Source organism: Nocardioides alcanivorans, assembly GCF_021555175.1.
GTDB classification, from domain to species: Bacteria; Actinomycetota; Actinomycetes; order Propionibacteriales; family Nocardioidaceae; genus Nocardioides; species Nocardioides alcanivorans.
The window spans coordinates 1-57,671 of record NZ_JAKGRW010000027.1; the positions used below are offsets into that span (position 1 = coordinate 1).

General features: G+C 68.3%; 49 protein-coding genes, 2 tRNA genes and 7 pseudogenes (1 of these 58 running past the window's edge). 45 read left to right on the forward strand and 13 right to left on the reverse strand.

Features of this window, described 5'->3' with window-relative positions:
- Positions 1-1,680 precede the first annotated feature (1,680 nt).
- Positions 1,681-4,449, reverse strand: a complete 2,769-nt coding sequence (gene pepN / locus L1066_RS14850) for an aminopeptidase N (protein ID WP_312007870.1) — start codon at positions 4,447-4,449, stop codon at positions 1,681-1,683.
- Positions 4,450-4,552: 103 nt separating this feature from the next.
- Here pepN and L1066_RS14855 point away from each other — a divergent pair, with 103 nt between their 5' ends.
- From L1066_RS14855 to metG, 4 genes are all read left to right on the forward strand, one after another.
- The gene (locus tag L1066_RS14855) at positions 4,553-5,152 is read left to right on the forward strand and encodes a mycothiol-dependent nitroreductase Rv2466c family protein (protein ID WP_235737063.1); all 600 of its coding nucleotides are present in this window, start codon (positions 4,553-4,555) and stop codon (positions 5,150-5,152) included.
- A 210-nt stretch (positions 5,153-5,362) separates the two neighbouring features.
- Entirely contained in the window at positions 5,363-6,907 is a 1,545-nt protein-coding gene (locus L1066_RS14860; protein ID WP_235737064.1) for a CHAP domain-containing protein, read from the forward strand.
- A gap of 179 nt (positions 6,908-7,086) precedes the next feature.
- A complete protein-coding gene (locus L1066_RS27810) occupies positions 7,087-8,229 on the forward strand; it encodes an N-acetylmuramoyl-L-alanine amidase (protein ID WP_235737065.1) in 1,143 nt (380 codons plus the stop codon).
- Positions 8,230-8,299: 70 nt separating this feature from the next.
- Positions 8,300-10,096, forward strand: a complete 1,797-nt coding sequence (gene metG / locus L1066_RS14870) for a methionine--tRNA ligase (RefSeq protein WP_235737066.1) — start codon at positions 8,300-8,302, stop codon at positions 10,094-10,096.
- 18 nt (positions 10,097-10,114) lie between these two features.
- Here the strand turns inward: metG and L1066_RS14875 are convergent, their stop codons facing one another.
- Positions 10,115-10,858 (reverse strand): SDR family NAD(P)-dependent oxidoreductase, encoded by a 744-nt coding sequence (locus L1066_RS14875; RefSeq protein ID WP_235737067.1) that lies wholly within the window; start codon positions 10,856-10,858, stop codon positions 10,115-10,117.
- Positions 10,859-10,993: 135 nt separating this feature from the next.
- Positions 10,994-11,338 (reverse strand): hypothetical protein, encoded by a 345-nt coding sequence (locus L1066_RS27815; protein WP_235737116.1) that lies wholly within the window; start codon positions 11,336-11,338, stop codon positions 10,994-10,996.
- A gap of 30 nt (positions 11,339-11,368) precedes the next feature.
- Here L1066_RS27815 and L1066_RS27820 point away from each other — a divergent pair.
- The 15 genes and pseudogenes from L1066_RS27820 to L1066_RS14950 form a co-directional block, all read left to right on the forward strand.
- Positions 11,369-11,455: pseudogene (locus L1066_RS27820) on the forward strand (alpha/beta hydrolase fold domain-containing protein); the annotation flags it as partial.
- A gap of 80 nt (positions 11,456-11,535) precedes the next feature.
- On the forward strand, positions 11,536-12,027 hold the full coding sequence (locus L1066_RS26825; protein ID WP_312007873.1) for an alpha/beta hydrolase fold domain-containing protein: 492 nt from the start codon (positions 11,536-11,538) through the stop codon (positions 12,025-12,027).
- A gap of 12 nt (positions 12,028-12,039) precedes the next feature.
- Positions 12,040-12,549: a ribose-5-phosphate isomerase gene (locus L1066_RS14890; RefSeq protein WP_235737068.1), complete on the forward strand. Its 510-nt coding sequence runs from the start codon at positions 12,040-12,042 to the stop codon at positions 12,547-12,549.
- Positions 12,542-13,383, forward strand: a pseudogene (locus L1066_RS14895) (Fpg/Nei family DNA glycosylase). Before L1066_RS14890 ends, L1066_RS14895 begins: the two are co-directional and overlap by 8 nt.
- Before the next feature lie 29 nt (positions 13,384-13,412).
- On the forward strand, positions 13,413-14,078 hold the full coding sequence (locus L1066_RS14900; RefSeq protein WP_235737069.1) for a hypothetical protein: 666 nt from the start codon (positions 13,413-13,415) through the stop codon (positions 14,076-14,078).
- Positions 14,003-14,485, forward strand: coding sequence for a PP2C family protein-serine/threonine phosphatase (locus L1066_RS14905; protein WP_235737070.1), 483 nt, complete (start codon positions 14,003-14,005; stop codon positions 14,483-14,485). The genes L1066_RS14900 and L1066_RS14905 overlap by 76 nt, the downstream gene beginning before the upstream one ends.
- 167 nt (positions 14,486-14,652) lie before the next feature.
- Positions 14,653-14,723: transfer RNA gene (locus L1066_RS14910), tRNA-Gly, on the forward strand.
- A 27-nt stretch (positions 14,724-14,750) separates the two neighbouring features.
- Positions 14,751-14,823 (forward strand) — tRNA-Pro (locus L1066_RS14915).
- Between the two features lie 34 nt (positions 14,824-14,857).
- Positions 14,858-16,252 carry a trigger factor gene (tig, locus tag L1066_RS14920; protein ID WP_235737071.1) on the forward strand — a complete coding sequence of 465 codons (1,395 nt, stop codon included), beginning with the start codon at positions 14,858-14,860 and terminating at the stop codon, positions 16,250-16,252.
- A 114-nt stretch (positions 16,253-16,366) separates the two neighbouring features.
- Entirely contained in the window at positions 16,367-17,290 is a 924-nt protein-coding gene (locus L1066_RS14925; RefSeq protein ID WP_235737072.1) for an esterase/lipase family protein, read from the forward strand.
- Between the two features lie 52 nt (positions 17,291-17,342).
- Complete coding sequence (locus L1066_RS26830; protein WP_235737073.1) at positions 17,343-18,500, forward strand: esterase/lipase family protein; 1,158 nt, start codon at positions 17,343-17,345, stop codon at positions 18,498-18,500.
- A gap of 135 nt (positions 18,501-18,635) precedes the next feature.
- Positions 18,636-19,223 carry an ATP-dependent Clp protease proteolytic subunit gene (locus L1066_RS14935; protein ID WP_235737111.1) on the forward strand — a complete coding sequence of 196 codons (588 nt, stop codon included), beginning with the start codon at positions 18,636-18,638 and terminating at the stop codon, positions 19,221-19,223.
- Between the two features lie 5 nt (positions 19,224-19,228).
- Positions 19,229-19,837 (forward strand): ATP-dependent Clp protease proteolytic subunit, encoded by a 609-nt coding sequence (locus L1066_RS14940; protein WP_235737074.1) that lies wholly within the window; start codon positions 19,229-19,231, stop codon positions 19,835-19,837.
- 83 nt (positions 19,838-19,920) lie between these two features.
- Positions 19,921-21,189, forward strand: coding sequence for an ATP-dependent Clp protease ATP-binding subunit ClpX (gene clpX / locus L1066_RS14945; protein WP_235737075.1), 1,269 nt, complete (start codon positions 19,921-19,923; stop codon positions 21,187-21,189).
- A 118-nt stretch (positions 21,190-21,307) separates the two neighbouring features.
- Positions 21,308-21,973 (forward strand): hypothetical protein, encoded by a 666-nt coding sequence (locus L1066_RS14950; RefSeq protein WP_235737076.1) that lies wholly within the window; start codon positions 21,308-21,310, stop codon positions 21,971-21,973.
- A 127-nt stretch (positions 21,974-22,100) separates the two neighbouring features.
- On the opposite strand, the pseudogene valS reads toward L1066_RS14950, so the two are convergent.
- Positions 22,101-24,775: pseudogene (gene valS, locus L1066_RS14955) on the reverse strand (valine--tRNA ligase).
- A 141-nt stretch (positions 24,776-24,916) separates the two neighbouring features.
- Between valS and L1066_RS14960 the strand changes: the two are divergent.
- The 9 genes and pseudogenes from L1066_RS14960 to L1066_RS15000 all read left to right on the forward strand — a co-directional run bounded on the left by L1066_RS14960 (position 24,917) and on the right by L1066_RS15000 (position 35,140).
- Positions 24,917-26,290 (forward strand): bifunctional folylpolyglutamate synthase/dihydrofolate synthase, encoded by a 1,374-nt coding sequence (locus L1066_RS14960; RefSeq protein ID WP_235737077.1) that lies wholly within the window; start codon positions 24,917-24,919, stop codon positions 26,288-26,290.
- On the forward strand, positions 26,287-26,685 hold the full coding sequence (locus L1066_RS14965) for a DUF4233 domain-containing protein (RefSeq protein ID WP_235737078.1): 399 nt from the start codon (positions 26,287-26,289) through the stop codon (positions 26,683-26,685). The genes L1066_RS14960 and L1066_RS14965 overlap by 4 nt, the downstream gene beginning before the upstream one ends.
- A gap of 21 nt (positions 26,686-26,706) precedes the next feature.
- Complete coding sequence (ndk, locus tag L1066_RS14970) at positions 26,707-27,114, forward strand: nucleoside-diphosphate kinase (protein ID WP_235737079.1); 408 nt, start codon at positions 26,707-26,709, stop codon at positions 27,112-27,114.
- A 144-nt stretch (positions 27,115-27,258) separates the two neighbouring features.
- Positions 27,259-28,259: pseudogene (locus L1066_RS14975) on the forward strand (rod shape-determining protein).
- Complete coding sequence (gene mreC, locus L1066_RS14980) at positions 28,259-29,188, forward strand: rod shape-determining protein MreC (RefSeq protein WP_235737080.1); 930 nt, start codon at positions 28,259-28,261, stop codon at positions 29,186-29,188. The pseudogene L1066_RS14975 and the gene mreC overlap by 1 nt, the downstream one beginning before the upstream one ends.
- The gene (gene mreD / locus L1066_RS14985; protein ID WP_235737081.1) at positions 29,185-29,697 is read left to right on the forward strand and encodes a rod shape-determining protein MreD; all 513 of its coding nucleotides are present in this window, start codon (positions 29,185-29,187) and stop codon (positions 29,695-29,697) included. Before mreC ends, mreD begins: the two co-directional genes overlap by 4 nt.
- A gap of 88 nt (positions 29,698-29,785) precedes the next feature.
- A pseudogene (mrdA, locus tag L1066_RS14990) lies at positions 29,786-31,833 on the forward strand (penicillin-binding protein 2).
- 5 nt (positions 31,834-31,838) lie between these two features.
- Positions 31,839-33,008, forward strand: a complete 1,170-nt coding sequence (gene rodA, locus L1066_RS14995) for a rod shape-determining protein RodA (RefSeq protein ID WP_235737112.1) — start codon at positions 31,839-31,841, stop codon at positions 33,006-33,008.
- A gap of 119 nt (positions 33,009-33,127) precedes the next feature.
- On the forward strand, positions 33,128-35,140 hold the full coding sequence (locus L1066_RS15000; protein ID WP_235737113.1) for a TIGR03960 family B12-binding radical SAM protein: 2,013 nt from the start codon (positions 33,128-33,130) through the stop codon (positions 35,138-35,140).
- 396 nt (positions 35,141-35,536) lie between these two features.
- Here the strand turns inward: L1066_RS15000 and L1066_RS15005 are convergent, their stop codons facing one another.
- The 4 genes from L1066_RS15005 to L1066_RS15020 form a co-directional block, all read right to left on the reverse strand.
- Entirely contained in the window at positions 35,537-36,490 is a 954-nt protein-coding gene (locus tag L1066_RS15005; RefSeq protein WP_235737082.1) for a toll/interleukin-1 receptor domain-containing protein, read from the reverse strand.
- Positions 36,491-36,750: 260 nt separating this feature from the next.
- Positions 36,751-37,911 carry an MFS transporter gene (locus tag L1066_RS15010; RefSeq protein WP_235737083.1) on the reverse strand — a complete coding sequence of 387 codons (1,161 nt, stop codon included), beginning with the start codon at positions 37,909-37,911 and terminating at the stop codon, positions 36,751-36,753.
- 152 nt (positions 37,912-38,063) lie between these two features.
- Positions 38,064-38,609: a DUF4190 domain-containing protein gene (locus L1066_RS15015; RefSeq protein WP_376707686.1), complete on the reverse strand. Its 546-nt coding sequence runs from the start codon at positions 38,607-38,609 to the stop codon at positions 38,064-38,066.
- A 252-nt stretch (positions 38,610-38,861) separates the two neighbouring features.
- Positions 38,862-39,461, reverse strand: coding sequence for a hypothetical protein (locus tag L1066_RS15020; RefSeq protein WP_235737085.1), 600 nt, complete (start codon positions 39,459-39,461; stop codon positions 38,862-38,864).
- A 77-nt stretch (positions 39,462-39,538) separates the two neighbouring features.
- Here L1066_RS15020 and L1066_RS15025 point away from each other — a divergent pair, with 77 nt between their 5' ends.
- The 4 genes and pseudogenes from L1066_RS15025 to L1066_RS29180 all read left to right on the forward strand — a co-directional run.
- On the forward strand, positions 39,539-40,672 hold the full coding sequence (locus L1066_RS15025; RefSeq protein ID WP_235737086.1) for a winged helix DNA-binding domain-containing protein: 1,134 nt from the start codon (positions 39,539-39,541) through the stop codon (positions 40,670-40,672).
- Positions 40,673-40,768: 96 nt separating this feature from the next.
- Positions 40,769-41,059, forward strand: coding sequence for a TIGR03936 family radical SAM-associated protein (locus tag L1066_RS26835; protein ID WP_312007882.1), 291 nt, complete (start codon positions 40,769-40,771; stop codon positions 41,057-41,059).
- On the forward strand, positions 41,059-41,472 hold the full coding sequence (locus L1066_RS15030) for a DUF2344 domain-containing protein (protein ID WP_283095446.1): 414 nt from the start codon (positions 41,059-41,061) through the stop codon (positions 41,470-41,472). The genes L1066_RS26835 and L1066_RS15030 overlap by 1 nt, the downstream gene beginning before the upstream one ends.
- Positions 41,473-42,705: 1,233 nt before the next feature.
- A pseudogene (locus tag L1066_RS29180) lies at positions 42,706-44,534 on the forward strand (Rne/Rng family ribonuclease); the annotation flags it as partial.
- Positions 44,535-44,804: 270 nt separating this feature from the next.
- Here the strand turns inward: L1066_RS29180 and L1066_RS15050 are convergent.
- Positions 44,805-45,101, reverse strand: coding sequence for a hypothetical protein (locus tag L1066_RS15050; protein ID WP_235737088.1), 297 nt, complete (start codon positions 45,099-45,101; stop codon positions 44,805-44,807).
- Between L1066_RS15050 and L1066_RS26840 the strand changes: the two genes are divergently transcribed.
- The 13 genes and pseudogenes from L1066_RS26840 (at position 45,094) to L1066_RS15100 (ending at position 54,693) form a co-directional block, all read left to right on the forward strand.
- Entirely contained in the window at positions 45,094-45,222 is a 129-nt protein-coding gene (locus L1066_RS26840; RefSeq protein ID WP_283095447.1) for a hypothetical protein, read from the forward strand. The genes L1066_RS15050 and L1066_RS26840 overlap by 8 nt on opposite strands.
- A 152-nt stretch (positions 45,223-45,374) precedes the next feature.
- Positions 45,375-46,657 (forward strand): annotated as a pseudogene (locus L1066_RS15055) (O-acetylhomoserine aminocarboxypropyltransferase/cysteine synthase family protein).
- A gap of 19 nt (positions 46,658-46,676) precedes the next feature.
- Positions 46,677-47,087 (forward strand): homoserine O-acetyltransferase family protein, encoded by a 411-nt coding sequence (locus tag L1066_RS28725; protein ID WP_376707684.1) that lies wholly within the window; start codon positions 46,677-46,679, stop codon positions 47,085-47,087.
- Positions 47,054-47,590 carry an alpha/beta fold hydrolase gene (locus L1066_RS15060; RefSeq protein ID WP_376707685.1) on the forward strand — a complete coding sequence of 179 codons (537 nt, stop codon included), beginning with the start codon at positions 47,054-47,056 and terminating at the stop codon, positions 47,588-47,590. Before L1066_RS28725 ends, L1066_RS15060 begins: the two co-directional genes overlap by 34 nt.
- Complete coding sequence (locus L1066_RS15065) at positions 47,566-47,802, forward strand: homoserine O-acetyltransferase family protein (protein WP_235737090.1); 237 nt, start codon at positions 47,566-47,568, stop codon at positions 47,800-47,802. Before L1066_RS15060 ends, L1066_RS15065 begins: the two co-directional genes overlap by 25 nt.
- Positions 47,803-47,982: 180 nt before the next feature.
- Positions 47,983-48,291, forward strand: coding sequence for a 50S ribosomal protein L21 (rplU, locus tag L1066_RS15070; RefSeq protein ID WP_235737114.1), 309 nt, complete (start codon positions 47,983-47,985; stop codon positions 48,289-48,291).
- A 43-nt stretch (positions 48,292-48,334) separates the two neighbouring features.
- A complete protein-coding gene (gene rpmA, locus L1066_RS15075; RefSeq protein WP_235737091.1) occupies positions 48,335-48,589 on the forward strand; it encodes a 50S ribosomal protein L27 in 255 nt (84 codons plus the stop codon).
- Positions 48,590-48,688: 99 nt separating this feature from the next.
- A complete protein-coding gene (gene obgE, locus L1066_RS15080) occupies positions 48,689-50,236 on the forward strand; it encodes a GTPase ObgE (protein WP_235737092.1) in 1,548 nt (515 codons plus the stop codon).
- Positions 50,233-51,357 carry a glutamate 5-kinase gene (proB, locus tag L1066_RS15085; protein WP_235737093.1) on the forward strand — a complete coding sequence of 375 codons (1,125 nt, stop codon included), beginning with the start codon at positions 50,233-50,235 and terminating at the stop codon, positions 51,355-51,357. Before obgE ends, proB begins: the two co-directional genes overlap by 4 nt.
- A 25-nt stretch (positions 51,358-51,382) precedes the next feature.
- Entirely contained in the window at positions 51,383-52,336 is a 954-nt protein-coding gene (locus L1066_RS15090; protein WP_312007887.1) for a cysteine desulfurase family protein, read from the forward strand.
- Positions 52,336-52,572 carry a hypothetical protein gene (locus tag L1066_RS27825; RefSeq protein WP_312007889.1) on the forward strand — a complete coding sequence of 79 codons (237 nt, stop codon included), beginning with the start codon at positions 52,336-52,338 and terminating at the stop codon, positions 52,570-52,572. The genes L1066_RS15090 and L1066_RS27825 overlap by 1 nt, the downstream gene beginning before the upstream one ends.
- Complete coding sequence (gene mnmA, locus L1066_RS15095) at positions 52,569-53,693, forward strand: tRNA 2-thiouridine(34) synthase MnmA (RefSeq protein WP_235737094.1); 1,125 nt, start codon at positions 52,569-52,571, stop codon at positions 53,691-53,693. The genes L1066_RS27825 and mnmA overlap by 4 nt, the downstream gene beginning before the upstream one ends.
- A 304-nt stretch (positions 53,694-53,997) precedes the next feature.
- Positions 53,998-54,693 carry a uroporphyrinogen decarboxylase/cobalamine-independent methonine synthase family protein gene (locus tag L1066_RS15100; protein ID WP_446499911.1) on the forward strand — a complete coding sequence of 232 codons (696 nt, stop codon included), beginning with the start codon at positions 53,998-54,000 and terminating at the stop codon, positions 54,691-54,693.
- Positions 54,694-54,818: 125 nt separating this feature from the next.
- On the opposite strand, the gene L1066_RS15105 is transcribed toward L1066_RS15100, so the two are convergent.
- The 4 genes in view from L1066_RS15105 to L1066_RS15120 are tightly spaced (at most 25 nt apart) and all read right to left on the reverse strand, a layout consistent with a single transcriptional unit that may run on beyond the window.
- On the reverse strand, positions 54,819-56,423 hold the full coding sequence (locus L1066_RS15105; RefSeq protein ID WP_235737096.1) for an MFS transporter: 1,605 nt from the start codon (positions 56,421-56,423) through the stop codon (positions 54,819-54,821).
- 25 nt (positions 56,424-56,448) lie between these two features.
- Positions 56,449-56,802, reverse strand: coding sequence for a TetR-like C-terminal domain-containing protein (locus L1066_RS15110; RefSeq protein WP_235737097.1), 354 nt, complete (start codon positions 56,800-56,802; stop codon positions 56,449-56,451).
- Positions 56,745-57,020, reverse strand: coding sequence for a helix-turn-helix domain-containing protein (locus L1066_RS27830; RefSeq protein WP_235737098.1), 276 nt, complete (start codon positions 57,018-57,020; stop codon positions 56,745-56,747). The genes L1066_RS15110 and L1066_RS27830 overlap by 58 nt, the downstream gene beginning before the upstream one ends.
- Positions 56,983-57,671, reverse strand: partial view of an IclR family transcriptional regulator gene (locus L1066_RS15120; protein WP_235737099.1) — the 3' portion only. The gene runs 220 nt beyond the window's last position; only the last 689 of its 909 coding nucleotides appear in the window; its start codon lies beyond the right edge, outside the window — the gene reads right to left on this strand; the stop codon is at positions 56,983-56,985. Before L1066_RS15120 ends, L1066_RS27830 begins: the two co-directional genes overlap by 38 nt.

Genomic DNA, 57,671 nt, shown 5'->3' on the forward strand with positions numbered 1-57,671 from the left:
TGGAATGTCACGTGCCAGCGCAGCAGCCGCCATCTATTTTGATTTTGTAGTTTGAGAAGTTTGTTTGTTTGTAATGACATCATTTTTCGACAAACAGATTTTGCCGAGGTTTCACTCAGATCACCGTCGTGCCGGGAAAAAGAAACAAATTTTTTATTTTAAGCCGGTTGCGACGTTTAAATTTGCTCGAGAAAAAAATGACCAGGTTTGCCGTTTAAATAGACAGAGACGCGGTTTTTTGGACGCGGAATTGCGGCCGTGACGGCGCGACGAGTATCTCTCGGCATTTATTCTGCTGCCGGTGATTTCTCCGCACACAATCCTTCAAACGAGTGGGCGGCTCACACGCCGAGGTCGGCGCTTAACGGCACTGATAACGCGCATCACCACGCCGTCGACCCATTCGATCGCCGCCGACACCATGACCTCAGGCTGTCGAATCAACTTCTGCCATGGATCTTCAGCGCCAGTAACCCGGCGAACGCGGCCTAGCTTGGCCGGGCCAGTAGCCTGCGACTTTCCTCTAGTGCCGATCTGCCGCGCCGGCCGAGTAGCTTCTCCCAGGGCTGGGTGAGCGGCTGGCACCGCGGGCCGACGCTCCAGTTCGAGCTCGACTCGAGGGTCATCCGCTTCCGCCTGTGGCGCAGAGCGCCATTCCCGACGGGACGCCAGACGGCAACATGCTGGTCTGTCGCGAGTCCGTCGAGGTCGATGCGCCGACGCAGGATTGAGATCCGGAAGCTGGGCGCCAAGGCTGACCTGCCTCGCCGGTCGATCTCCATGACGACTCAGGTCTATGCCAAGATGCAACGCGGCTCGACGAAGCGCTCTGCTGGCCGTCGACGATGTGCCGCCTCGGAGTGTGTGGTCTCGAAATTTCTGTGTTTGGGCGGGGACATTTGATCTGTGTCATCTCGGCGACACGTTCAGCCGCCTGGGGCGTACACTCGATCCTACGCCGCTCAGGCTGCGTCGCTGATGACGGCGCCGCTATCGGGCAGTCTTGCCGACCGAAGGGTGTAACAGGGTCGACCCAGTTCCGGGCAGCGATGCCCAACCACGTTTCGCTCGCCTGTTCCTGCGCGCCCGAGTCGATTCTCGGAGCTCGCCGACGGGGCAGGCTCGTACTGATGGTCCGGGCTGCACGACCAGTCCCGATCGCGCGCCCGGCGCGGATCGACACCGAGCCGAAGGTGACCCGGGCCAGAGGGCGGTCTGCCGGACGCCGGAGGGGGAGAGGAGCTGAAAACGGCGGCACCTCAACCACACCCATGACACGACAGGTGCTCTCCTCAGTCCAGCGGCCAGGGATGATGCGGGCTGGCGCCATGCTTGCCTGACAGGGGCCGGTCGCCTGTGCGCCATGCCCTGGCTCCGCCTGTCGACGCGTGCTGAGCTGAACTTCGCTCGGTCGCGCCAGCGCCGGCGCCGACCGAGCGACAGGCGATGAGATGCAAGATATTTTTGTAAACATTTTGAGACGGCAGAGACTGCGAACTTCCCGCGACTGGGCACCGTGACCGGCGCCTGCGACTGGACACTAATGATCCCGACGAAGCCAGACCCGACGACGAAGTTTGCCGGCCTGCCCGCCTCCGGTCGGCCGGCCTTTCACATTTCCCGGTGGAGCAGATCGTTCCCTAACAGATTTGTAGTTTCCAGCCGAAAACTACAAATCTGTTAGGGACGATCTGCTTTCCACCGGGGAAGGTGAGGCGGAAGCGCCCCGGGCCGACCGGGTGCGGTCGGGGCCGGGGCGCTTCGTCGTCGGGTCCTGTCGTCGGGTCCCGTTCGTTGGGTGTCCAGTCGCGGGTGTCCAGTCGCGGGTGCCCAGTCGCGGGTGCCCAGTCGCGGGTGCCCGGTCGCGGGTGCCCAGGCGCGGGTGGCGTCAGTCGGCTTGGGCGTCGCGGCGCTGGGCGGCGAGGAAGCGCTCGACGTCGGCGCGTCCTTCGATGGCGTAGCGCTTGGCGGCCGGGGAGCGGGGGTCCGCTCCAGCCACGCGTCGACCTTGGCCAGGAGCTCCTCCGAGGCCAGGGCGCGGGGGAAGCCGTACTCGAGGGCGACCGACGCCTTGTGGGTGCCGAGGTGCTCCCAGAGCGTGTCGGCGGCCTCGAAGTAGCGGTCGACGTACGGCGCCAGCACGTCATCCTGGCCGCTGGGTGCGAAGGCGAGCACGATGGAGCGGTGTGTCTCGTTGGGTGTCGTGGGGTCGACGAAGGTCGCCTGGAACGCCGCCTCCTTCGCCTCCGGCGTCGGCTGTACGGCGCGCGCTGCAGCCGCGCGTTCCTGGCCCGAGATCGTGTTGTCACCTTCGAGCTCGGTGTCGATCCGACCGGCTGCCGAGCCGTTGCGGGCGAGGCCGCTGATCAGCGACCAGCGGAGGTCCTGGTCGACGGCCAGACCATCGAACACGAGCCTGCCGTCGAGCAGGGCTCCGAGATCGGTCAGGGCGGCCTCGGACGAGGCTGCCGCTGCGTAGGAGCGGGCGAAGGTGAGTTGGGCATCGCTGCCCGGTTCGGCCGTCTGGAGGAGGCCACGCAGGCCCTGTTCCCATTCGGTCGACAGGGCTGCCCGGTGCTCCGGCGCCGTCATCAGCGACACGGCCTGAGCGGCGTAGGTCGGGATCCGGGTGACGCCCCAGGCGTCGGTCTCGGAGCCGATGTTGGCCAGCACGAGGCGCACGAAGTCGGTCGCCGGGAGCTCGGCATCACGGGTCATGTCCCACGCCGCACCCCAGCACAGGGCTCGGGCCAGGGAGTCCTCAAGGCTCGAGAGCCCCGACATCAAGGTGGCCAGCGAGCGCTCGTCGAGCCGGATCTTGGCATAGGTGAGGTCGTCGTCGTTGAGCAGGAGCAGGTCGGGCTGCTTGACGCCCACGAGCGCCGGGATCTCGGTGAGCTCACCGTCGACATCGACCTCGACGGACTCGCGACGAACCAGACGCGTGTTGCCGTCGGAGTCGGTCACGGCGTCGTACAAGCCGACCCCGATGCGGTGGCGACGCAGCGTCGGCCAGTCGGGGTGGGCGCTCTGCGCCACGGAGAACGAGGTGTAGTTGCCGTCCGAGTCGAGCTCGAACTGGGGCGTCAGCGTGTTGACTCCCGCGGTCTGCAGCCACTCGTTGGCCCAGCCCTGGAGCTCTCGGCCGGAAGCCTTCTCGAGCGCGGCGAGCAGGTCGGTGAACTCGGAGTTCGCATAGGCGAAGTCCTTGAAGTACTGGCGCAGCCCGGCCAGGAACGGGTCGAGGCCCACCCAGGCCACCAGTTGCTTGAGCACCGAGGCGCCCTTGGCGTAGGTGATCATGTCGAAGTTGACCTCGACGGCCTGCAGGTCGTAGTTGTCGGCGGCGATCGGGTGGGTCGACGGCATCTGGTCCTGGCGGTAGCCGGTCTGCTTGCGCGCGTTGGCGAAGCCGGTCCAGGAATCGGTGTACTCCGTCGCCTCGACCTCGGCGTGGTAGCACGCCCACTCGGCGAAGGACTCGTTGAGCCACAGGTCGTCCCACCACTTCATGGTGACGAGGTCGCCGAACCACATGTGGGCCATTTCGTGGAGGATCACCGAGCAGCGGAACTCGTAGAACGACCGGGGCTGACGGGAACGGGGAAGATACTCGTCGCGCAGCGTCACGCAGCCAGCGTTCTCCATCGCGCCCATGTTGTATTCGGGCACGTAGAGCTGGTCGTACTTCTCGAACGGGTAGGGGAAGTCGAAGGCGTCCTCGAAGAACTCGAAGCCGGCCCGGGTCAGCTTCACCAGCTCCTCGCGGTCGAGGTGCGCGACGAGCGACTGGCGGCAGTAGTGACCCAGCGGGATGGTGCCGTGCTTGCCCTCGTAGACGTCCTGGACCTCGTGGTACTCACCGGCGACCAGCGCGGTGATGTAGGTCGACATGCGCTTGGTCGCGGGGAAGTTCCATACCGCGGTGCCGCGCCCCAGGGGGTCCGGCTTCGGGGTGGGGGCGTTGGAGACGACCTTCCAGTGCTCCGGCGCGACGACGTTGAAGGTGAAGACGCTCTTGAGGTCTGGTTGCTCGAAGGTGGTGTAGACGCGGCGAGCATCGGGCACCTCGAACTGCGAATAGAGGTAGACGCGGTCGTCGACGGGGTCGACGAACCGGTGCAGACCTTCGCCGGAATGGCTGTAGGTGCAGTCCGCGCGCACGACGAGTTCGTTGTCCTCGGCGAGGCCGTCGAGCTGGATCCGGCTGTCGGCGTACGCCGTCGCGGGGTCGAGCGAGCGCCCGTTGAGGGTGATCTCGTGGACCGTCGCCCCCACCAGGTCGGCGAACGTCGACGCTCCCGCCTCCCGGCTGGTGAACCGGATGGTGGTGGTCGAGCCGAACGTGGTCTCCGACGTGGTCAGGTCGAGATCGACGGTGTAGGACTGGACGTCGAGGAGTGCCGCGCGGGTCTGCGCCTCTTCGCGAGTGAGGTTGGTTCCAGGCATGTCCGGCATCATGACACGCCAAGGTGAGCGTTGATCCAATCGTTACCGCTGCGGTCCGAAGACTCCGCGGAACAACCCGGCGGCGCCGGGCGTTGCCCCAGACATGAACAGAGCAGACTTCTGGTTCGACCCCCTGTGCCCCTTCGCCTGGATCACCTCCCGCTGGATGCTCGAGGTGGAGCAGGTCCGTGACGTCGAGGTCTCATGGCACGTCATGAGCCTCGCCTACCTCAACCAGGACAAGGACATCCCTGACGACTACCGCGAGATGCTCGAGGGTGCCTGGAAGCCGGTGCGGATGCTCCTCGCCGCAGAGAAGGCCCACGGCAACGAGGTGCTGCTGCCGCTCTACACGGCAATCGGCAATCGGGTGCACCCGGGCGGTCGCGAGCTCGATGAGAAGCTCCTGGCGGAGGCGCTGGCCGAGGTCGGCCTGCCTGCCGAGCTGCTCGAGGCGACCGACTCCTCCGAGTTCGATGACGACGTGAAGCGTTCCCACCACGAGGGCATGGACCAGGTCGGCCAAGAGGTCGGCACCCCGGTCATCTCCATCAACGGCGCTGCGTTCTTCGGCCCCGTGCTCACGTCCATCCCGCGCGGAGAGTCGGCAGGGGAGTTGTGGGACGCCACGGTCACCCTGGCTGGCTATCCCTACTTCTTCGAGCTCAAGCGCTCGCGTACGGCGGAGCTCGACTTCTCCTGACCCGCGGTCTCGGTGCAGCCTTGGCGGAACCGGTCTTCGTCCCACTCAGTGAGTCGGGACGGAGGCCGGTTCGTCGCTGTTTCAGGCGGGCGAAGAGAGTTACATGGCTGTAATTAATTGGACTGCATAGCGTGTCGGTGCTTGACATGTGCATACTGACGCCTCGTGAGGCCAATGTTGCGTGTGTGGTTACTGGCGCTGGTGGGATTGATGGCCAGCCTCCTTGTCCCTGTCGGCTCCGGCACGGCGGCGGTGACGTCGTACCTGTGCTGGGGCTATGACGGCTGCCAGAAGGCCGGCTACAGCCACGCGAACTACAAGCAGAACGCGAGCAAGATGTGGTGGCGGATGTATTCCGGCCACAACTGCACCAACTACGTCGCCTACCGCCTCATCCAGAACGGCTATTCCTCGGAGCGGCCGTGGACCGGCAGTGGCAACGCCACCAACTGGGGCGTGGCCATGAAGAGCATCACCGACACCACGCCCACCGTGGGGTCGGTCGCGTGGTGGAAGGCCGGTCAGGGCGGCGTCGGCAGCGCCGGACACGTCGCCTACGTCGAGAAGGTCGTCTCCAGCACCGAGATCATCGTCTCCCAGGACAGCTGGGGCGGCGACTTCAGCTGGCGACGGATCACGAAGAGCAGTTCCTCGTGGCCGTCGGGCTTCATCCACTTCAACGACCGCACGATCACCTCGACGGCCGCCCCGACGATCCAGGGCACCGCGAAGGTGGGGGCGACCGTGAAGACGGCGGGTGCCAAGTGGGACGGCAAGCCGACGACGATCGGCCGTCAGTGGTACGCCGACGGGGTCGCGATCCCGGGGGCGAACAAGGCGAGCTTCACCGTCGCGCCGGCGCAGGTCGGCAAGAAGCTCACTGCCACGATCACCGCGAGCCGTGACGGCTTCACCCCGGCAACTGCCTCGGCTCCGGCCACGAAGGCGGTCGAGAAGGGTGAGTTCGCACCGATCGATGAGCCGGTGCTCAACGGGGCGCCGGAACTGGACGAGACGCTCGAACTCACGACCAACGCGTGGACCCCGTCGCCCAACAAGGTCAACGTCAAGTGGTTCGCCGACGGCAAGCGCATCACGGACCCGACCGGTGCCAACGTGACCGGCACGAAGTTGACGCTCACCGAGGCGCAGGTCGACGCACGGATCCACGTCCGGGTGGTCGTGAACGGGCCGGGTTACGTGAAGGCGGCCAAGGACACGGCGGCGACCGAGCCCGTGGTGGCGGGGGCGACCGAGCTCTCGGCGCCGACCAAGGTCACCGGAAAGCCGAGAGTGGGCGACACCCTCACCGCAACGCCGGGCAAGGTCAGCCCGACCGACGCGACCACCACGATCACCTGGCTCCGGGACGGGAAGCAGGTCGGCACCGGGCCGACGTACGTCGTGCAGGGTGCGGACCTCGGTCGGGTCCTGCGGGTGCAGACCACCGCGACCCTGAAGTCCCATCGCCCGGCGACGTCCCTGACCGACGTCGCGAAGGCGGCCTTCACCAAGCCCGTCCTCACGGCGGAGCCGGTGGGCAAGAAGGGCGCCGCCGTCGTCCACGTGAAGGGCTCGGCCCCCGGGGTCAGCGGCCTCTCGGGCACCGTCATGGTGAAGGTGGGCAAGCAGAAGGTCCGTGCGGAACTGGTCAACGGCAAGGCCAAGGTCCGGGTGGAGGGACTGAAGAAGGGGCGCGCCCGGTCAAGGCGCGGCTCCTCCCGGCCCTTCCGATCAAGGGCGCCAAGACAGTGAAGAGCAAGGTCCAGGTCAAGTGAGCAAACGACAGCAGCAGACATCACACCGGCGCTGAGCGCCAGGAGACGGAGATCGACCAGCATGACTCGAGGACGACACATCAAGACCAGCGCAGCGCTGCTGCTCACCGTCGGGCTGATGGCCCCCTCGGCGGTGCCGCCTCGAACGCCAACGCGGTGATTGCGCCGCCGGGTGCTGATGAACTCGCCCTCGCCGCCGACGGCTCGGGTGTCGCCGCCCTGGACCTGCCCGTCGGCACCGCGGCCCAGGGCCCGGCCGCTCGGCGCTCCCTGAGCAGCAGCGACGTCCAGGTGCTCGACGCCTGGGACACCGAGACCTTCTCCCAGGTGGCGGTGACCTGGCAGGGCGCCGCCGGCGATGTCGAGGTGCGCACCCGCAGCAACGGCCAATGGACCGGATGGCAGGAGCTCGAGCCGCTCGGCGACGGACCGGACGGTCCCGAGGCGAGCAAGCGGCAGGGCAGCGACCTGGTCTGGGTGGGCGACTCCGACGGAGTCCAGCTCCGCGCCACCGGCGCGATCCCTGACGACCTTCGCCTGGTGCTGCAGCGACCCGAGCTGGAGACGACGACGGTCGCGCGCACGGCGGCGAACTCCACCGAGACGCCCCCGGTCGTCAATGCCGCGAACACCAACGCCAACAACACCACCACCAACACCGCCGCGCCGGCCAAGCGGACCAAGGTGCCGCGCCCCGGGCTCCTGAAGAAGCGCAAGGCGTGGGGACCCAACAACAAGTGGCGCAACGGCAAGCCCACCTTCAACACGTCGCTCAACCAGGTGCACATCCACCACACGGCGTCCAGCAACGACTACACGAAGGCCGAGGTCCCGGGCATCATCCGCGGCATGATGCGCTACCACACCCAGACCCTGGGCTGGTTCGACATCGGCTACAACTTCCTGGTCGACAAGTACGGCGGCATGTGGGTCGGACGAAGTGGTGGCGCCGGCAAGTTGGTGCGCGGTGCCCACACGCTGGGCTTCAACAACGACTCCACTGGGATCGCGGTGATCGGCAACTTCGAGACGGCGACGCCGACCAAGCAGATGCTCGTCAAGATCGCTCGGATCGCGGCGTGGAAGCTGGACCGGCACAACGCGCCCAAGGCCAAGGGGAAGGTGACGGTCACCTCCACCGGCAGTGACCGCTACAAGGCGGGGACGAAGGTCAAGCTCCCGGCGATCGACGGCCACCGTGACACCAACCAGACGGCGTGCCCCGGTGCCCAGCTCTACGACCGCCTCGGCAAGATCCGCAACCGCGCGCAGAAGCGCCTCAACAAGTTCCGCTCGTGATCGCGGTCGCGCGGTGCGGTTCGCCGCGCCGGCTGAGGGGAGATCGGTCCACACCACTAGACTCCCGGGCATGAGTCATGTCCTTTCTGCTGTCGCCTGGCCCTACGCAAATGGGCCGCGCCACATCGGCCACGTGGCCGGTTTCGGTGTCCCCTCCGATGTCTTCAGCAGATACATGCGCATGGCGGGGCACGACGTGCTCATGGTCTCCGGCTCCGACGAGCACGGCACCCCGATCCTCATCGCCGCCGACGAGGCCGGTCTCACGCCCCAGCAGCTGGCAGACCGCAACCATCGGTTGATCGCCGAGGACCTCGCGTCGCTGGGCATCTCCTACGACCTCTACACGCGCACCACCACGCGCAACCACCACGCGGTGGTCCAGGAACTCTTCCTGGGGGTCTACGAGAACGGCTACTTCGTCGAGCAGACGACGTACGGCGCGATCTCGCCCTCGACGGGCCGCACCCTTCCCGACCGCTACATCGAGGGCACCTGCCCCATCTGTGACGCCGACGGCGCCCGGGGCGACCAGTGCGACAACTGTGGCAACCAGCTCGATCCCCACGACCTCATCAACCCGCGGTCGAAGATCAACGGCGAGACCCCGGAGTTCATCGAGACGCAGCACTTCTTCCTCGATCTTCCGGCGTTGGCCGAGGCGCTCACCGAGTGGCTCGACGAGCGTGAGCGGTCCGGCACTTGGCGGCCCAACGTCATCCGCTTCAGCCAGAACATCCTGAAGGAGATCCGGCCACGCGCGATGACGCGCGACATCGACTGGGGCATCGCGGTCCCGCTCGAGGGCTGGCAGGACAACCCCACGAAGAAGCTCTACGTCTGGTTCGACGCCGTGATCGGCTATCTCTCCGCTTCGATCGAGTGGGCCCGCCGCAGCGGCGATCCCGAAGCTTGGCGCCGGTGGTGGAACGAGCCGGAGGCGTTGTCCTACTACTTCATGGGCAAGGACAACATCACCTTCCACAGCCAGATCTGGCCGGCGGAGCTGCTGGCCTACTCCGGCAAGGGGTCCAAGGGCGGCGAGGCGCGCTCCTACGGCGAGCTCAACCTGCCCACCGAGGTCGTCTCGAGCGAGTTCCTGACGATGGAGGGCAAGAAGTTCTCCTCGTCCAAGAAGATCGTCATCTACGTGCGCGACCTGCTCAGCCGCTACCAGCCCGATGCGTTCCGCTACTTCGTGGCAGCGGCCGGCCCCGAGAACCAGGACAGTGACTTCACCTGGGCGGAGTTCGTCCGGCGTACCAATGACGAGCTCGTTGCGGGCTGGGGCAACCTGGTCAACCGCACGGCCACGCTCATCGCGAAGAACTTCGGTGAGATCCCGCCGGCCGGTGAGCTCACCGATCAGGACCGGGCCGTGTTGGCGGCCACCGAGACCGCCTTCGGTGTCGTCGGCTCCGAGATCGCGGTGCACCGTCAGAAGTCGGCGATCACCGAGGCGATGCGAGCCGTTGCCGACGTCAACAAGTATGTCACCGACACCGCCCCGTGGACCCTGGCCAAGGACCCGGCCGACCGGGAGCGCCTGGGCACGATCCTGCACGTCATGGCACAGTGCGTTGCCGACCTCAACCTGGTGCTCTCACCGTTCCTGCCCTTCTCCGCCAACGCGGTGGACGAGGTCTTCGGTGGCAAGGGCGACGTGCAGCCGATGCCCCGGATTGTGGAGGCTGAGGACCTCGACGGGGGCGCGGCCTACCCGATCATCACCGGCGACTACGCCGAGGTGCGGTCCTGGCAGCGCCACCCGGTCGCGGTGGGCACGCCGGTCGCCAAGCCGACCCCGGTCTTCACCAAGCTCGACCCGGCGATCATCGACGAGGAGCTCGAGCGCCTCGGCAGCTGAACGGCGTGCCCGGACCGGTCAGCGAAGCATGACCGAACCGCCGTCGGTCATGAGCGTCTGACCGGTCATGTACTGAGCGTCGGCACTGGCCAGGAAGACGGCCACGGGTGCGATGTCGTTGCGCGGGTCGCCCAGTCGCTTCATCGGGGTGCCCTTGGTCAGGGTCTTCTCCTGCTCGGGGTGCGCGGCGATGAAGTTCGCCACTCCCTCGGTGAGGGCGAGCGGGGAGATCAGGTTGACGTTGATGCCGTCAGCAGCCCACTCGTTGGCGGCCACGCGGCTGAGGCCTCGTACGGCTTCCTTCGCCGCGGCGTACGCCGCCTGGGTGACGTTGCCCCGCAACCCGGCGCCGGAGGCGAAATTGATGACGGACCCCTTGGTCTGGAGCAGGTGCGGGTGCGCCTCGCGCATCAGCCAGAAGACCGGCCAGAAGCCGGTGCCGAAGGAGAGGTCGAAGTCGGCCATCGAGGTCTCGACGAACGGTGCCTGGCGCGATGCGTGGGCGTTGTTGACCAACACGTCCAGCTTGCCGAAGTGCTCCACCGCCGTGTTCACGATGATCGCCGCATTGGCCTCGACCGACAGGTCGGCCGCCAGGAAGTGAGCGGCATCGCCGAGATTCGCTGCGAAGTCACGGCCGGCCTCCTCGTTGACGTCGACGAGGAGGACCTTGGCGCCCTCGTCGACGTAGGCCTGGACGATGGCCTTGCCGATCCCTCCGGCGCCGCCGGTGACGATGGCAACCTTGCCTTCGAGCCTCATGTCGTTGCACTCCTCCTGCGTGTGGCCCGGGCGTGGTCGGTCCGCGCCCGTCGCTGGCCCCGGTGACAGTAGGACGAGCAGCGTTGTGACCGGAGTCTCCCGGTCCAGTGATCGGGACAGCAGCGGCCGGGCCGATCAGGCCATGTAGGTCAACGTCCTGGCCTGCTGCGTGCGGCGCCTCCGGGGAGCTGCGCCATGGATGCCACGCTCGCGACGGCCAAGCGCTGACCAACGTGACCTAGGGTTCGGAGCATGGCCCTGCATCCCCAAGCGCGGCGCGCGGTCGAGGCGAGCGCCGGCGGACCGTCCGTGACCGATCCCGGCTTCGACATCGGTGCGGCGCGTCTCGCCGACCGGGCCGCTGAGGTGGGGCGGGAGCGTGAAGCCGTGCTCGAGGTCCGTGACATCGATGCCGACGGCGTGCCGGGGCGCTACTACCGGCCGGCCGGACGTACCGATGCGCTCGTGCTGCACCTCCACGGTGGTGGTTTCGTCTTCAACGACGTCGAGGTGCACGACCGAGCGGTGCGCGGTTTCGCCAACAGGCTCGGGGTCCCGGTCCTGAGCGTCGACTACCGCCGTCCGCCCGAGCACCGCTTTCCGGCGGCTCCCGACGACGTCGACCGGGTCGTGCGCTGGGTGCTGGGAGGGGACTGGGTGAGGTACCTCGTCTGCTCGTGCACGGGGACAGCGCCGGTGGCAACCTGGCGTTGGTCGCCGCGCTGCGCAACCCCGGTGTCTTCGAGGCGGTGCTGCTCGTCTACCCCTTCCTCGACCCGGAGCAGCGCTTCGACTCCTACCGGACCGCTGCCGACGGGTTCGAACCCGCGGAGGCGGCCTGGTACTGGCAGCAGTACGCCGCCTCCCCGGCCGACCTCGAGCACCCCGACCTCGCCCCACTGCGATCGAAGGTGCTCGACACCTTGCCGGCGACGCTCGTGCTCACCTCCGAGCACGACCCGCTTCGTGACGAGGGGGAGCACCTGGTGCACCTTTTGGCCGAGTCCGGCGTCGAGGTGCTCGGCAGCCGGGTGCTGGGGCAGCTCCACGGCTTCTGGCGTCACCCGGACGTCTTTCCCGTGGCCACACCGGTCCAGTGGCAGGTGGCGGCCTTCGCGCACATGGTCCTGCAACGTGAACCCGCGGTGCGCGGCGGCCACACTTCCTGAGAGGCTTGTTCCATGCGCGTGCACCTCGGCTCGGACCATGCCGGACTAGAACTCAAGGACCACCTCCTTAACGCGATCGTGGAGCTGGGGCACGAGGTCATCGACCACGGCCCCTTCGTCTACGACGCCCTCGACGACTACCCCGTCTTCTGCCTGCGTGCCGCAGAGGGCGTGGCCACCGACCGCGCCGAGGGCCTCGACAGCCTCGGCGTCGTGATCGGCGGCTCGGGCAACGGTGAGCAGATGGCGGCCAACAAGGTCGCCGGCATCCGCTCGGCGCTGGTGTGGTCGGAGGAGACCGCCGTCCTTGCCCGTGAGCACAACGACGCCAATGTGATCTCGGTGGGCGGCCGGATGCACACCCTCGAGGAGATGACCCGCTTCATCGAGGTCTTCCTCGCCACTGCCTTCCCCGGCGACGAGCGGCACGTCCGCCGCATCGACCAGTTGGCGACGTACGAGCACGACGGCGAGCTGCCGCCGCTGCCGGAGTCCGCGCTCCGCGGCAGCACGGATGCCTGAGGGGCACACCCTCCATCGCCTGGCCGGACAACTCACCGACGTGTTCGCCGGCCATCGGGTGCACGTCTCGAGTCCACAAGGACGCTTCGCTGCAGATGCCGCCCTGGTGGACCGCACCGAGCTGGTCGGCGCGGAGGCCTGGGGCAAGCAGCTCTTCGTCGAGTTCGCCGACGAACGCCTGGTGCACGTGCACCTCGGGCTGATCGGCAGGTTCGACGTGGTCGCCGGTCCGTTGGCACCGCCCGTGGGGCAGGTGCGGCTGCGGCTGGTGCGCGACGACGGTGGCGCGTACGCCGACCTGCGTGGTGCCACCCGGTGCGACCTCGTGGGGCCGGCCCGTCGTACGGAGGTGGCGGCGTCGCTCGGCCCCGACCCGCTACGCACCGACGCGGACCCGGAGCGGGCGTGGCGGCGGATCTCCACCAGCGACCGGACCATCGGTGACCTGCTCATGGACCAGTCGGTGTTGGCAGGGGTCGGCAACGTCTATCGCGCCGAGGTGCTCTTCCGGCACCACATGCATCCCCTCCGCCCGGGACGGACCCTGCGCCGATCGCAGTTCGCCGCGATCTGGGCCGACCTCACCGAGCTCATGACGGAGGGGTCCGTACCGGACGCATCGACACCGTCCGACCCGAGCACACGCCGGAGGCGATGGGGCGTCCGCCGCGCAAGGACGACCACGGCGGTGAGGTGTATGTCTATCGTCGCACCGGCATGGCGTGCCTGGTCTGCGGAGGCACCGTGCGCACCGAGGGACTTGCCGGACGCAACTCGTTCTGGTGCCCCCGTTGCCAGCCGGTCTTCCGCTCACGTGCTCGCGTTTCGGGTTAGATTCGCCCCGGGCCGTCGGAGGAGCTGGGATGTCGCTTGAGTCACGCATGCGGTGGCGCGGATATGTGCGAGGGCTGCGACGGCTGATCACCGACGAGGGCTCCATCCTGGTGCTGCTGACGATCTTCACCGTCGTGCTGGCGGTGATCTCCGTCGGTTTCCCGGGCTCCTTCCCGCTCACGTCCGTGCTGATCCCGCTGACCATCGGCAGTGTGCTCCTCGGGCCCCGTCGCCTGCCGTGGTTCGTGATCATCGTGCTCGGGGTGCTGGTGCTGGCGATGACCCGGCAGCCGACCATCACCCCACGCATCGCCTCGGGCATCGTGGTGATCTTCGTGGTCGGACTGATCATCATGGTGACGTCGTTCCGGCGCACCGAGCTCGGCGTCGGCGGCATGCGCGGCGAGTCGATGCTCGTCGACCTGCGTGACCGGATCCTGCACCAGGCGCGTCTGCCGGCGCTGCCGGAAGGCTGGTACGTCGAGTCCGCGTTGCGGTCCGCGAGCGACACTCCGTTCGCCGGCGACCTGGTCCTCGCCGCCCGCCGGGGCCGAATGATCGACCTCGTGGTGGCCGACGTCTCGGGCAAGGGGAGGGAGTCGGCACCAAGTCGCTGCTGTTGTCGGGCGCCTTCGCCGGACTGCTCAGTGAGATTCCGTCCGCCGAGTTCCTCCCGGCGGCCAACCGCTACCTGATCCGGCAGGAGTGGATGGAGGGATTCGCCACGTGCGTGCACCTGACCGTCGACCTGGACTCCGGCGACTTCGAGCTGCGCAGCGCGGGCCATCCGCCGGCGATCCAGCTCCAGGCCCTCTCCGGTGAGAGCTGCGCCCATCAGCCGGAGGGGCCGTTGCTCGGCCTGATCGACGAGGCGGAGTTCGAGGTGGCACGTGGCAGCCTGGCTCCGGGTGACGCCGTCGTCATCTACACCGACGGCATGGTCGAGTCCCCGGGTCGCGACCTGGCCCAGGGCATCGACCGGCTCATCGATGGGGCGCACAGGATCCTCGGGGAGGGCCACCAGTACGGCGCCCAGCGCCTCGTCGACGAACTCGGTTCACCCGACGACGACCGCGCCCTCGTGCTCGTGCACCGCACCTGACCCGCGAGGTCGCGGAACTTGTCACGCGAGGTCGCAGTGGTTGCGCGCCGAAGTGGGGAAGTTGCGAGGAATCGCGCGAGCCGGGTGCCCACCATGGGCCGGCGGGGGTGAATTGGGAGGGCTCGGCGCCATGTGGCACGATTGCTCCGCACGTGGAACACGTGTGCGCGGATGTAGCTCAATGGTAGAGCCTCAGTCTTCCAAACTGATTACGCGGGTTCGATTCCCGTCATCCGCTCCGAGGACCCTGCAATTGGGGTCCTGGCGGGGCGTAGCGTAGTGGCTAGCGCGCCTGCTTTGGGAGCAGGAGATCGCAGGTTCGAGTCCTGTCGCCCCGACACGTGCACCAATCCGAACCAGAGGAGACCACCTGTGAAGAGCGCCGTCGAGACCTTGAGCCCGACCCGGGCCAAGCTGACCGTCGAGGTGCCCTTCGAGGAGCTCAAGCCGAGCCTCGACGCGGCCTACCAGCAGATCGCCAAGCAGATCAACGTGCCGGGCTTCCGCCGCGGCAAGGTTCCGCCGATGGTGATCGACCGTCAGATCGGCCGGGGTGCAGTGCTCGACCAGGCGATCAACGAGGCGCTCCCGCAGAAGTACTTCGAGGCGCTGCAGGAGTCGGAGCTCGAGCCGCTCGGCCAGCCCGAGATCGAGGTCACCAAGCTGGAGGACAACGAGGTCTTCGAGTTCACGGCCGAGGTCGACGTCAAGCCCGACTTCGAGCTGCCCGCCTACGACGGCATCGAGGCCAAGGTCGACGACGTGACCGTTGCCGACGCCGACGTCGAGGAGCAGCTGCAGGCTCTGCGCGAGCGCTTCGGCACCCTCAAGACGGTGGAGCGCGCGGCCGCCGATGGTGACTTCGTCACCATCGACCTGACTGCCCGTCAGGACGGCGAGGTCGTCGAGGGCGCCGAGGTCAGCGGCATGTCCTACAAGGTCGGCCGCGGCGGGATGCTCGACGGTCTCGACGAGGCCCTCGCCGGCATGAACGCCGACGACACCAAGACCTTCACCTCCGAGCTGGTCGGTGGCAACCTCGTCGGCGAGCCCGTCGAGGTCGAGGTCACGGTCACCCAGGTCCAGGAGCAGGAGCTCCCCGAGGCCGACGACGAGTTCGCCCAGCTGGCCTCCGAGTTCGACACCATCGGTGAGCTCACCGATGACGTGCGCGAGCGACTCACCCGTGGCAAGCGCCTGGAGCAGGCTGCCGCTGCCCGCGACGCGGTGCTCGAGGTGCTGCTGGAGAAGGTCGAGATCCCGCTTCCCGAGTCCCTGGTCACCGACGAGCTCAATGCGCGCCGCGAGAACATCGAGCAGCAGCTCATGTACTCCGGTCTCACCATGGAGAAGTACCTCGAGGACGAGAAGCAGACGCAGGAGGAGTTCGAGGCCGACCTCGACCGCCGCGTCCGCGACGCCGTTGCCGCGCAGTTCATCCTCGACAAGGTCGCCAAGGCCGAGGAGCTCGGTGTCGACCAGAACGAGCTGTCCCAGCACCTGGTGCGTCGCGCCCAGCAGTCCGGTCAGGACCCGCAGGAGTTCGCGAACCACATGTTCGAGCACAACCACATCCCCGACCTCGTCCAGGAGATCCTGCGTGGCAAGGCGCTCGCAACGATCGTCGAGGCCGCTGTGGTCACCGACGAGAGTGGCGAAGCCGTCGAGCTGAAGAACCTGCTGCCGGACGGCACCATCGGCGACCCGGCGGCCGAGGTCGCCGACGAGGCTGCCGACACCGAGGAGGACGCTCCCGCCGCGGAGTGATCCCACCCGTTCCACCACGACCGCCGGTCGGTGCCCAGCACCGACCGGCGGTCGCGCATTTTCACCCCGGTGTGTTGGTTTGCTCGGGCGGTCACCTGCAGGAAGACTCGCGGGATGACCACTGGAGCCCCGCAGGTGGAGCGAGCTGCGCTGCCTGCCGTCGTACGCCTGGGTTGGTCCTACGTGCGCTCCACCGCCGGCTTCGGGTGGCGGCTCGTGCAGCGTCAGGCGCCACCCGCGCTGACCGCGGGCCCGTTGGGGCGCGTGGCGAGGTCGCGAACGTCGGCGGTGCTGCGCAGCGCCGGCCGGGACGTGGAACCGAGCGAGGCCACGCTGATGGTCTCCTTTCCCCATGCCACCGGCCGCTTGCTGGTGTTCGTGCCCGACTCCACCGAGGACGAGTCGGTCTGGCAGGTCGGCCAGGAGCAGTACGGCGGCACCTACGCCTCGCGGCTCGCCCCGCGGTTGGACTGGACCCCGGTCCATGTGCGTGCCGCCGCTCCGTCCGGCGACCTCGATCGAGCGGCTGAGCTCGGCGCACTGCTGCAGCGGGTCGTCGACCACTGGCCCGAGCCCGTGGAGCGGATCGCCCTGGTTGCCCACGGTGACGGTGGACTGGCGCTGAGGGCCGCCGCCGGGGTGCGTTCGTGGACATCCGATGCCTGGCAGGAGAAGGTCTCCGACGTCGTCCTGCTCGGCACCCCGCATCTGTGGTCCGACGGGGAACGCTCCTTGGCCGTCAGCCGTCAGCTCGATGAGGACCTCGCGGGCATCGTGGGGAGCGAACGAGCTGATCCCGAGGTGGAGCCGATCCCCGGCGCGATCTACACCGTCATCACCCGCGCGGCACGCCTCGAGCGCAACGTGGCCGGCTCGCTGCTGGGCAGCCTGCTCTGGTGGCGTGACCGCGCCGCCCTGCGCCGCCGGGTGGCCCGTCAGCTCTTCCCGACCGCGACCGTGGTGCACGTCGAGGAGCCGGGCGTCTCGTTGGCCAACCACCCGGAGGTGCAGCAAGCCCTGATCGGCTGGTTGGCTTGACCCTTCCCTCCACTTGAGTGAACATATGTTCACTCAAGCCCTTGGAGGAAGCGTGGTCGCATCGACCCAGGCTCGCGTCACCGACCTGTGCTCGTTCGCGGCAACTGCTGCGCAGGAGCTGGTCGCCGACACCGTCCGCGACACCCACCGAGCAGTCGCGCAGCGCACCTTCTCCGTCCTCGAACCTCGCATCGGACCTCCGGCGGCGGTGGCCCGGCGGGTCCACGACGCCATCGCCGGCACCGTCCACACGTCCGTGCGCCTCGGTTTCCTCGGTGCCGCGCTCGGTCTCAAGGTGGCCGCCGATGCGGGCGCCGGTGCACCCGTGGAAGCCGGTGCGCGGGGCATCTTCGTGCGGACGTCGCTCAATGGTCTGGTCGGCGACCGGTTCGCGGCCGAGGGTTCGCGTCTCGCGCTCACCACCTCCGTGCGGGTCGGAGGTGCCGACGTCCCGCTCGACCGGTTGGCCTCGGCCTTCCCCGAGCCGGGTCGAAAGGTGGCGGTGCTCCTGCACGGGCTCTCCGAGGACGAGACCTGCTGGAACTGGCGTTCCAGGCCGGGGGTGCCCACGACCCTCGAGGTGCTCGTGGCGGCTGGTTGGACTCCGGTGCTGCTGCGCTCCAACACCGGCCTGCCGGTGCGGGAGAACGGGGCAGCGGTCTCCTCGCTCCTGCAGGACCTGGTCGCCGGTTGGCCGGTTCAGGTGGAACGGATCGTTCTCATCGGCCACTCGATGGGTGGGCTCATCCACCGTGCGGCCAGTGCGGTGACCACTGCTCACGAACGCCCCTGGACCGACCTGCTCACCGATGTGGTGACCTTGGGGACGCCCCATCTCGGCGCTCCGATTGCGCGCGGGATCAGCCGGGGGTGCGCAGCGCTGGCCCGGCTCCCCGAGACGGCCCCGGTCGGTCGGATCCTGGAGATGCGTTCCGCCGGCGTGCGCGACCTCGAGCAGGGCCTTCCCGACCTGCCGGCGCCGGAGCACGTCCGGTTCCGTCTGGTGTCCGCCTCGCTGACCCGCTCGCCCGACCATCCGGTGGGCCGTGTGGTGGGAGACCTCTTGGTGCAGGTGCCGTCGGCTCAGCCGGGCAGCGACCTCTTCCCGCGTGCCGACACGCTCCATGTGTCCAACGCGGACCATTTCGACATCCTCAACCACCCCCGGGTGCACGCGGCCCTGCGTGGCTGGCTGGCAGATTCCGCCTGAGCGACTCGACGCCCACCCGCGAACCTCTCGGCGTCCGCGCCGAATCCGCTGTGGGCGAACACCACTCGGATCCCCGTGGTTTTGGCGGACCTGCCGTCTAGTGTCGGTCTCGTGAACCAGATTCCCAGCCCTCAGATGAACGGCGGCCTGCCGTCCTACGGACTCGACGACAACGTCTACCAGCGGTTGTTGCGCGAACGGATCGTCTTCCTCGGTTCCGAGGTGCGTGACCAGAACGCCAACGCGATCTGCGCGCAACTGCTGCTGCTTTCGGCGGAGGACCCCGAGGCAGACATCTTCTTGCACATCAACAGCCCAGGTGGCTCGGTGGACGCCGGCATGGCGATCTACGACACGATGAACTACATCCCCAACGACGTGGCCACCGTGGCGATGGGACTGGCTGCCTCGATGGGGCAGTTCCTCCTGTGTGCCGGCACCGAGGGCAAGCGCTTCGCGCTGCCCCACGCGCGCATCATGATGCACCAGCCGTCCGGCGGCATCGGCGGCTCCGCCTCCGACATCAAGATCCAGGCGGAGCAGAGCCTGCTGCTGAAGAAGCAGCTCGGTGAACTGATCGCGCATCACACCGGTCGTTCCGTCGAGGAGATCGAGCGCGACTCCGACCGCGACCGTTGGTTCACCCCGCAGCAGGCCAAGGAGTACGGCCTCATCGACCAGGTCATCACCAACGCCCGCGAGACCGAGCAGAAGGACGCCTGAGGCACATGAACTACTACATTCCCCAGTGGGAAGAGCGCACCTCCTACGGCGTCCGCCGCATCGACCCCTACGCCAAGCTCTTCGAGGACCGGATCATCTTCCTGGGCACCCCGATCAGCGACGACATCGCCAACGCGGTCATGGCGCAGCTGCTGTGCCTGGAGTCGATGGACACCGAGCGTGACATCTCCATCTACATCAACAGCCCCGGTGGCTCGTTCACCGCGCTGACGGCGATCTACGACACGATGAAGTTCATCAAGCCCGACGTGCAGACCGTCTGCATGGGCCAGGCCGCTTCGGCTGCCGCGGTCCTGCTGGCGGCCGGTGCCCCGGGCAAGCGGCTCGCGCTGCCCAACGCCCGGATCCTGATCCACCAGCCCTACACCGAGGGTCAGGGTGGCCAGATCTCCGACCTGGAGATCCAGGCCAACGAGATCATTCGGATGCGCCAGCTGCTTGAGAAGATGCTCGCTGACCACAGCGGCAAGTCGGCCGAGGAGGTCAGCCGCGACATCGAACGTGACAAGATCCTGACCGCCGATCAGGCTGTCGAGTACGGCCTGATCGACTCGGTGCTCGAGTCCCGCAAGGCGACTCCCGCACTCGGATGAGTTCGATCCCCGTGTCCGACCCCGGGTGGGGCCGGGCGCGGGGTACCGTCGGCAGAGTTTGACGTTGAGGAAGGGACTTATCAGTGGCACGCATTGGGGACGGGGGCGACCTGCTCAAATGCTCGTTCTGCGGGAAGAGCCAGAAGCAGGTCAAGAAGTTGATTGCCGGACCCGGCGTCTACATATGTGACGAGTGCATCGACCTCTGCAACGAGATCATCGAGGAGGAGCTCTCCGAGCGCTCCGACGTGGGCCTCGAGGAACTGCCGAAGCCGAAGGAGATCTTCGATTTCCTCAACTCCTACGTGATCGGTCAGGAGCAGGCCAAGAAGTCGCTCGCCGTGGCGGTCTACAACCACTACAAGCGCGTGCAGTCAGGCGCCACGATCGGCAAGGGCGCCGACAACGTCGAGGTGGCCAAGTCCAACATCCTCGTCATGGGGCCCACCGGGTGTGGCAAGACCTACCTCGCGCAGACGTTGGCCAAGATGCTCAACGTCCCCTTCGCGATCGCCGATGCCACGGCGCTGACCGAGGCAGGCTATGTCGGCGAGGACGTCGAGAACATCCTGCTCAAGCTGATCCAAGCTGCCGACTACGACGTCAAGAAGGCCGAGACCGGCATCATCTACATCGACGAGATCGACAAGGTGGCCCGCAAGGCCGAGAACCCCTCGATCACGCGTGACGTCTCGGGTGAAGGCGTCCAGCAGGCACTGCTGAAGATCCTGGAGGGCACCTCTGCATCGGTCCCACCGCAGGGCGGTCGCAAGCACCCCCACCAGGAGTTCATCCAGATCGACACCACCAACATCCTCTTCATCGTGGGTGGTGCCTTCGCCGGGCTCGATCACATCATCGAGCAACGGGTCGGCAAGAAGAGCCTCGGCTTCACGGCCGAGGTGCGTGGCCAGGCCGAGCGCGACGCCGATGACCTCCTGGCGCAGGTGCGGCCTGAGGACCTCACCAAGTTCGGCTTGATTCCCGAGTTCATCGGTCGTCTCCCGCTGATCGCCAGCGTCTCGCCGCTCGACCGCCCGGCGCTGGTGCAGATCCTGACCGAGCCCAAGAATGCACTCGTCAAGCAGTACCAGAAGCTCTTCGAGATCGATGGCGTCGATCTCGAGTTCACCGACGATGCGATCAACGCCGTTGCGGAGAAGGCATTGGAGCGGGGCACCGGAGCCCGGGGGCTGCGCGCCATCATCGAGGAGGTCCTGCTCCACGTGATGTACGACGTGCCCTCCCGCAGCGACGTAGCCAAGGTGATCGTCACTGCCGAGGTCGTGACTGGCGAGGCGGCTCCGGAACTCGAACTGATCGACGAGGGCAAGAAGAAGAAGTCTGCCTGACCGTGGCGGTCCCGGTTCCGCCTGGCCCGAACGGGCCATATTGCGGAGCCGGTTGGACCTCGCCGGGTGATCCTTGGGATACTGGTCCGGTTCGCCGTTCTCGGGAGGTGTGAGGCAGATGAAGAACGCACAGCGTGGTCCGCTGGCGGCGTTCGCCGTCCTCGCGTTGCTCGCCACCACCGTGGCGGGTTCACTCATGGCGGCCGCCAGCACCGACGACGCGGTTGAGTCGGCTGGCGAGATCTTGATCCAGGCTCGGGTCGACGATGAAGCCGCGCCCCGCGACGTCGGTCTCCGCGCCCTGTTGGGCGGTCGACTTCCCAGTGAGACCGGATCGGGCACGGACGACGACGCTTCCACGTCGTCGGCCGGCAACCGGGCCGCGACGGCGAAGGGCACCAAGACCAAGAAGAGCAAGGCCACCGCGAGCAAGGCGAAGAAGGACAAGGCCCGCTCGGCCAAGGGGGCGAACAACAAGGCGGGCAAGGACACCTCGCAGGCCGCGCGCAAGAAGGCCAAGGCGACCCCGGGCAGCAGCCGGACCCGCAACCACACCCATTCCGACCGTGGCCACCGGCGCGACCACCGCGGGCAGCGCTCGGACCAGCGTCGCGGCAACGTACGGAGCACCTCCCACCGGGGACACGACCGGAGCAGTTCGAGTCACCGGGGACACGACCGGAGCAGTTCGAGCCGCAAGTCGCGGGGCCGCTCCGACAGGGGACACCAGCGCTCCTCGCACCACCGCAGTCAGCGCTCCTCGCACCACCGCAGTCGACGCTGACCCTCGCAGCCGCAGTTCACGGACGCATGACGAAGGGCCCCACCTCGGTGGGGCCCTTCGTCATGTTCAGTCCGCGTCCCAGCAGACGATGGCCTGCTGCGCGGGTCGAGCCTTCTCGATCAGGTACTCAGTCAGCCTGGACGAGCTCTGCGGTGACGGTGACCTCGGTGGCGTCCTCCTGCTCGGTGAGCACGAAGTCACCGGTCACCTTGCCAGCGCGACGCAGGTCGGCCTCGGCATCGCCGATCGCGCGCAGCTCCGCCTGGTTGCCGGTGAACTCGGCGCGGGAGATCTCGGTCTTCATCGAGACCTTGGCCTGCGACTTTGCGCCGCGGATGCCGGCAAGGGCGGCGGCGATCGCATCGAGGGCCGCCGGATCGGTGGCGGCGGCAGAGCCGAGCTCGGTGGCCTGCGGCCAGGCGGCGGTGTGCACGGAACCGTCCTGCCACCACGACCAGACTTCTTCGGTGACGTAGGGCAGGAAGGGTGCGAGCAGGCGCAGCACGGTGTGCAGCGCGGTCACCAGCGTGGCGCGGGCGGAGTCCGTGGCCAGGCCGCCCTCCTCGTCGTAGGCCCGCTCCTTGACCAACTCGAGGTAGTCGTCGCAGAACTCCCAGAAGAAGCGCTCCGTGACCTCGAGTGCGGTCGTGTAGTCGTAGGCCTCGAACGCCTCCGTGGCGGCGGTCACCACATTGGCAAGACGGCCCATGAGCGCACAGTCGACCGGCTCGGAGATCGCCGAGGGAGTGAGCCCCGTGGCGCCGACCTTGCCGAGCACGAAGTTGGAGGCGTTGAGGACCTTCATCGCGAGTCGACGCCCGACCTTCATCTGGGTCTCGTCGAAGGGGAGTCCAGGCCCGGCCGGGCCATGGCAGCGCGCCAACGGACCGCGTCGGCCCCGAACTTCTCGAGGATCTCGGTGGGCACGACCACGTTGCCCTTCGACTTCGACATCTTCTTGCGGTCCGGGTCGACCACGAAGCCCGAGATCAGGGCGTGCGACCAAGGAACCTGGCCGTTCTCGAAGTGCGCCCGCACGACGCGGGAGAAGAGCCAGGTGCGGATGATGTCGTGGGCCTGGGTGGCCAGGTCCATCGGGAAGACGCGCTCGAACAGGTCGTTGTCACGCTCCCAGCCACCGGCGATGTGTGGGGTCAGCGAGCTCGTCGCCCAGGTGTCCATCACGTCGGGGTCGCCGAGGAAGCCACCCGCCTGGCCGCGCTGCGCCTCGGTGAAGCCACGCGGGGCGTCGGTGGACGGGTCGACCGGCAACTCCGCCTCGGCGGGCAGCAGCGGATGGTCGTAGTCGGGCTCACCCTCGGCGTCGAGGGGGTACCAGACCGGGAAAGGGATGCCGAAGAAGCGCTGGCGCGACACCAACCAGTCACCATTGAGGCCGCCGACCCAGTTGTCATAGCGGTGCTTCATGTATTCGGGGACCCAGGTGATCTTGGTGCCCTCGCCGACCAACGTCTTGCGCAGGTCGGTGTCCCGACCGCCGTTGCGGATGTACCACTGGCGGGTGGAGACGATCTCCAGGGGCTTGTCACCCTTCTCGAAGAAGTTCGTCATGCGCTGGGTCGGCTTGGGGTCGCCGTCGAGGTCGCCGGTCTCGCGCAGCTTGGCCACCATCGCCTCGCGGGCGCTGAATGCAGTCTTGCCGGCCAGGTCGGCATAGTGCGTCGCCGCCTGGTCGCTCGAGAGCCATGCGGGGGTCTCGCGGGTGAAGCGGCCGTCGCGGCCGATCACGGTGCGCACCGGCAGTTGCAGCTCCCGCCACCACTGCACGTCGGTGAGGTCACCGAAGGTGCAGCACATCGCGATACCGGCACCCTTGTCCTTCTCGGCTGCCGGGTGGGCGAGCACCGGGATCTCCACGCCGAAGACGGGGGAGGTGACGGTGGTGCCGAACAGGTCGGCGTAGCGCTCGTCGTCGGGGTGGGCGATCAGCGCAACCACTGAGGGAATCAGCTCCGGGCGGGTGGTCTCGATGTAGATCGGCTCCACTCCGTCGTTGGTCGAGCCGCTCCCGTCGTTGGTCGGGCCGCTCCCGTCGTTGGTCGAGCTTGTCGAGACCCGGTGGAACGCGACGCGGTGGTAGGCACCGGCGTACTCGCGCGCCTCGAGCTCGGCCTGGGCGACGGCGGTCTGGAAGGTGACGTCCCACAGCGTGGGGGCCTCCTGCAGATAGGCCTCGCCGCGGGCGAAGTTGCGCAGGAACGCGCGCTGGCTGACGGTCTGGGCGTCCTTGCCGATCGTCGTGTAGGTGGTGTCCCAGTCGACCGAGAGGCCGAGGGTGCGCCACAGGGACTCGAACGCCTTCTCATCCTCCTCGACGAGCTGCTCGCACAGCTCGATGAAGTTCGGGCGTGAGATCGGCACCTGCTTCTTCGGGTTCGGCTTCTCCGGTGGGGTGAAGTCGGCGTCGTAGGGCAGGCTCGGGTCGCAACGGACGCCGAAGTAGTTCTGCACCCGACGCTCGGTCGGCAGGCCGTTGTCGTCCCAGCCCATCGGGTAGAAGACCGACTTGCCGGTCATCCGCTGGTAACGGGCGATGACGTCGGTGTGGGTGTAGGAGAAGACGTGGCCGACGTGCAGCGAACCGGACACGGTCGGCGGGGGAGTATCGATGGAGTAGACGTTCTCCCGCGGCTGGGTGCGGTCGAAGGCGTAGGTGGCGTCCTGCTTCCACCGCGCGGCCCACTTCTCCTCGAGGCCCTCCAGGGCCGGCTTGTCCGGTACGACGACGGCGCGCGTGTCGGCGGGCGTCGTGGACAGGTCGGCAGGAGCGTTCTCATTCATGCCCTGAATGTTACGGGTGTGACACGGGCCGGCGAAAAGCGAGTTGCCGATGACGGGCTCGGTGATCCGGGTCATCGAATCAACCGAAGGCAGTGACAGGAGTCCTGCCGCTGCCTGGGGCACCGATAGACTGACCGGATCATGACAGATGCTTCGCACGCAGCCCCTGAAGTCCGTCCGGCTCGGACCTTCGCCGAGGCCGAGGACGCTCTCCTCTCCCGGTGGCCCGAGACCAGGTTGGAGCCCTCGCTCGACCGCATTCGGGCCCTTGCCGAGCTGTTGGGGAACCCGCAACGTGCCTACCGGGTGGTCCACCTGACGGGGACCAACGGCAAGACCTCGACTTCGCGCATGGTCGACGCCCTGCTGCGCGCCCTCGACCTGCGCACCGGGCGGTTCACCAGTCCGCACGTGGAGCGGATGAACGAGCGGATCTCCGTCGACGGTGAGCCGATCGACGACGAGGCCTTCGTGCGCGCGTTCAACGATGTCGCGCCCTACCTGTGGATGGTCGACCACGACCAGCCGCACCCGCTCTCGTTCTTCGAAGCCGTGGTGGGGATGGCTTTCGCCGCGTTCGCTGACGCGCCGGTCGACGTGGCCGTGGTCGAGGTGGGCATGGGTGGTGGCTGGGACGCCACCAACGTCGCCGACGGGGACGTGGCCGTGGTCCTTCCAGTCGCACTCGACCACGCGAACTACCTCGGTGACGATCTGCGGCTGATCGCCCGCGAGAAGGCCGGCATCATCAAGGCGGGTTCCCGGGTCGTGCTCGCGGAGCAGACTCCCGAGGTTGCCGCGGTCCTCCTGGAGCGGGTGGCCGAGGTCGGTGCCACCGTTGCTCGGGAGGGCATCGAGTTCTCGGTGCTGAGCCGGGTCCCCGGTGTCGGTGGTCAGGTCATCTCGGTGCAGGGCCTGCACGCGCGTTACGACGACCTCTTCCTGCCCTTGCACGGCGCCCACCAGGCCCAGAACGCTGCCGTCGCGCTGGCCACGGTCGAGGCGCTGCTCGGCGGTGAACCGCTCGACGACGAGCTGGTGCGCGCCACCTTCGCCGACTTCACCTCGCCCGGCCGCCTCGAGGTGATCCGGAGCAGTCCCACGATCGTCCTCGACGCCGCCCACAACCCCGCCGGTGCGGCAGCGACGGCTGCCACGCTGGAGGAGTCGTTCGCGTTCTCGCCGCTGATCGGAGTGATGGGCGTGATGGCCGACAAGGACGTCGAGGGGTTGCTCGCCGCCTTCGAGCCCGAGTTGACCCATCTCATCTGCACCCGCAACTCCACGCCGCGCTCGATGTCGGGTGCGGAGCTGGGCCGGCGGGCGGAGGAGATCTTCGGGCCCGACCGGGTCACCGTGGTGGAGGATCTCTCCGAGGCGATCGACCGCGCTGCCGCCCTCGCTGAGGCGGGTGAGGCCTTTGGCGACGCCCTCGGGTCGGGTGGCGTCCTGGTGACCGGTTCGGTCATCACCGTCGGTGAGGCGCGCACGATGTTGAAGGGCAGGCGCAAGTGAACGACGAGTCGGTGGAGCTCCCCGCAGAGGCACACAAGTCACCCCGGCGCGGCATGTGCTCGGGCATCCTGGGTCTTGAGGCAATCGCGCTCGGCCTGAGTGCGCCGGTGATGATCTTCCTCGGCGACGTCGATCGCACCCCCGCGCTCGTGCTCGGGCTGGGGTTGGCGCTCGCCTGCATCGTGGTGGCCGGCATGCTGCGTGCCGAGTGGGCCTACGGACTCGGCTGGGCGATCCAGGTCGGTGCGATCTGCCTGGGGTTCCTGGTGCCGATCATGTTCTTCATCGGCGGACTCTTCGCGCTGTTGTGGGCCACCGGGTACTTCCTCGGACGGCGCATCGAGGCTGAACGAGCACTCGCCTGGGAGCGATGGGCGGCAGAACAGCAGGGCTGAGCGCCCAGTAGGCTGCGCTCCATGACGCAGCGCACCCTCGTGATCCTGAAGCCCGACGCCGTACGCCGCGGGCTGGTCGGCAACATCCTGGCCCGTTACGAGGCCAAGGGGCTGGGCATCGTGGCCATGGAGCAGCGCACGATCGACGCGGCCAAGGCCGACGAGCACTACGCCGAGCACGTCGAACGCGACTTCTACCCGCCGCTGCGCGCCTTCGTCACCTCCGGGCCCCTTGTGGTGCTGGTGCTCGAGGGCGACGAGGCGATCGAGGTCGTGCGCGCCCTCAACGGTGCCACCGACGGTCGCAAGGCCGCTCCCGGCACCATTCGCGGTGACCTGTCCCTCTCCAACCGCGAGAACCTCGTGCACGGATCCGACTCCCCGGAGTCGGCCGAGCGAGAGATCGGCATCTGGTTCCCCACGCTGTGACCCATCCGGTCCGCGTGTCCTCCCCGGACTGACCCTCCTGCGCTCTTAGCCTCGTGACTGGCGCGTCGTGCCCTCGGCGTGCACTTCCCCCAGAGACACACGAGCAAGGGTCCAGCGATGGCGAACAGCATCATCGGTCGTGACATGGCCGTGGACCTCGGCACCGCCAACACCCTGGTGTACGTCCGAGGTCGCGGTGTGTTGCTCGACGAGCCCTCGGTGGTGGCGATGAACGCCACGACCGGCGAGGTCCTCGCGGTCGGCCACGAGGCCAAGCGGATGATCGGCCGCACCCCTGACAACATCGTCGCGCTCCGGCCCCTCAAGGACGGCGTCATCGCCGACTTCGAGGGCTGCGAGCAGATGCTCCGCCACTTCATCCGGCAGGTTCACAAGCGCCGCTACCTGGCCAAGCCCCGTCTCGTCGTGTGCGTGCCCAGCGGCATCACGCCGGTGGAGCAGCGTGCCGTCAAGGAGGCCGGCTACCAGGCCGGCGCCCGACGGGTCTACATCGTCGAGGAACCCATGGCCGCCGCCATCGGTGCCGGACTGCCCGTGCACGAGGCAACCGGCAACATGGTCGTCGACGTGGGGGCGGCACCACGGAGGTCGCGGTCATCTCACTCGGCGGCATCGTCACCTCGCTCTCGATCCGCACCGCTGGCGACGACCTCGACCAGGCAGTCATCTCCTGGATGAAGAAGACCTACTCCCTGCTGCTGGGCGAGCGCACCGCCGAGGAGATCAAGATGTCGCTCGGGTCGGCGTTCCCGCTGGCCAAGGAGGTGGAAGCGGAGGTCCGTGGCCGCGACATGGTCTCGGGGCTGCCCCGTACCGTCCTGGTCTCCAGCGCGGAGGTGCGCCAGGCCCTCGAGGAGCCACTGCACAACATCGTCGACGCGGTGCGCCACACCCTCGACCAGACGCCCCCGGAGCTCGCCGGCGACATCATGGACCGCGGCATCGTGCTGACCGGTGGCGGCGCGTTGCTGCGCGGCCTCGACGAGCGGATCCGCCACGAGACCGGTATGCCCGTCCACATCGCCGACGACCCCCTGTCCTCGGTCGCGCTCGGTGCCGGCCGCTGCGTGGAGGAGTTCGACGCCCTCCAGCAGGTGCTGGTCTCCGACCACCGGCGGTTCTGATGGTCTGGGAGTCCTTGGGGCGCGAACGCCGGATGCGACGTGAGCCGTCGGACGGCCCCAACCGGCCGAAGGGCACCGTGGTGCTCGCCCTGGTGCTGGCCTGCGCCACGGTCATGACGCTCGACCACGTCGGCGGGGACAGCTCCCCGTTGGAGGGACCACGCCGCGTCGTCGGTGAGGTGCTCGGGCCGGTGGAGTCGGCCGCGACCAGTGCGATCGAGCCGCTCGCCGCCGTCCCGGACTACTTCCGCACTCGCAACTCGCTGCGAGACGACGTCGAGCGGCTGGAGAAGGAGAAGGCGGCACTGCAGGCGGAGAACCGCACGGTCGGGCTCGATCGCAACCGCCTCGCCGAGTACGACGCCCTCGCGACCAGCGCGAAGGAGGCCGGTAGACAGGTCGTTCCCGCTCGGGTCATCGCCATCGGACCGGCCCAGTCCTTCAGCCGCACCGTCACCATCGACGCCGGGAGCTCCTCCGGCATCACTCCCGACCTCACCGTCATCAACCGAGACGGCTTGGTCGGTCGGGTCCTGCGGGTCACGCGCACCACGGCGACGGTGCTCCTGGCGGCGGACGAGCAGTCGGTCGTGGGGGCTCGGGTCACCTCCAGCATGGAGCTGGGCTTCCTGAACGGCACTGGTGACATCGGGAACGACGGCACCCTGGCTCTCGATCTGGTCGATGCGGGCGCTGTGGTCGAGGCCGGCGACGTCGTCACCACGTGGGGGAGCCAGGGCGCCGGCCCCTACGTCTCGGGCATCCCCGTCGGGGAGGTCGTCTCGGTGAGCAGCAGCCCGCGCGAGACCAGCCTCAAGGCGGAGGTTCGGCCGTTCGTCGACTACACGTCGCTCGACATCGTCGGGGTCGTGGTCAAGGCAGGCACCGCCTCCGACCGGGGAGTGCTCAATGCGGAGGAGAAGCAGTGACCCTCGCGCGCAACCTGACCCTCGCCGTACTCGTCGTCGTGGCCCTGGTGCTGCAGGTCAGTGTCTTCTCGCACGCCTTGATCGAGGGAGTGGTGCCGAACTTCGTGCTGCTCGTCGTCGTCGCGGCGGGCCTCATGCAGGGCGCCCAGTTCGGCGCGGTCCTGGGATTCTCGGCCGGGATGCTCGTCGATCTCGCCCCGCCTGCCGAGCACGTCGCCGGCCGCTGGGCGTTGGCCCTCATGCTCGCGGGGTACGTCGCCGGGCGGCTCCGCCAGGACGTGCGGCCGACCTGGGGCACCGTGGCGCTCACCGTGCTGGCCTGTTCCTTCGTCTCCTCCTCCGTCTTCGCCCTGTCGGGAGTGGTCCTGCGGGACGCCGCCGGTTCCGTGACCGAGATGCTCAGGGTCACGATCTGGGGCATGGGCTGGGACCTGCTCCTGGCAGCGCTCGTGGTGCCGGCAGTCCTGCTGCTGTTGCGCCGGCTCACCCCGGGACGGGTGGTGTGGTGATCCGATGCATGCGTTGACCGGCGTCCGACGCAGCCGCCTGCGGTTGATCGTCATCCAGTGCCTCGTGCTGAGCCTGTTCGCGACCCTCATGGTCCGGCTCTGGTACCTCCAGGTCGACGGCGGCGAGGCCTACCAGGCACGTGCCGAATCCCAGTCCGTGCGCGAGATCGTGCTCCAGCCCGATCGCGGGTTGATCGTCGACGCCCAAGGACGTTCACTGGTGGCCAACCGCAGTTCCTGGGTGCTCTCCGTCGACCGCACGACCCTCGGCAAGCTGCCCGAGGGCGAGTCCGACACGTTGCTGCGCCGCCTCTCCAAGGCGGTCGGGGTGAAGGCCAAGCGCATCCGCGCGATGCTCCTTGACTGCGGGCAGAGCGGGAGCGTCGCGGGGACGTGTTGGAACGGGTCGCCCTACCAGCCGGTGCCGATCGCCCAGGACGTCGACCAGGACGTGGCACTGCGCATCCTCGAGCAGCCCGAGGACTACCCGGCAGTGATCGCGCAACAGCAGTCACTGCGCAGCTACCCGCAGCCCTTCGGGATCAATGCGGCGCACCTTCTCGGCTATCTCAGTCCGATCACCGAGGGCGAGATGGAAGCCGCCGAGGAGGAGAACGACACCTCCGTCAACGGCGCCTCGCGTGTCGGGCGGGCCGGCGTGGAGAAGCAGTACGACAAGTGGCTGCGCGGGATGCCGGGCTACCAGCGCGTCGAGGTCGACTCGATGGGCCGGGTGTTGCGTGAGCACAGCGTCGACGAGGGCAGCCCGGGCGACACGCTCGTGACCTCGCTCGATGCGCAGGTCCAGGCAGTGGTCGAGCAGCAGCTGGCCCAGACCATCGAGACCGCGCGAGCGACCCATGACTCGGTGACGGGCAAGAACTACGTCGCCGACTCGGGAGCTGCGATCGTCCTCGAGGCCGACACCGGGCGGATCGTTGCGGCGGCGAGCCAACCGACGTACGACCCCGAGGTGTGGGTCGGCGGCATCAGTGAGAAGCAGCTCGAGCAGCTCTACTCCGAGGCCGCGGGCACCCCGCTGCTCTCCCGCGTCACCCAAGGGCAGTTCGCCCCCGGCTCGACCTGGAAGCCCTTCATGACCGCGGGCGCCCTGACCAACGGCTACAGCCCGGACACCCGGCTCGCCTGCTCCTCGTCGTTCCAGGTCGGCAACCGCGCCTTCAAGAACTACGAGTCGGGCGCCTACGGGTCGATCGGCTTCGACCGGGCCCTCGAGGTCTCGTGCAACACCTTCTTCTATCGGATCGGCTACGACTTCTGGCAGCGGATGGGCTCCGACGTGGCTGACGTCAACGCCAAGGACCCGCTGGTGCAGGAGGCCAAGGACTTCGGCTTCGGCAAGCGCACCGGGCTCGACCTGCCCGGCGAGGCATCGGGGCGGATCGCCGACCGGAAGTGGAAGAAGGCCTACTACGAGTCGCAGAAGGACTACTACTGCGACATCGCCGACGACCCGCCGCCCGATGCCAGCGACTTCCTGAAGCGTTTCGCCCGGGAGTTCTGCATCGAGGGCTACGCCTACCGCGCCGGTGACGCCGTCAACTTCGCGATCGGCCAGGGCGACACCATCGTCACCCCGTTGCAGCTGGCCCGGGCCTACGCCGCGCTGGTCAACGGGGAGTGCTCTACGAACCCCGCATCGGCAAGGCGATCGTCGACCCCGACGGCAACGTGGTGAAGAAGATCAAGCCGAAGGTGCAGGCCAAGCTCGACCTGCCGAAGTCGGTGCTCACCTACATCGACGACGCGCTCAAGGGAGTCAGTCGCCAGGGCACGATGGCCTGGCGACTCAACGGGTTCCCGCTCGATGAGGTGGAGATCCGGTCCAAGACCGGTTCGGCCGAGGTCTACGGCAAGCAGTCCACCTCGTGGGTGGCGTCCTACACCGACGACTACGTCGTGGTGATGATGGTGAGCCAGGGTGGAACCGGCTCGGGAACCAACGGCCCCGCGATCCGCGCCATCTACGAGGCCCTCTACGGGGTCGAGGGCGACCAGGTGAAGCCGGCCAAGGCTGCCATCCCGGGTGTCGTTGCCGGCAACGGGCTTCCGGTCTTCGCCGAGGACGGTGCGATCCTGCCGCCGGTCACCGAGCGGAAGGCGGCCAAGAGGTGAGCCCGATGCGCCAACTGGCGCGGCGTCGTACGTCGGGCCTCGACTGGGTGCTCATGGCGGCGACCGCGGTGCTGCTGCTCGTGGGCACGCTGCTGGTGTGGTCGGCCACCGCCAACAAGGACGCGCTCACCGGGGGCGACAGCACCGCGTTCCTCAAGAAGCACCTCGTCAACGTCGCCATCGGCCTGGTGCTGATGGTGCTGGTGCTTGCCACCGACCACCGCTGGCTCCGCCTGCTCACCCCGATCCTCTACGTGGTGTCGATGGTGGGCCTGCTGCTCGTGCTCCTGATGGGCTCGACCATCAACGGATCACGCTCGTGGCTGATGGTGGGCGGCATGTCGATCCAGCCATCGGAGTTCGCCAAACTGGCCGTGGTGGCGGGGATGGCACTGTGGGCGGCCGAACGCACCGAGTGGGGCAAGCGCACCGGAGCCCTCGACGTGGTCGGGTTGCTCGGCATCGCGGCGGTGCCGGCCGCGCTCATCATGCTGCAGCCCGACCTCGGCACGATGCTGGTGCTCTCCGCCACCGTGTTCGGTCTCCTGGCCGTGGCGGGGGTGCAGCGCCGATGGCTGGGTGGCCTCGCCCTGGCCGGGGTGGCCGTGGCCGCGACGGCTGTGGTGGCGGGCTTCCTGAAGCCCTATCAGGTCGACCGATTCATGGCCTTCACGAACCCGTCGCTCGACCCCGCCGGCGCCGGCTACAACACCGAGCAGGCCCGCATCGCCGTCGGCAACGGCGGCATTCTCGGGCAGAACCTCTTCTCGGGTTCCCAGACGCGGTCCGGCTTCGTGCCCGAGCAGCAGACCGACTTCATCTTCACCGTCGCCGGTGAGGAGTTGGGTCTGCTCGGCGCCGGGCTGTTGGTGCTGCTGCTCGGCCTCGTGGTGTGGCGCGCGCTGGCCATCGCGGCCCGGGCCCAGGACATGTTCGGTCGAGTGGCGGCCTCGGGCATCGCGTGCTGGCTCGGGTTCCAGGCGTTCCAGAACATCGGCATGTGCCTGGGGATCATGCCGGTCACGGGCGTGCCGCTGCCGCTCATCTCCTACGGTGGCTCCTCGATGTTTGCCGTGATGATGGCGGTCGGCCTGCTGCAGAACATCCACCTGCGCTCCAGCGCCGGCGTCCCGGGTTCGTTCACCGAGCCCACCCGTCACCTCGTCTCACGGTGAGCCTCGCTGTCGGGCGTCTTCGGTTCCGCATCCGACCGCCCGGCGACGTACTCTTTTGTCCTGGCCCTCCATCCCCGTTCCTTGAGGTGTGACTCCCTGTGACCACGACCGGTCCCGACCTGCGACTCCAGCCTGAGCCGGAGTCGGTCTTTCCCCGTCTCGAGCCCCGGCTCGCCTCGGTGCAGAAGCCGATCCAGTACGTCGGTGGCGAGCTCAACTCGACCCACAAGGAGTGGAACTGCGGGGCGGAGACCGAGGAGGGTGTCACCGTCCGCTGGGCGCTGATGTATCCCGACGCCTACGAGGTCGGCCTGCCCAACCAGGGCGTGCAGATCCTCTACGAAGTGCTCAACGAGCGTGACTGGCTCATCGCCGAGCGCACCTACTCGGTCTGGCCCGACCTCGAGCAGGTGATGCGGACCGGCGACGAGCAGGGGCCGATCCCGCAGTTCACCGTCGATGGGCATCGCCCGGTGGGCTCCTTCGACCTCTTCGGCATCAGCTTCTCGACCGAGCTGGGCTACACCAACATGCTCAACGCCATCGACCTCGCCGGGATCCCGTTGCACGCGGTCGACCGCGGTGAGGGCGACCCGATCGTGATCGCCGGCGGTCACGCCTCCTTCAACCCGGAGCCCATCGCCGACTTCATCGACGCGGCCGTGCCCGGTGACGGCGAGGAGGTCGTGCTGAAGATCTCCGAGGTGGTGCGCGAGTGGAAGCAGCACTGCGCCGACAACGGTGGTGCCTTCGACAGCGGTCGTACGCCGCGCGACGAGCTGCTCTTCCGGCTGGCCGCCACGGGCGGTGTCTATGTGCCGAAGTTCTACGACGTCTCCTACGACGACACCTCCGGCGAGATCGCCGCAGTCGTCCCCAACCTTCCGGGCGTGCCGGCCCGGATCCGCAAGCACACCCTCATGGACCTCGACGCCTGGCCCTACCCGGCCAAGCCCTTGGTGCCGCTCGCCGAGACGGTGCATGAACGCTTCTCCGTCGAGATCTTCCGTGGCTGCACCCGTGGCTGCCGCTTCTGCCAGGCCGGCATGATCACCCGGCCGGTGCGCGAGCGCTCCATCACCACCATCGGTGACATGGTGGAGAACGGCATCCGCAAGTCCGGCTTCGAGGAGGTCGGCCTGCTGTCACTCTCCAGCGCCGACCACACCGAGATCGCCGAGGTGGCCGAGGGACTGGCCGACCGCTACGAGGGGTCCAACGTCTCGTTGTCGCTGCCCTCGACGCGGGTCGACGCGTTCAACATCTCGCTCGCCAACGAGTTCTCCCGCAACGGCCGTCGCTCGGGGTTGACCTTCGCGCCCGAGGGTGGCTCGGAGCGCCTGCGCAAGGTCATCAACAAGATGGTCACCGAGGAAGACCTCATCCGGACCGTCGCGGCGGCGTACTCCCACGGCTGGCGGCAGGTGAAGCTCTACTTCATGTGTGGCCTGCCGACCGAGACCGACGAAGACGTGCTCGGCATCGCCGACCTGGCGAAGAAGGTCATCGCCAAGGGACGTGAGGTGTCGGGCCGCAACGACATCCGTTGCACCGTCTCCATCGGTGGTTTCGTGCCGAAGTCGCACACCCCGTTCCAGTGGGCGGCGCAACTCGACCCCGAGACCACCGACGAGCGGCTGCGCCAGCTGCGCGACGAGGTGCGCAACGACAAGCGCTACGGCCGCGCCATCGGCTTCCGATACCACGATGGCAAGCCGGGCCTGATCGAAGGACTGCTGTCGCGTGGTGACCGCCGCGTCGGCCGCATCATCGAGGAGGTCTGGCGCGACGGCGGCCGGTTCGACGGCTGGAGCGAGCACTTCAGCTTCGACCGGTGGAGCGAGGCCAGTGAGCGCGGGCTCGAAGGCACCGGTGTCGACCTGCTGTGGTTCACCACCCGCGAGCGTGGCTACGACGAGGTGCTGCCCTGGGACCACCTCGACTCGGGTCTCGACAAGGACTGGCTGTGGGGCGACTGGGAGGACGCCCTGGCGGCGGCCGACGGCGAGGACATCGAGATCGAGGACTGCCGCTGGACGCCCTGCTACGACTGTGGCGTGTGCCCCGAGATGTCCACCGAGATCCAGATCGGCCCCACGGGCCAGAAGCTACTGCCGCTGTCAGTCGTCTGACCTGGGCAAACGCGGTCCTGCAGTCGGGCTGTGTAACTGAGAGTTAGAAACATCGTCTTTCGCTTCCGGAGTCGCGATGCACCAGACTCGATGCGTGATGACAGTGGGTGCCCCGGTTGAATGGCGATTGACAGGCCGTATCGAGTCCTAAAACGGCATCCAGAGCCGGCGGGTATCGAGTCGCTGCTAGGGGGCGGTTGCCCGCCGCTGTCGTCGACGCCTATAACCGGGATACGGGGCTCTCCTTCAGAGAGACCTCAGGGCGAAGGAGCCAGGCGACGGTCACCATGGAGCAGATTGAAGACCTTAAGAAACGCCGCTCAACGGTTTCGGAGATCAGCTGCGAGATCGTGATCGTCACGGAGTGCGGAGAGGTTCCTTCGACCCCTCCTTGCTTCATGTGCCTGGCCGGAACTCCGGGGTACAGGTTTCCGGAATGAAGTAGCGGAAAGTGATGCGCGGTTCGCCAGTTAGAGACGTCTCGCGGACTTCGATTTCGTCCACGAAGACGGCTGCCCAGTAGCCGTTGACGTTGCTCACGACTGCTGCGTCCCCGGTCTTGATGACGCGCGCCCTACTGGAGCCGTCGTACTGAGATGCGTCTCCTATGTGGGAGGGCTCGGTCGCGTCTCTTGCTAGTGCGACTGTCCTAATGTCGGCCGGGTCGTGATAGATCACTACGCTATCGGGTCCGCTGACGCTAAACGCGAGGGTGAAGGATCGGTCGCCCGCGCCAATCACATACTGCCCGTCGTCGTTGCTGTGGTCGAACTGCACGGTGCCACTCAGTCCTGGCGAGACGTAACGACCTTTGCTCCAGCTTACTGCTGATCGGACTTCGCTATCGGGGTGAAGTAGGAAGGGATTCCTGCCAAGCGGTGGCTTAGGTGTTGCTTCCATGCCGTGTAGGTCCTGGAGGAGTTCGAAGTACGCATCCTCGTACCTTTCAGGCGCCCGCATATCGACGTACTTCGCAGCCCCGAGAAAGCGCGGCAAGGCGGCGAAAGGATTGCTTCGCAGCACAGGGATGATGCGGTGTCCAGCCAGATTGGCCATGAGAGTTGGAGTGATCACTCTCCTCTCGTAACCGACGCCGCCCTCAGCGTTGTCCGCCTTCGATGTGTACGTGTCCGAAGCGATGGCGACCACGCGGAACTCGATGTCGGCGGACTGCTCCATAAATAGGCTCAGATCGGAGCCGAGCGAGGTATCCCAACGATCGAGGACAACATCGACGCCATCATGACGAAGCCGGGTCGCCAGTTGCAGCACCCAATCCATATGCTCCGCGTTGTCCCAGGAGTAGGAGATGAAAGCCTTTGGCGGAATAGAGGGCGCGACGGTGGACATGTCGTGAGTGTCCCAGAAGACTGACATGGCTGGGAGGCGGGCTGCGGTCGTGGATATCTTTAACGTCCCATCTGCCACGAGATGTCCACCGAGATCCAGATCGGCCCCACGGGTCAGAAGTTGCTGCCCCTGTCCGTGGTGTGACGACTGACTACGGTCGCCACGCTGACCAAAGCGGTTCATGTGAACCCCTTGGGTGGTGGGCACGGTCAATCCGCTGACCGAAGGGGTTCATGTGAACCCCTTTGGTCAGCGGGGTCCTACGCCGGCTCGCGCAGCTCGTCCTCGACGTACCGGGGCCGGGCAGCCTGGAGACCCACGAACAGTTGCGGGACGGTGAGGGCGAGCAGGAACCAGAGTGGGATCGTCCAACCGCCCGTGGCGTCGTAGAGCACGCCGACGGTGAACGGGCCGATCGCCGCGATGATGTAGCCGACCGACTGGGTGAAGCCGGAGAGCGCCGCGGTGCCGGCGGGTGTGCGGGTCCGCAGGCCGATCATGACCAGCACCAGGGGGAAGCTGCAGGCCCCGACACCGATGAGCAAGGCCCACAGGACGGCCAGGTCGTGCGGCGCGAGCATGAGGCCGATGTAGCCGACTGGATAGCACGACAGCACGGCCATCAGGATGCCCCGCTGATCGGCACGTCGCGCGGCAGCAGCCGGGATCCACAGCGACAGCGGGATGCTCACGGCGGCGACGATGCCCACGAGGTTGCCGGCGGTGGCGGGCGAGTAGCCGGCGTCACGCCAGAGTTGCGCGAACCAGCCGAAGACGGCGTAGGCCTGGATCGATTGCAGGCCGAAGAAGACCGCCATCATCCAGCCGAGTCGGGTCCGCGCGACGTCTCCCAAGGAGATCTCGCTCTTCTTCCGCTCGACCTGCTTGTCGTGGACGATCAGCGAGAGCCACGGCAGGGCGGAGACGGCCGCGACCACTGCCCAGACGCCCAGGCCGACGCGCCAGCTGTCGAACGCCTCGCTGATCGGGACCGTCAGCATGAGCGCTGCGGTGAGGCCGATCGCCAACGACGTGGTGTAGGCCGCGGTCATGATGCCGATGCGGGTCGGGAAGTGCAGCTTGATCAGCGACGGGAGCAGCACGTTGGTGGCCGCCATGCCGGCCAGCGCCAGCATCGTCAGGAGCAGGAACAGGGCAGGGGAGTGCACCAGAGCTCGTCCGGCCAGCCCGGCCACCACGCCCAGCAGGCCGATCAGCGTCACCCGGTGGACTCCCACCTTGGTGGCAGCCCAGGGGGAGAGGGCACCGAAGCCGGCGAACGCGACGACCGGCAACGAGGTGAGCACACCCGCCACGGTGTGCGACATCCCCAGCCCGTCGGTGACCTCGGCGAGCACCGGGCCCACGCTGACGGCAGCGGGGCGGAGATTGACCGCGACGGTCAAGATGCCGATGAGCACCAGCAGACGCTGGGGGAGAACGACGAACGGGGCCGGGAGACAGACACGTCCTGTATCGTCTCCCGACCCCGTTCGACGCGGCCTCGCGGGGTCTCGCGGGGCTCGACCAACGACTGCGGTGCAGCCAGGCCTCAGTCGTGACCCACGCTCGCTCAGTCCACGTAGCTCTTGTCGAGCTTGCCGCTGTCGGCCTCGATGAAGCAGATGACGGTGTCACCTGCGCTCGGGTCCTTCGGGTCCTCGGTCGCCCAGCGCACGATGCCCCGTTTGCCGTCCGCCTCGAGCTTGTCCAACGGTGCCTCGCCGCTGCTGCACGTGGTCAGCGTCGCGTTGCCGCCGTTGTCGTCGATGGCCCGTGCGTCATCGGCGGAGAGCTTCTCCACGGCGTAGATCTGGCCGTCGTGCTTGTCGCCGCAGTCCTTCTTGCGCAGCATGATCGTGTTGTCGTCGCCGTCGTCGATGTTGATGCACTGGCCGACCTCGGCGTTGTCCGGCGTCACCGTGTTGTTGACGACCCACACGACGGCGATGATCCCGCCCACCAGGATGAGCGTGCCGATGATGCCGACCGGGATCGCGGCGATCGCGGCCCAGCGGCCCTTGCGCTGGTTGTTCTTGGTGCGCTTGAGACCGAAGAACGACAGGATCAGGCCGACGAGCGACAGGCAGCAGGTGAGGCTGAGCACGAACGCCGTGATCGAGACGCCGTCGGTCGACCGCGCGGCGTCGTTGCCGCCCTGCCACTGGCCGTACGGCTGCCCGTACTGCCCCGCCTGCTGATCGCCGTACTGCGGCTGACCGTACTGGGGCTGGCCGTACTGGGGTTGACCGTACGGGGGCTGGTCCTGGCTGGATTGCCCGTAGGACTGGTGGGTGGGCGGAGGCGGGTAGTCGCCACCGGGGTTCTCGGGGGTGTCCCCGGAGCCGGGGTAGGAGGGGGCTCGCTCATCTCAGTCCTCTGTCTGCGGTGTGGCGGAGGTGTCCACAACGGTTCCGGTCATCTTCTCTCCCGCACGGCTGCGCAGGAAACACACCACCCGGGTGTCGGGTGAGATCTTCCGTGTCACGGCTAGTGGACGCACCTCGAAACCGCGCTCCGTCACGGAGCGGAGGCTGCTGCCGACGGCGTCGAGCAGGTCGCCGCACCGGACACCGGCGGAGTCGAGATCGGTGACCTCGTCTCCCGCGTCGAAGGTGGCGAAGACCTCTCCGTCGTGCTCGTCCTCGCAGTCGACGTGCTCCAGGTTTGCGAGATCGGCGCCGGCCTGTCCCAGCTCCGGGCTGCTCAAGCAGTCGCCGGGCTCGAGTTCGCTCAGCGCGAGCGGCGAAGGTGCGTTTCCGCGGATCCACAGCACCACACCGGTGGCGACCACACCGACCAGCAGGAAGCCAACGAGGATGCGGACCACGTTGGGCCCCCAGCCGCGAGGCGTACGTCGACGGTGGCCACGGGCGTCCTCGCTGCCCTCCCGGGGCGCGAGCTGGCCGCGCCACAGGGGTTGCTCGGAGGGGTCCTCCGGAGGTGGGGACGGCGTGGCGCGTTGGGGCACGTCACTCCTCTCTCCAGCGACTCGCGGTCAGGGTACCGGGGTCGACGCAGCGTTGGCGGCACCGCCACACTGGCCTCATGCTGCACATCAGTGATGCGGAGCGACGTCGCCGGATCCGCGCCCGCCACGGGATCGACCCCGCCCACCGCCGACCCGACATCGAGACCGCGGTGGGTGACATGACCGTGCTCCATGCGACGGACAGTTCCACCGTCCACCTGTCGTTGCTGGCCCGGGTCGACGCCGTCACTGTCGCCGATGTCGACGATGCGCTCCACGGCCGGCGCTCGGTGGTGCGGCAGCTGGCGATGCGACGCACCCTCTTCGGGGTGCCCCGGGACCTGCTCGGCGATGTCGTCGGCAGCGCCGGGGCGAGGTTGGTGACCCAGCAGCGCAACGCATTGGTGAAGGACGTCGAGCGGTGCGGCCTCGCCCGGGACGGAACCATGTGGCTGCGGGATGCGGAGTCGGCGGTCAACGAGTTCCTGGCCGGGGGCGGTCAGTTCACGGCCGCGGAGCTCCGCAAGCAGGTGCCCGCGGTGGCGGGCATGCTGCACATGGCCCCGGGCAAGTCCTACGGAGGTGAGGTACCGGTCGCGCCACGCGTGCTCACCGTGCTCAGCGCGGCGGGGGACGTGGTGCGGGCCAGGCAGACCCATCATTGGCGACTCAACAAGCCGACGTGGGCGTCGATGACCGAGTGGTTGGGCGAACCGCTCGTCGCCAACGAGTCCGCGGCCGGCTATGCAACGCTCGTCGAGCGTTGGCTGCGCACCTTCGCTCCGGGCACCGAGGACGACATCGTCTGGTGGCTCGGCGCCACCAAGGCGGCCGTACGGCGCGCGCTCACCGACCTCGGAGCCGTGCCGGTGTCGCTCGACGACGGCGGCACCGGATGGGTGCTTCCCGACGACCTCGACGAGACCCCCGAAGGGGACACGTGGGTGGCCCTGCTGCCCGCCCTCGACCCGACGGTGATGGGCTGGAAGCAGCGCGACTTCCTCCTCGGCGGACTCGTGGAGCCGCTCTTCGACGGCCGGGGAACGCCGGCTCCACGGCCTGGGTCAACGCTCGCCCGGTGGGATGCTGGATCCAAGGCCCCGGTGGCGAGGTGCGGATCGCCTATCTGGTCGACGTGCCCGCCTCGGCACGCAGGGCGCTCGAGGCTGAGGGGGAGCGGATCGCAGCGTGGTGCGACGGGGTCCCGGTGAACTCGATCTGGATCTCGCAGGCCATGAGGGTCGCCCTCGGGACCTGATCCGTGCCGCGATGCCCGGGACCGGCTCGCGCGCCGGTATCGTGCGGCCGTGCGTGAACAGCCCGAGCAGCAAGCCCCGCCCGTCCAACGGCTCCGGATCCGCTATGCCAAACGCGGTCGGATGCGCTTCACCAGCCACCGCGACTTCAGCCGCGCCTTCGAGCGCGCCGTCTTCCGCGCGCGGATCCCGATGGCCTACTCCTCGGGCTTCAACCCGCACCCCCGGATCTCGTACGCCGGCGCCGCGCCCACCGGCTCAGCGAGCGAGGCCGAGTTCCTCGAGATCGCACTCGCCGAGGTGGTGGTGCCCGACGACATCGCTCGCCAGCTGGGGAGGTGATGCCGGAGGGACTCGACATCATGCAGGTGGTCGAGAGCGTGCCCGGCTCCCTCGCCGATCGCCTCGAGGGCAGCCGCTGGCAGATCACCTTGCCGCAGTCGGTCGACGTCGTCGGTTCGGCAGTGGCGTGGTTCCTCGGTCAGGAGGCCGTCGAGGTGCAGCGGATGACCAAGAAGGGGTTGCGCATCTTCGACTGCCGCGCCGCGGTGGTCTCCCTGGCCGCTGAGCCCGCTGACGCGGGCTCCCGGATCGACCTCGTGCTGCGGCACGGCACGCCGAGTGTCCGCCCTGACGACGTGCTCGGTGCGCTCTCCGAGCAGACCGGTGCGGCCCTGGGGGAGCGGGCCCTCCTCACCCGCCTCGAACAGGGTCCGCTCAGCGACGACGGCGTCGTCGGCGACCCGCTGGCCTGAGCCGGTCCGAGCCGAGATCTGGGCGCGACCCGCTGCGCGGAATGAACCGATGCGGTGGGTCGTGTGCGATACTCGCCCTCAGGTCGTCGTGACGCGGTTCGCCGCGCACCCCGACCCGACGACGTTCTCGCCGGACCGCAGGGTTCGGCACACTGAGTGACGACGGCGACCAACGGACCGCGACGTGGCCTGCGCTGGTGACAGAAGCGCTGGTCTTGCGACCGCGGCGGGTGGGCACGGTTGGCACCAGTGACGCGAAGCGGAGGGCTTCGTCGCCACCCGAAGGCTTGACGTCCCCGGCACTCGTGTCGGGAGGCGGTGACCAGGTGGTGCCGTGAGGGCATCGCCGAGGAGCGTGAACATGCTCGACGAAGACACCAACCCCGCCGACCTCGAATCCGTGGAATCCGCGGAGGTACCGGCGAAGAAGACCGCCAAGCGCGCCCCCGCAAGACGGCGAAGAAGGCCGCCGCGGCAGAGCCCGCCCAGCAGTCGTTGCTCGACGCCGGTGACGAGGCTGCGGAAGTGACGCCACCGGCCAAGAAGGCCGCGGCGAAGAAGACGGCCGCGAAGAAGACGGCGAAGAAGGCTCCGGCCAAGAAGGCTGCAGCCAAGAAGACCACCGCCAAGAAGGCGGTCGCCACCGAGGATCCCGGCCTCGACGAGGTGCCGACTCCCGAGAACCCGGAGTCGGCCACCGCCGAGCCCGCCCCCGCAGTCGAGGAGACCGCGGCACCGGCGAAGAAGGCCGCCAAGCGTGCGCCCCGCAAGAAGGCGGCCAAGCCCGCCGAGGTCGTCCCGGCAGAGGAGGCCGCTGACACCACCGCCGAGTCGCTGGCTGAGTCGGCAACCGAGGCAACGAGCGAGACTCCCGCCGAGGAGACCCCGGCACCGGTCAAGAAGGCCGCGACCCGACGTACCCGCGCGAAGAAGGCGGCAGCGCCCGCTCCGGAGGTCTCGGAGGCCGCAGCGGAGCCGGTGACCGACGCAGCCGTGGCGGCCGCCGAGGAGGCGGAGGAGCCGGCTTCGGGCGCGGTGCCCCTCTTCCAGGCGCCCGAGACCCCCAAGCGCCGCACCCGGAGTCGCAAGAAGCCTGTTGCCGAGGCGGCGGCCGAGGACGCAGCCGCCCCGGTCGAGGCAGCGGACGAGGACGTTGCCGAACCCGGTCCCGAGACCGTGGTGCCCGCTCCTGACGCGACCACCGAGGAAGCTGCGGTCGCGGCGGAGGGTGTGGCCGAGTCGAGCGACGAGGGTGTCACGAGCGACGACACCAACGAGGGTGACAACGCTGACGGCGAGGGCGACGGGCCGGGATCCGGACGGCGGCGTCGCCGCCGTGGCGGTCGTCGCCGGCGCGAAGGGCTCGGGCAACGGCGACCAGGGCGACAACGACGGTGACGACTCCGGCGACCAGGGCGAGGGCGACGCAGCCGACCAGGCCGCGTCCGACGGCGCCGGCACGAAGGGCAACGACAACACCGACGACAACGGTGACGACGAGTCGAGCGAGGGCACCACGCGCCGTCGCCGGCGTCGTCGCCGCGCCGGCGAGTCGAGCGGTGACTCCTCCGACGACCCGGCCAACACCGTCACTCGGGTGCGGCAGAGCCGCACCGGCGACGACCAGATCACCGCGGTCGGCGGCTCGGCCCGTCTGGAAGCGAAGAAGCAGCGCCGCCGGGAGGGCCGCGAGGCCGGACGGCGCCGCCGCTCCGATCGTCAGCGAGGCCGAGTTCCTGGCCCGCCGCGAGTCGGTGGACCGGGTCATGGTCGTGCGCCAGAAGGGTGAGCTCACCCAGATCGGCGTGCTCGGAGGACAAGGTCCTCGTCGAGCACTACGTCTCGCGTGAGTCGCAGAACTCGTTGATCGGCAACGTCTACCTCAGGCGGGTGCAGAACGTGCTGCCCTCCATGGAGGCCGCCTTCGTCGACATCGGCAAGGGCCGCAACGCAGTGCTCTATGCCGGTGAGGTCAACTGGTCAGCGCTCGGCCCCAAGGAGGGCCAGCCCGCAAGATCGAGTCGGTGCTCTCCAGCGGTCCAGTCGGTGCTGGTGCAGGTCACCAAGGACCCGATCGGTCACAAGGGTGCTCGCCTCACCAGCCAGGTCAGCCTGGCCGGCCGCTTCCTGGTCTACGTGCCCGACGGCACGACCTCTGGCATCTCCCGCAAGCTCCCCGACACCGAGAGGGCTCGCCTCAAGTCCCTCCTCAAGGAGATCGTGCCCGACTCCGCCGGCGTCATCGTGCGTACTGCGGCCGAGGGAGCCACCGAGGAGGAGCTCACCCAGGATGTCGAGCGACTGAAGGCGCGCTGGGAGGACATCGAGGCCAAGTCGAAGCAGGGCAACGGCCCGAAGCTGCTCTACGGCGAGCTCGACCTGACGCTCAAGGTCGTTCGCGACCTCTTCACCGAGGACTTCTCCAAGCTCGTGGTGGAGGGCGACGACGCCTGGGACACCGTCCACGACTACGTCGATCACGTCGCTCCGGATCTTCTCGAGCGTGTCGAGCGTTTCGAGCCCGGTGACGGCGGCGACTCCTTCGCGGTGCACCGCATCGACGAGCAGATCGCCAAGGGCTGGACCGCAAGGTCTGGCTGCCGTCCGGCGGTTCGCTGATCATCGACCGCACCGAGGCGATGACCGTGGTCGACGTCAACACCGGCAAGTTCACCGGCTCCGGCGGCAACCTCGAGGAGACCGTCACCAAGAACAACCTCGAGGCCGCGGAGGAGATCGTCCGTCAGCTCCGGCTGCGTGACATCGGTGGCATCATCGTCGTCGACTTCATCGACATGGTGCTCGAGTCCAACCGTGACCTCGTGCTGCGCCGCTTGGTGGAATGCCTGGGGCGGGACCGCACCCGCCACCAGGTCGCCGAGGTCACCTCCTTGGGTCTGGTGCAGATGACCCGCAAGCGGATCGGCACCGGCCTGCTCGAGGCCTTCAGCGAGAACTGCGACCACTGCCAGGGCCGTGGCGTGGTCGTGCACGACATGCCGATCGAGCCGCGCCGAGGTGACGACGAGCCGCGCCGTGGCCGCAAGGGCAAGGGTGGCCAGAAGCAGGACGACCAGCCCAAGCAGGGCAGGGCGAGCAGCCCAAGCAGGGTCGTCGCAGCGACAACGGCCGACAGGGCCAGGACACCCCGAAACCGTCGGCCGTCCCGTCGCCAGCAGACGTGGCAGCCGTGGCACGTCCCGACAACGAGCCGATCATCGCCGCCGAGGTCGACGAGACGCCGAACGAGGCACCCGTGACCCGGGAGCCGGCCGAGGCTCCTGCGGAGCGCCGGTCGTGTCGACCCGGTCGCGCCGTGGTCGCCGGTCTGCTCAGGCCCAGCCCTCGGATGCAACCCCGACCGAGGCGCCTGGTGCGGCGCCGTCGCCGGCGGAGCCTGCCTCTGCCGCGACGCCTGCGACCGCCCCGGTCGTGGAGCCGGCCGCGTCGCAGTCGGCAACGAGTGCCGACGTACCGGCCGCGCCGACGGTGAGCACCGTGAGCCGTACCCGACGTTCGGCACGGACGGGCGTCATCACGCCCAAGGCGGCCGAGCCGATCGTGGTGGCGACCGAGACCGTGGCGGTGCCCGAGGCCGTTGCCAGCACGCCGCCGCCGAAGGTGGTCACCCGATCCCGTCGTCGTGGCGGTGCCAGCACCGAGGCGACGGTCGCGGGCGGCGGTGGTAGCGAGGCCGAGCCTGCCGACCTGCACGTGCCGGTCAAGAAGCGGGGCTCGCGCAAGCGCTGAGCGACGAATTCGTCTCACGTGAGGGACAACCCGGCACCGGGTTGTCCCTCACGCCACAATGTGGGCAGCGCGTTCTCTCGGTCACCACCGCGCCCGTATTGTCAACCAAAACAGTTGACTTTCGATCACCTTCGACGAGGAAGAGTGTGAACATGAACTACCGTCCCGAGACCCTTGCCGTGCACGCGGGCCAGGAGCAGGCAGACCCCGCAACCAACTCGCGGGCCGTGCCGATCTACCAGACGACGTCCTACGTCTTCAACGACACCGAGCACGCGGCAAACCTGTTCTCGCTGGCCGAGCCGGGCAACATCTACACCCGGATCATGAACCCGACGCAAGACGTCTTCGAGCAGCGGATCACGCAGCTCGAGGGGGAGTGGGTGCCCTGGCGCTCGCCTCCGGATCCGCCGCCAACACCTACGCGGTGCTCAACCTCGCCGGCACCGGTGACAACATCATCGCGCTCTCCACGCTCTACGGCGGCACCTACGCGCTCTTCGCGCACACGCTGCCGCAGTTCGGCATCGAGGTGCGTTTCGTCAACCCGGACAAGCCGGAGGAGCTGGCGGCACTCGTCGACGACCGCACCCGGCTCGTCTTCGGCGAGACGATCGGCAACCCGAAGATCAACGTGATCGACGTGCGCGCCTGGGCCGACGTCGCCCATGCCCAGGGCCTGCCGCTGATCCTCGACAACACCGCGCCCACCCCGATCCTGTGCCGGCCGTTCGAACTCGGCGCCGACGTCGTCACCCACGCTGCCACCAAGTACATCGGTGGCCACGGCACCTCCATCGGCGGTGTCATCGTCGACTCCGGCAACTTCGACTGGGCGGCCCACTCCGACCGTTTCCCGGGGCTGACCAAGCCCGACGGCGCCTACCACGGTGTGGTGTGGACCGAGGCGGTCGGCAACCTCGCCTACATCATCCGCGCCCGGACGGTGTTGCTGCGCAACACCGGCGCGGCCGTCGCCCCGCTCAACTCCTGGCTCTTCCTGCAGGGCCTCGAGACCTTGCACCTGCGTATGGAGCGCCACAGCGAGAACGCGCTCAAGGTCGCGGAGTTCCTCAACGGCCACGACGACGTCGCGTGGGTCAGCTACCCCGGCCTGGACGGCGATGCCTACAAGGAGATCGCCGACCGCACGCTCAAGGGCGGCTACGGCGGTCTGGTCAGCTTCGGCGTGAAGGCCGGTCGCGAGGGCGGCAAGAAGTTCGTCGAGGCACTGGAGCTCTTCAGCCACCTCGCCAACATCGGAGACGCCAAGTCGTTGGCCATCCACAACGCGACGACGACCCACTCGCAGCTCACGCCTGAGGAGCTCGAGGCGGCCGGCGTACCCGAGGACATGGTCCGCCTGTCGGTCGGCATCGAGCACATCGACGACCTCATCGCCGACCTCACCCAGGCCCTCGCCGCCACCAGGTGAGTGCAGAGAACCTGACCGAGTGAGCCACATCGGCTACGTCGAGACACAGCGGGCCGTCCTCTTCACCGAGGACGACCCGCTGCGTCTGCGTGGCGGCGCCACCCTTGCTCCGGTGGAGGTCGCCTACGAGACGTACGGCGAGCTCTCGCCCGAGCGCGACAACGCGATCTTCGTCTGCCACGCGCTCACCGGCGATGCCCATGCCGCGGGCCTGCACCTGGGCGACAAGAAGCGCGGGTGGTGGGACAACCTCATCGGTCGTGGCAAGGCGATCGACACCGACCGCTACTTCGTGATCAGCGCCAACCTGTTGGGGGCTGCTCGGGCACCACGGGGCCGCAGTCGGTCGACCCGGCGACCGGGACGGCCTACGGCCTCGACTTCCCGATGGTCGAGATGGCAGATCTCGTGGCCGTCCACCGGCGCTTGATGAGGCACCTGGGCATCGAACGGCTCCACGCCGCGGTGGGTGGTTCCCTCGGGGGCATGCAGGTGCTGCAGTGGGTCGTCGACGCCCCCGACGAGATCGAACGGGCAGTGCTCGTCGCGGCGTCGTCGCAGCTGAGCGCCGAGAACATCGGCTTCTCGGCCGTCGCGCGCGAAGCCATCATGGGCGACCCCGACTTCCACGACGGTCGCTATGTCGACCACGGGGTGGTGCCGGCCCACGGCCTCAAGGTGGCTCGCATGATGGCCCACATCACCTATGTCTCCGACGAGTCGCTGGCCCGCAAGTTCGGCAGGCGGAGGGTCGAGGGAGTGGGAAGAACCGGTTCGGAGTCGACTTCGAGGTGGAGAGCTATCTGCATCACCAGGGCGACTCGTTCCTCCGGCGCTTCGATGCGCTCTCCTACCTCTACCTCTCCAGACTTCTCGACTACTTCGACCCGTTCGCCGACGAGGCGGCCTTGGCACGGCTGCGGGAGGCGGTGACCGCCTTCCGGGTGCTCTCCTTCGACTCCGACTGGCGTTTCGACACCAGCCAGTCCGAGCGCATGGTGAGGGTGCTGCGTGCGTGCGGTCTCCCGGTGGAGTTCGACGAGCTCGCCTCGCCCCACGGGCATGACTCCTTCCTGTTGGAGCCGCCCGGCTATCACGACGCGATCCGCGAGTTCCTGGATCGGCCGCGCGCCGACGTACCGTGATTGACGCACATCACGCCACCGGTCGCACCGTCGTTTTGCACGTGGGGGAGTGGACCCGTAATATGGCTCTTCGGTGTGCAGCAGCACGCCCGCTCCGCGTCGGCCCCGACCGACTGACCTAGTGGTCGGCGAGCCCCGGAGGATTTGAGACGTCAGATGGACACGACGAAGGAGACCGCGGTGTACGCGATCGTGCGCGCAGGCGCCACCCAGCAGAAGGTTGCCGTGGGCGACGTCATCGAGATCGACAAGGTGGAGACCTCGGTCGGCGAGTCCGTCGAGCTTCCGGTGGTCCTCCTGGTTGACGGTGAGTCGGTCACCTCCGACTCCTCGACCCTTGGCAAGGCCTCCGTGACCGCCGAGGTTCTCGGTGGCACCAAGGGCCCCAAGATCATCATCCAGAAGTACAAGAACAAGACCGGCTACAAGAAGCGCCAGGGTCACCGTCAGAAGTACACCCAGGTCAAGGTCACCGCGATCAGCGCGTGACTGGCTGACACCGATCTTCCACTGACTCCTAAGGACTGAACAGATGGCACACAAGAAGGGCGCAGCCTCGACCCGCAACGGTCGCGACTCGAACTCCCAGCGTCTCGGCGTCAAGCGTTTCGGCGGTCAGACCGTCAACGCCGGCGAGATCATCGTCCGCCAGCGCGGCACCCACTTCCACCCGGGCTCGAACGTCGGCCGTGGTGGCGACGACACCCTGTTCGCCCTCGCCGCCGGTGCGGTCGAGTTCGGCACCCGCCGTGGTCGCCGCGTGGTGAACATCGTCCCGGGTGAGTGAACTGACGCTCACCGCATGACTTCGTGGCCGATCAAGGCCACTCCCTGAAGGCGTCCCTAGACTTGGGGGCGCTTTCGGCATTTACCCCAGGAGATCCCCATGGCCGTCCCCACTTTCGTCGACCAGGTCCGGTTGCACATCGCTGCCGGTCGCGGTGGCAACGGCGTGGCATCCGTGCACCGCGAGAAGTTCAAGCCGCTCGGCGGTCCTGACGGCGGCAACGGCGGTCCCGGCGGATCGGTGATCCTGCGTGTCGACCCCGACGTCACCACGCTCATCGACTACCACCACAACGCCAAGCGCCGTGCGGAGCACGGTGGTCACGGAGCCGGTGCGCACCGCAATGGTGGTCACGGCGCCGACCTGGTGCTGCCGGTGCCCGACGGCACCGTCGTCAGCGACGAGGCAGGCAACGTGCTGGCCGACCTCGTCGGGTCCGGCACCGAGATGGTGATCGCCCAGGGCGGCCGTGGTGGTCTCGGCAACGCCGCACTGGCATCAGCGAAGCGCAAGGCGCCCGGCTTCGCCCTCCTCGGCGAGCCCGGTGACGAGCTCGACGTGGTGCTGGAGCTGAAGGTCGTGGCCGACATCGGTCTCGTGGGCTTCCCGAGCGCTGGCAAGTCGTCGCTCATCGCGGCCATCTCCCGGGCTCGCCCCAAGATCGCCGACTATCCGTTCACCACGTTGGTGCCCAACCTCGGCGTGGTCCGAGCCGGTGACACCATCTTCACCGTCGCGGACGTGCCCGGTCTGATCGAGGGCGCCGCAGAGGGCCGTGGTCTGGGCCACGACTTCCTCCGTCACATCGAGCGTTGCGCGGCTTTGGTGCACGTGGTCGACACCGCCAGCATCGAGCCGGGACGCAACCCGATCGATGACCTCGACGTCATCGAGGGCGAGCTCCAGCGCTACGGCGGGCTCGAGGACCGCCCGCGGTTGGTCGCCCTCAACAAGGTCGACGTGCCCGACGGAAGCGACATCGCCTCGTTCGTCGTCGACGAACTGCGTGAGCGTGGCCTGGAGGTCTTCGAGGTGAGTGCCGCATCGGGGCAGGGCCTCAAGGAGCTCACCTTCGCCATGGCTCGCATCGTCGCTGAGGCCCGTGCCGAGAAGCCGGTCGTCGAGGCGACTCGCATCGTGTTGCGTCCGGCTGCAGTCGACGGCGGTGGCGAGTTCGTCGTCACCCAGACCGAATCGGGTTGGCGGGTGCGCGGCGTCAAGCCGGAGCGCTGGGTGCGTCAGACCGACTTCAGCAACGACGAGGCCGTGGGCTTCCTCGCCGACCGTCTCAACCGACTCGGCGTGGAGAAGAAGCTCCTCGAGAGCGGGGCGCAGGAGGGCGACGCCGTCCTCATCGGCCGCGAGGAGGACTCGGTGGTCTTCGACTTCAAGCCCGGCATCGACGCAGGTGTGGAGATGCTCGGGCGTCGTGGTGAGGACCACCGCTTCGGCGAGGACCGTCCGGCCGCCGAACGTCGCCGCCGCATCGACGAGGCGATGGAGGACCGCGCCGAGAACGAGGTCCGGGCAGACGTCGCCCGTCGTGTCGCGGAGGACGCTGGCGACGAGTCGGGGCCGCACTCCTACGAGATCGGCAGCGCCGACGACCCGGACTGGCAGGAATTCGACCCGGACGCGGAGAAGTGAGCGGCGGCGTACGTCGAGCCGAGGTGCTCGAGGCCCGTCGGGTCGTGGTCAAGGTCGGTTCGTCGTCGCTGACGACGGCCGAAGGCGGCCTCGACCCGGAGCGGGTGGCCTCACTCGTCGACGTGCTCGCCGGGGTGCGCAGGCGCGGCGCCGAGGTGGTGCTGGTCTCCTCCGGAGCCATCGCCGCGGGCCTGGCACCGCTGGGCCTCAAACGGCGCCCGCGCAGCCTGGCCGGTCAGCAGGCTGCCGCGTCCGTGGGACAGGGGGTGCTCGTGCACCGCTACAACGAGGAGCTCGGACGCCACGGGCTGACCGGAGGGCAGGTGCTGCTCACCGTCGACGACGTGACCCGGCGCTCCAACTACCGCAATGCCTACCAGACCTTCGCGAAGCTCCTCGACTACGGCGTGATGCCGATCGTCAACGAGAACGACACCGTGGCCACCTCCGAGATCCGCTTCGGTGACAACGACCGGCTGGCCGCACTTGTCGCGCACCTGGTGCATGCCGACCTGCTGGTGCTGCTCTCCGACGTCGACGGGCTCTATGACGGCAACCCGGCCAAGCCGGGTGCCACGCTCCTGCGCGCGGTCAGGGGCGAGGCCGACCTGGCGGGCGTCAGCATCGGTTCGGCGGGAGTGGCCGGGGTCGGCACCGGCGGCATGCAGACCAAGGTGGAGGCCGCCCAGATCGCCACCGGCGCCGGGATCCCCGTGGTGTTGACCTCTGCCGCCAACGCTCCGGCAGCGCTGGCCGGGGAGCAGGTGGGCACGCTCTTCCACCCGACGGGGCGCAAGCGTCCCACCCGGCTGCTGTGGCTGCGCCACGCGACCGAGCCCAAGGGGCAGCTGCTCCTCGACGCGGGCGCGGTCCGTGCCGTCGTGGAACGTCGTGCCTCCCTGCTGGCGGCCGGCGTCACCGGCGCCGTGGGCAGCTTCTCCCACGGTGATCCCGTCGATCTGGTCGGGCCCGACGGGGTGGCAGTCGCGCGCGGCCTGGTCAATTTCGACGCCGAGGAGATCCCGCAGCTGGCGGGCAAGTCGTCGCACCAGCTGCGCGAGGAGTTCGGCGAGGAGTACGAGCGTGAGCTCGTGCATCGCGACGGCCTGGTCGTGCTCTGAGGCGGGGTCGTACCCTAGGTGTGCAATGACTGAAGCTTCTCCGCGGGTCTATCTCGACCACGCCGCCACCACGCCGATGCTGCCCGAGGCCGTCGAGGCGATGACGGCGCACCTCGGCCGCGTCGGCAACCCCTCGTCGCTGCACGCGTCGGGGCGCGACGCACGGCGCGTCGTCGAGGAGTCCCGGGAGCGGATCGCCCACGCCATGGGATGCCGACCCGGAGAGGTGGTCTTCACCTCCGGTGGCACCGAGGCCGACAATCTGGCGGTCAAGGGTGTGCACTGGGCCCGGACGACGGCCGATGCGGACCGCACCCGGATCCTGTCCACCTCCATCGAGCACCACGCCGTGCTTGACCCCCTGCACTGGCTCTCCGAGCGCGGTGCCAGTGTTGAGCTGCTCCCGGTCGACGACGCTGGCCGGTTGGACCTCGTCGCGCTGGAGGACCGGATCGAGGTCGACCCCGCGTCGGTGAGCCTGCTCTCGGTCATGTGGGCCAACAACGAGGTGGGCACGCTGCAGCCCGTCGAAGCGGTGGTTGCCCTCGCGCGTCGGCACGGGATCCCGGTGCACACCGATGCCGTGCAGGCGGTCGGTGCCACCGCTGTCGACTTCGCCGCGTCTGGCGTCGACGCGCTCACGATGACCGGACACAAGGTGGGCGGTCCCTTCGGCGTGGGCGCCCTGCTGGCGCGTCGCGAACTCCAACTCACCCCGCTCGTGCACGGCGGTGGCCAGGAGCGCGACGTACGCTCGGGCACCATCGATGCACCTGCCATCGCCGGATTCGCAGCCGCGGTCGAGATCTCGGTCAAGGAGCGTGAGCACCGGGCCAGCCACCTCGCCGAGCTGCGCGACGACCTCGTACGTCGAGTGCTCGCCGAGGTGCCCGACGTACAGCTGAGCGGTGAGGGTGCCTCGTTGCTCCCCGGCCACGCACACCTGCGCTTCCCGGTTGTGAAGGGGATTCGCTGTTGATGTTGCTCGACGCCCAGGGGATCGAGTGCTCCACGGGATCCGCCTGCAATGCCGGGGTACCCCAGGCCTCCCACGTGCTGCTCGCCATGGGCTGCTCCGAGGCGGAGGCGCGCAGCTCGTTGCGCTTCACCCTCGGTCACACGACAACGGCTGCCGACGTCGACCGGCTGGTGGCCGCCATCGGGCCCGCCGTCGAGCGGGCGCGTGCCGCCAGTCAGCCTCGAGGCCTGCGATGAAGGTGCTCGCCGCCATGTCCGGCGGGGTCGACTCCGCCGTCGCCGCCGCCCGGGCCGCGGAGGCGGGTCATGATGTGACCGGCATCCACCTGGCGCTCTCACGCAACCCGAAGTCCTATCGCAGCGGGGCGCGGGGTTGCTGCACGATCGAGGACAGCAACGACGCCCGTCGTGCGGCTGACGTCATCGGTATCCCCTTCTACGTCTGGGACATGAGTGACCGCTTCCACGATGACGTGGTCGAGGACTTCATGGACGAGTACGCAGCAGGTCGCACCCCCAACCCGTGCCTGCGCTGCAACGAGAAGATCAAGTTCGCAGCGGTGCTCGACCGGGCCCTGGCACTGGGCTTCGACGCCGTCGCCACGGGGCACTACGCCCAGTTGCACACCGGCACCGACGGTCTGATCGAGTTGCACCGTGCCGAGGACCCGGGCAAGGACCAGTCCTACGTGCTCGGGGTGCTCACCCAGGACCAGTTGGCGCACTCGCTGTTTCCCTTGGGTGACTCCCACAAGACTGCGGTGCGCGCCGAGGCCGAACGCCGTGGTCTGATGGTGGCCAACAAGCCCGACTCCCACGACATCTGCTTCATCGCCGACGGTGACAACGCCGGCTGGCTGCGTGAGAAGCTCGGCGAGCGACTGCCCAACGAGGGTGGCGACATCGTCGACGACGCCACCGGGGAGGTGCTCGGCCAGCACCAGGGCACCACGGCCTACACGATCGGTCAGCGCAAGGGACTTGCCATCGGACGTCCCGCGGCCGACGGCAAGCCGCGCTTCGTGCTCGACATCGAGCCGGTGAGCGGAACCGTCAGGGTCGGCTCGCGGGAGAAGTTGCGGATCGATCGGATCTCGGGGATCAAGGCGCGTTGGTGCGGCACCGTGCCCGAGCGGCTCGAGGGCACCGTGCAGTTGCGTGCCCACGGTGCCGAGCACCGCGCCGTGGTCACGCTGGGCGCGGAGCCCGACACGGTCGAGATCGAGCTGCTCGATGCAGCAGAGGGCATCGCGCCGGGGCAGGCGGCAGTGATCTATGACGGGACCCGTGTGGTCGGTTCCGCGACGATCTCCTCGACGGCGCGCAGCGAGGCGCTGACGGCGGAGCCGTCGCAGTGAGCGGCGTCGTCGCGACCGGCATCGGTTCGATGCCCGGGGAGACGTGCTTGCCTCCGAGGACGACAACGCCCGCGACTATGCAGAGGCGGTCCGGGTGGTGTTGGGCGAGTTGCCCGATCTGCCACACCTTCCTGAGGTGCCCGGCCGTGGTGCCGGCGCCGGGATGACCGGGCGTGGTGTCGCGCTCCTCGCCGGACTGGCCGCCGACCTGCAACCGGCCGGGTGGCGGCTCACCGATGCACCCGGCGTCGACCATCGTCGCGCCCGCTCCCTGCTGGCGCGCGACCTCGACGTGATCGAGGAGATGACGGACGGTTACGTCGGTCCCTTCAAGGTGCAGGTGATCGGTCCGTGGACGCTCGCTGCCACCGTCGAGCTGCCCCGCGGTGACAAGGTGCTTGCCGACCACGGTGCCCGACGTGACCTGGCCCAGTCGCTGGCCGAGGGCGTGATCACCCACATCGAGGATGTACGCCGCCGCCTCGGCGGTCTCACCGAGCTGATCGTTCAGGTCGACGAGCCGGCCATCAACGCAGTGTTGGACGGCAAGGTGCCCACGGCCTCCGGGTTCGGTCGTCACCGCAGCGTCGATCGTCCGGAGCTCTCCGACACCCTTGGCTGGGTGCTCTCGGCCATTCGCGACGCCGGCGCCGAGCCCGTCGTGCACTGTTGCGCCGACGACGCCCCGATCTCCCTGCTCCGTGGTGCCGGCGCCGCGGGCGTGGCGGTCGATCTCGGCACGCTCACAGCCGCTGGTCTCGACGAGTTCGCCGAGGCAGTCGAGGCAGGGGACCGGGTGCTCCTGGGGGCGGCCCCCACGACCGGAGCGGCCACGACGAAGCAGGTCGCCGAGTCGGTGGCCCGGACCTTCGACATCCTCGGTATCGAGCCGACCTCCCGCTTGGCGCTCACCCCCGCCTGCGGGCTCGCCGGCAGCGCCGACGTACCCGACGCGCGCCAGCGTCTCGTTGCCTGCCGCGAGGCCGCTGCCACCCTCTGACAGCCGAGGTCGCCCAGATCCGCGTCGAGGTCGCCCAGATCCGCGTCGAGGTCGCCCAGATCCGCGTAGACGTCGCGCAAAAGGGGCGCGTCGGATCGAACTGATCCGACGCGCCCCTTGCGCGATCAGTGTGCGACAGGCGCAGGGCTGTCGGTGGCGAGCTCGGTGTGCTTGACCCGCAGCTGGGTCCAGATGATCAACGACGCGAGCACCGCCATCCCGGCCGCGACGGTGAACGCGGTGGTGGCGCCGTCGGTGAAGGCTGCCTGACCGGCCAGCTCGCCGATCCGCCTCATCACCTCGGGGCTGGTCTCGGGTGAAGCCGAGGCTCCACCGCTCCCGAGTGACCAGTTGCCGGCGACGTGCGTCGCGACCGTGCTGAGGGTGGCCAGGCCGAGTGCGCCGCCGACCTGCTGCATGGTGTTGAGCACCCCGGAGCCGATGCCGGACTCCTCGGGACGGATGTGGTGCACGGCGGACAGGGTGAGTGGGATGAAGGTGCAGCCCATGCCGAGCGCCATGGTGATCACCCAGGGGAAGATCGCCGTCCAGTAGTTGACGCCGTCGCCGACATGGCCGCCCTCCATCGCCAACCGGGCAATGGTGCTGGCCCGGTCGTCGACCTCGATGCGGGAGAACATGAACAGGGAGAACGCCGCGATCAGGGTGCCGGTGCCGGCAATCACGCGAGTGTCGACCTTGCTCACCAACTTCGAGGAGAGGGCGGCAGCTGCGACCATGCCGAAGCAGAAGGGCAGGAAGGCGAAACCGGCCTTCAGTGGGCTGTAGCCCATCACGTTCTGGACGAACAGGCTCAGGAAGAAGAACATCGCGAACATCGCGGCGGGCATCAGGAACATCGCGGCGAAGCTCGCGGCCCGGGTGCGGTTGGCCAAGACGCGGAAGGGCAGCAGCGGGTGCTCCTGGTTGCGCTCGACGAGTACGAACACGAGCAGCAGCAGCGCACCGGCGACGAGGCTGGAGATCGTCCAGGTGTCTCCCCAGCCGTGAGCGGGCTCCCCAGCCCGGGAGAGGCCGAAGACAATGGCCAGCAGGCCGCCGGTGCCGGTGATGGCGCCGGGAACGTCGAGCCACCCGGTGTGGCGCTCCGACTCCCTGAGGACCCGGGGAGCAGCCGCTGCGGCGGCCAGGCCGATCGGGACGTTGATCAAGAAGGTGAGCCGCCAGCCGTCGACATGGACGCCGAACGCGTCGAAGCCGGAACCGGTCAACCAGCCACCGAGGAGCAGGCCGACGGCCGCGCCGATGCCGGACATCGCGGCGTAGACGGCGAAGGCACGACTGCGGGCCGGACCGGCCGGGAACGTCGTGGTGATCAACGCGAGAGCGGCAGGGGCGGCGAGCGACGCACCGACACCCTGGAGGCCGCGCGAGGCCAGGAGCAGGCCCTCGTTGGTGGCCAGGCCGCCCAGCAGTGAGGCGACGGCGAAGACGGTCACGCCGATCATGAAGATGAGTCGCCGGCCGTACAGGTCTCCGAGCCGGCCGCCGAGGAGCAGCAGGCCACCGAAGGCAAGGGCGTAGCCGGTCACGATCCATTGCAGGTTCGCTTGGCCGATGTCGAGGTCGGCACCGATGTAGGGCAGTGCGATGTTGGCGATGGTGCCGTCGAGCACCACCATCAGTTGGGCCACGCAGATGAGCACCAGCGCCCAGGCGTGGTTCGTCTCGACCTCGTCAGTGGCCGCTGCGGGGGTGTTGCTGGTCATCTAGGTCTCGCTGTTCGTGGAGTCTTCAGGGGCAGGCAGCGCGGAGGATGACCTGATCGATCAGCGTCAGCATCTGCTCGCGGGTGGGGGGATCGCCGAGCACGAAGGCTCGGTGCAGGACGATGCCGGGCAGAGCGGGGCCGAGCAACTCGATGTCGATGTCGTCGCGGAGCTCGCCTCGTGCCCGAGCACGTTCGTAGATGCCGTGCATTGCCCGGATCTTCGGCCCGAGGAAGCGCTCTCGGAACTGGCCGGCAAAATCGGCGTCGCGGTGCACTGCGGTCAGTACCGCGGCCATGATCGTGATCAGCTCCGGGTCGATCAGCGCGTGAGCGGCGAACTCGCGGAGGTCCTCGCGCAACGATCCGGTGTCGGGCACCGGGGAACGTCCTTGACGGCGAGAAGCGCATCGATCACCAGCGTGGGCTTGTTGGTCCAGCGTCGGTAGAGCGTGGCCTTGCTTGCCCGGGCGGCCCGGGCGACCGCATCCATGGTGAGCCGGTCGTAGCCGACCTCGACGAGTACGTCGAGCGCTGCGGCGAGGATCTCGCGCTGGCGGTCACCCTCGATTCGCGGTCGGGACGGGGAAGAGCTCACGGACGGTGCAGACACACCGGGATGATACGAAACGGTTCCGTTCCATTGCAAGCGGTGCGTGGTCAGGAGCGAGGGGCACGCTTGGGGGGTCGGGTGTGGGAGATGCGTCCGCGTTGCCCAGCCACTCCGAGAGTCCCCGGGCGGTCTCGAGCAGCGCTTGGGCCATCGGGCTCGTCAGTTCTGCTGACACCGACACCGTGGTGCCGACGATCGCCATCGTCGCCACGATCGATCGACCTTCGAAGATCGGTGCCGCGATGGTGCGAACGCCGTTGATGTCGGGTGAGTTGAGGGAGAGTCCGTTCTTGCGGATTGCCTCCATCTCCGAGGCGAGGTCGGGGGTTCGCTTGAGTGCGCGCGCGAGGCCGGGCACCTGGTCCGGCGGCAGGTGCGTGCAGAACACGCGGCCCTGCGCCGAGTTGAGCGGGTCCAGGCGCGCTCCGGCCCGGACGCTGATCCGGATGGTGTGGTCGGTGTTGTCCAAGGAGCGCACGACGGTGGCGGTCTCGCCGTCCCAGATTCCGAGCACCACCGTTTCGTCCACCTGCCGCAGCAGCGACTCCATGTAGGGCTCGGCGGCGGCGACGATCGGCAGGCCGGCTCGTGCGGCCGCAGCCAGGGTCAGCACTTGTGGACCGAGTGAGTACAGCG

Excerpts from the sequence above, each read along its gene's own strand:
- pepN (WP_312007870.1), bottom strand. The coding sequence starts at position 4,449 with ATGCCTGGAACCAACCTCACTCGCGAAGAGGCGCAGACCCGCGCGGCA.
- L1066_RS14855 (WP_235737063.1), top strand. The coding sequence starts at position 4,553 with ATGAACAGAGCAGACTTCTGGTTCGACCCCCTGTGCCCCTTCGCCTGG.
- L1066_RS14860 (WP_235737064.1), top strand. The coding sequence starts at position 5,363 with ATGGCCAGCCTCCTTGTCCCTGTCGGCTCCGGCACGGCGGCGGTGACG.
- metG (WP_235737066.1), top strand. The coding sequence starts at position 8,300 with ATGAGTCATGTCCTTTCTGCTGTCGCCTGGCCCTACGCAAATGGGCCG.
- L1066_RS14875 (WP_235737067.1), bottom strand. The coding sequence starts at position 10,858 with ATGAGGCTCGAAGGCAAGGTTGCCATCGTCACCGGCGGCGCCGGAGGG.
- L1066_RS14890 (WP_235737068.1), top strand. The coding sequence starts at position 12,040 with ATGCGCGTGCACCTCGGCTCGGACCATGCCGGACTAGAACTCAAGGAC.
- L1066_RS14900 (WP_235737069.1), top strand. The coding sequence starts at position 13,413 with ATGTCGCTTGAGTCACGCATGCGGTGGCGCGGATATGTGCGAGGGCTG.
- L1066_RS14925 (WP_235737072.1), top strand. The coding sequence starts at position 16,367 with ATGACCACTGGAGCCCCGCAGGTGGAGCGAGCTGCGCTGCCTGCCGTC.
- L1066_RS14935 (WP_235737111.1), top strand. The coding sequence starts at position 18,636 with ATGAACGGCGGCCTGCCGTCCTACGGACTCGACGACAACGTCTACCAG.
- L1066_RS14940 (WP_235737074.1), top strand. The coding sequence starts at position 19,229 with ATGAACTACTACATTCCCCAGTGGGAAGAGCGCACCTCCTACGGCGTC.
- L1066_RS14950 (WP_235737076.1), top strand. The coding sequence starts at position 21,308 with ATGAAGAACGCACAGCGTGGTCCGCTGGCGGCGTTCGCCGTCCTCGCG.
- L1066_RS14960 (WP_235737077.1), top strand. The coding sequence starts at position 24,917 with ATGACAGATGCTTCGCACGCAGCCCCTGAAGTCCGTCCGGCTCGGACC.
- ndk (WP_235737079.1), top strand. The coding sequence starts at position 26,707 with ATGACGCAGCGCACCCTCGTGATCCTGAAGCCCGACGCCGTACGCCGC.
- mreC (WP_235737080.1), top strand. The coding sequence starts at position 28,259 with ATGGTCTGGGAGTCCTTGGGGCGCGAACGCCGGATGCGACGTGAGCCG.
- rodA (WP_235737112.1), top strand. The coding sequence starts at position 31,839 with ATGCGCCAACTGGCGCGGCGTCGTACGTCGGGCCTCGACTGGGTGCTC.
- L1066_RS15005 (WP_235737082.1), bottom strand. The coding sequence starts at position 36,490 with ATGTCCACCGTCGCGCCCTCTATTCCGCCAAAGGCTTTCATCTCCTAC.
- L1066_RS15025 (WP_235737086.1), top strand. The coding sequence starts at position 39,539 with ATGCTGCACATCAGTGATGCGGAGCGACGTCGCCGGATCCGCGCCCGC.
- L1066_RS15030 (WP_283095446.1), top strand. The coding sequence starts at position 41,059 with ATGCCGGAGGGACTCGACATCATGCAGGTGGTCGAGAGCGTGCCCGGC.
- L1066_RS15060 (WP_376707685.1), top strand. The coding sequence starts at position 47,054 with ATGGCAGATCTCGTGGCCGTCCACCGGCGCTTGATGAGGCACCTGGGC.
- rpmA (WP_235737091.1), top strand. The coding sequence starts at position 48,335 with ATGGCACACAAGAAGGGCGCAGCCTCGACCCGCAACGGTCGCGACTCG.
- obgE (WP_235737092.1), top strand. The coding sequence starts at position 48,689 with ATGGCCGTCCCCACTTTCGTCGACCAGGTCCGGTTGCACATCGCTGCC.
- L1066_RS15090 (WP_312007887.1), top strand. The coding sequence starts at position 51,383 with ATGACTGAAGCTTCTCCGCGGGTCTATCTCGACCACGCCGCCACCACG.
- L1066_RS27825 (WP_312007889.1), top strand. The coding sequence starts at position 52,336 with ATGTTGCTCGACGCCCAGGGGATCGAGTGCTCCACGGGATCCGCCTGC.
- mnmA (WP_235737094.1), top strand. The coding sequence starts at position 52,569 with ATGAAGGTGCTCGCCGCCATGTCCGGCGGGGTCGACTCCGCCGTCGCC.
- L1066_RS15100 (WP_446499911.1), top strand. The coding sequence starts at position 53,998 with ATGACGGACGGTTACGTCGGTCCCTTCAAGGTGCAGGTGATCGGTCCG.
- L1066_RS15105 (WP_235737096.1), bottom strand. The coding sequence starts at position 56,423 with ATGACCAGCAACACCCCCGCAGCGGCCACTGACGAGGTCGAGACGAAC.